Raw genomic sequence first — 43,348 nt, forward strand, 5'->3', positions numbered from 1 at the left:
ATTTCCCAGACACAAGAGCGCGCCATAAGCCGTAAAACCATTGCGCAGGGAAGGCCGGGATGTCCAGGCTGCCCTGTATGCCGCTGTGCATCTGTTTCCAGCGCATTTGCGCACAGCGGACCGCGGGCGCCAGCCGGCGCCCGGTCTTCCCTGCGCCCTCGGCCTTTTTGAGGGTGATGATCCAAACAGGGGCTCGGGCAGATGTGCCGCGAGAAGGTGAACCTGTGCTTGCAACCAAAAGGCCAATGTGGATGCAGGCTGCTCCCATACCGCGCACTTCGTCATTGCGAGCGAAGCGAAGCAATCCAAACTGTCACCCTGGAAAGACTCTGGATTGCTTCGCTTCGCTCGCAATGACGACCGGGAGAGTGAGTGTGACGATTGCCCTCAATCATTCCGCCAGCGTGGCCTCCACGAAGCCGCGCGGGTCGGCGCAAAATTCACGCATCACCCGGTAATGATCGGTCTGCTCCACCGTAACCGGCTCCAGGCCGTATTTACCCAGCCGCAGCAGCTGCGCATTCGGATAGGCCATCAGCAAGGGTGCGTGGGTCGCCATGATCACCTGACAATTGCCAGAGAGGTCCATGCGATGCAGGAGCTTGAGGAAGTCCATCTGCCGCGCCGGCGACAGCGCCGATTCCGGCTCGTCGAAGATGTAGATGCCCTGCTTCTGGCAGCGCTCCTCGAAGAAGACCAAAAAGCCCTCGCCATGGGAAAAGGAGAGATAGTCCGGCGCCTCCTGAACGCTTGCACCAAACACGCCCTCCATGGCTTGCGCGGCGCTCACGGCCGAGCGGTCCATGTAGCGCGCGATCGAAAAGAACGTCTCGGCACGGAAGAACCAGCCGTCGGTCACCTTCGGGACCCACGCGGCCCGCAAAGCAGACGACAGCACTTCGCCAGTGATTTCGATGCCGCCGCCGTCTATCTCCTGAAAACCCTTGCGGCCGCCAGTGCTGGCAAAGCCGGCCAACCCCGCGATGCCCTCAAGAATGGTCGATTTTCCGGCGCCGTTCTCGCCGACGATGATCGTGACCGCGGACTCGAAGCTGTGATCGAACTCATCCCTGAAGGCGGGAAGGCAGAACGGATAAGCCTCCCAGTCCTCGACCCGCGAGCGATCGAGCCAGACACGCCTGAGATAGGGCGCACGCAGTGTGGTCTGTCGACGTCGTGTCCGGCTCATGCTCCCGCTCCCGTCCCCGCCGAAATCTTCAAGGAACATATCAGGAACACAAGCCGCATGGAAGTGGCATCTGCGGAAAGTCGCAAGCTACGGTCGTGCCTTTTAGCCCATGGGCTCCAGCACCAGCTCCATGGTCATCAGCACGGGATTGTCGCCGCGGACCAAGCGGCCCTCGGCGAGGCCGCCCGTGTAATCGATCAGGGCGACATCGAGGGCGGCTTCGAGCGCGCCGGACGAACCGGCCTCGATCGCGCCGCACGTTACCGCCAGCTCAGTGGCAAACGGCTCGGTAACGCCGCCATAGGTGAAGCGCGCGCCGATGGTCGAGCCGACGCCACCGTGAATTTTCGCACGCACAATGCCGTGCGCGCGACAGAATGCTTCGAGGCAGCCGGCAAAATCCTGGTTAGGCCGCAGCCGCAGGGCGAAGGCGCGGCTCTTGGCCTGCGCACCGGTGCTCTCAGCCGCAACCGGCCCGAACAGCTTGAAATTCGTTTCTGGATCGGACTCGGCCGTGAACATCGCACCATCGAGACCGAAGGCTTCGACGGCGAACGGTTCGGCGACAACAGTCTCGTCGGGCAACATGTGGCCGCCGCTGGCGCGGCCATCGGCCTCCGTCCACAGCCCGTGGCAATGAAAGAACGGCGCACCCTCCCGCACACCCAGCGTCATGCTGCCGAGCTTCGTGCGCGTCACGCCCTTGGGCCGAAACGCATCGCTGTAGAACGCTGCATTGTCGCCAGTCTTCGACAGTGCCGGCATCACATAGCCGAACGGCCCAAGCGCGCCAGCACCAAAATTGAGCACGCCGCCGGCAAAACCCTCCGCGGCAAAACCACGGCGCGCGGCTTCCAGCAGCGGCAGACCGGCTTGAAGCGTGAAGGCAAAGGCGCGTCCCCTCGCCTCCACCCATTGGATGCGTTCTGCGTGAGGTGCGCCCGGCTGCTTGATGCTGCGCATGACGCCCGCTCAGCTGGCCTTCGTCTTGTCGAGATCGAGCAGGCCTCGCGCCTCGAGCTCGTCGCGTACCATGCGTTTTGGAATCTTGCCGTAGCCGGATTTCGGCAGCGCCTCCCAGAAGAAGAACCGCTTCGGCATCTTGTAGCGCGGCACCATCGGCGAGAGAAATGCCGCCATCTCCGCTTCGCTCACCGGCTTCTCGCCTTCGCGCGCGACGCAGACGGCAATGCCGACCTCTCCCCAGGTCGGATCGGGCACGCCGAGCACGGCGACCTCGCCGACGGCCGGATGCGTCAAAATCTTCTCCTCGATCTCGCGTGGATAGATGTTGGAGCCGCCGGAGATGTACATGTCGGAGGCCCGTCCCGTGATGTAGACAAAACCCTCCTCGTCCATGTGACCGAGATCGCCGGTGCGGAACCAGCCGTTGCGGAACGCTTTCGCATTGGCTTCGGGGTTGTCGTGGTAGCCGGCGAACACCGCGGGGCCGATCACACAGATCTCGCCGCTCTGGTTGGCTCCCAGCTCGCGGCCCTCATCGTCCTGGATCGAGACCTGCATGCCGGTGCGCTCGAAGCCACAGGTACCGATCTTCGCATGCGGGCCGTCCTCGGAATCGTGCAACGCGGCCGGCAGCACGGTAATGTTGCCGGTGACCTCGCCAAGGCCAAAATACTGCACGATCACCTTGCCGAGCTTCTTCAGCGCCGCTTTCTGGTCCTCGCGATACATCGGCGCGCCGGCATAGATCACGTGACGAAGCGAGGAATGGTCGTATTTGTCGGCCGCGGGGTGCTCGACCATCATCTTCAAGATGGTCGGCACCGTGAACAGATTGCTGACGCGCTGCGCCTCGATGAGGCGAAACGCCTCGTTGATGTCGAATTTCTCAGTCGGCAGCAGCACGGTACGCGCGCCGCGTGCGGTCTGCATCAACTGATGCACGCCGGCGCCGTGCGACAATGGCGCCACCACCAGCGAGGCATCCTCCTCCGTCACACCGGGTGTCAGATCGGCCAGATGGTTGGTGACGACAAAGCCCATCTGGCCATGGGTCAGCACCGCCGCCTTGGAGCGCCCGGTGGTGCCGGAGGTGAAGAAGAACCAGCAGGGATCGTCATGCTCGACTGCGACATTGTCCACGGCAGCGCCCGTATGCGAGGCGATGGCGTCAGCCACCGAGCGCTCGCCGAATGCGGCCTTGCCGTCGATGCTCCAGGTGAATTCCAGTGCGCCGCCCTTCACCGCCGCTGCGTGCTCGGGAAAATCGGCATGGCACAAGAACGCCTTCGCCCCGGAGGCCTGGGCGAGATAGCTGACCTCATCCGGCATCAGGCGGAAATTGGTGGGGACCCAGACTGCACCGAGCCGGAACGCGGCGAACATCGAAAAGAACATCTCGTCGGCATTCTTGGAATGGACGAGGATGCGGTCGCCCTTCGTAATACCGCGCGCGGCGAGCGCCGCCGCCAGCGCCGAGACCTGCGCATCGATCTCGCGCCAGGTCCAGGACTTGTCACCCCAGACAAAGCCAGGTCGCGATCCATGCCGCCGCGCATTCTGGGTCAGCATGTAAGCGAGATTCATGACTCGGCGGGACATGCGCAGGGGCTGCATCGGGCTTCCTCTTCGAGTGCGGACAGCAGGTTATCTGCCCGCTCATTGCAGCCCATTTATCGCGATCGAACGCGCCCCCGCAAGGCCGCCTGCCGCGCGCCTGCCCTACGGCTCCCTGAACGCAAACGGCCTTGTCGTGATGGCTCTCTCCTTGACGCAGGTCTGCGCACCAAAGCCGCCGCAATAGCTGCCAAGCAGATCGAAACGGATGACACGCGAAGCGCCGGGCTTGATCGATTTCGGCTTGATCTCGTAGCTGTGGGCGCGGCCGTCGAAGACGAGACGCACGTCCCCACCCGGCAACGCCGCCAGGATGTTCATCGTGCAGTCGCCGGTTCCGCAATAGACGGTCTCGCGCTCACCGCATTTGGTGCCCGCTGAAATCGACGATGTAGTGGTCTCGCCCGTCACCGGTCAGGTCGATCCTGCGCACCGTATCAGGCGCGAAGGTTACGGCGCCGCCGTCCTGGCGGTCGCAGTCCGCATTGGCATAGCGCAGCGCCTTCTGCACGCCCGGCGGATAATCGGACGGATTGAAACGGCTTTGCATCGTCGGCGCGCGCGGCGGCGGCGAACTCAGCAAGCAGGAGGATCAAACGCATGCGCGTTGTCGCCGGCGCAGCCGCAGCCGTTCAGGGAATTTTAAACATGATCAGCGCAACCTCGCTCAGGTCTCGCGTAAAGAGTATCGCATTATGGTCAAAGCGCCCGCCTTCCTCCTGCTCACGCTGGCGCTTGCCGGATGTGCCGCGGCCCCGCAAGTGCGTCTGGCCTCAGATCCCGCCTTCAAGCCCGCGCGCTATGCCTGGGATGGCGCCGGCGAGGATCCCAACCGGCCGCACGCAGCGTCCGGACCGACGCGCACCGCAGTCCGATCCCAGCACGAGCGATCGCACGCCGGACTTCAGCCCTATTCGAAGGAATGGTGGCAGGCGCAGGAGGGCAGCGACGCCGAGCAGGACGCCAGGGTCAACCGCTCCCTGGTCATCTGCCGAGGTTGCCTCCGCTCGCAGCCGCAGCCCGAAGATTCCAGGCTCGCCAAAGCCACGGATTGAACCAAACCGCCCTCATGGGTCGAGAGGCGCTCGGACTAGTCAGATATCGTCACGAGCTGAGGGCAGAGGCCCGCCGTCCGTAACCGGCGGGCCTGACGATATCTACGGGCTATTGTCCGTGCTTGAGCATGTCCTGATCATTCAGATCCCAGTCCTGCCACAGCTGGAGTATGCCGAGCAGCACCACCACCGCACCCAGGCTCGTGTGATAGATGCGGAGAAAGCCTTCACCGGAATAGCCGATGACGTAAGGCGAGGCGATGAGCCACAGTCCGACCAGGATCGTCATCACCTCTTGCCAGCGCTGCAAGGCGACATATTCGAGCTGGCTGAGGCCAAACACGACCAGACCGATTGCGACCGTATTCAGGATCATCGTCTGGTGTCCGGCGATCGCTTGATCCTGGATCGGAAACCACGGCGAAGCCACGATCACCGCGCCGAGCAGCATCCCGCACCAGTCTTCCCATGTTCGATGAGTATTGAAGAAACCAAAGTCCGACATCGTACCCTCCTACAACGAGGCATACGTCTGCGGCTGGCAATCACGACACTCCGAATGTCTGGCGACCCTGCCGGCCGCATTCGGGCGTATGTCCTCCAAAGGACGTGGGAACCGCCGCGGACCTTGCAAGAGCAATATCGAGGATTATTTGCGGCCGCTGTATCATGCTCGCAGAGCGAGACGTCGATGCTGCAATGCGGCCGCAGGGACGCGCGTTTGCAGATATCTCCCCTGCCGCAATCTCCCTTGGTCTCACCTTGGCAAGGGCGGGGTCAGCCTCCTAAATCGGGACGCAATCTGCACTATGGAAAGGTCCCACATGGCGGCTTCGGTACGCGACAACAAGGACAAGAACCGCTTCGAGCTCGATGTCGGCGGCGACATCGCCTTCGCCAATTACCGGCTGACGCCGTCGGCCGTGATCATCACCCATACCGAAACGCCGCGCGCCCTCCGTGGCCGCGGTATTGGGTCCGAGCTGGTCAAGGGCGCGCTTGACTTGATCCGCCGCGACGGCAGGAAGGTGATCGCTGGCTGCGGCTTCGTGGTCGACTATCTCGACAGGCACCCGGAAGATGCGGATCTCCTCGCCTGAACCTAAAAGGGCCCGCGAGATCGCGAGCCCCGTGCGGTACGACCGAGCGATCGGTCAGTGCTTGATCTCCGGCGGCAGCTTGCCGCCATTGGCGGCGAGCTTGGACATCACCTGCTTGTGCAGCCAGACGTTCATGCTCGCGGAGTCGTTCATGTCGCCGGTGTAGCCCAGCTCCTTGGCGAGATCCTTGCGCGCAGCGAGGCTGGAATCGATATCGAGCGCCTTCATCAGGTCGACGATGGAGGTGCGCCATTCCAGCTTCTCGCCCTTGTGCGCAGCCACCGCCTTGTCGACGATCGCGGCGACGTCGACGGCCGCCATGGGCGTGGCAGCCGGCGCCGATGTGCCCGGCGCGGCCCCTGCGGGCGCGCTGCCGGCGGGCGCGGCAGCAGCCGGATGGCTGCCGAAGATCGCGCTCATGATTTTCCCGAAAATGCTCATGTCTGCTCCCCGTAAAGGATCCGTTGGACGGCTTTGAGTGGCACTTATAAACGATGTTCCTGCGTTGCGCCCGCGAAGTTGTGCGAACCAGCACGCAGCATCAGCTTATCTGCGGCGAAATGACGGCCGAATGACATCGGCGAGGTTTGCACTGCGTCATCGAATTTCACCCACGCGTGAGGGACAGGACTCGCAATTGGGAGTACGCTTACCGTTCAGCTCGCGATGCCATCCGGAATTCGCGTCTGGTCGGAATCGCGATCGTTCAAGCAAGCGGCCGCGCGCGCCGTTGCCGGCGCGAGATCGGCCGTATGGCAAGGGAGCTAGCGACCATGGCCACACTCTACCAGGGCAATGTCCCCGGCACGGCCCGGACCGCGGAAGCGGCTGGACCGATGATCCGAACCATCCAATTGTCCGACCTGCACGACGCGCTGAAGCGCGGCTGGGAGGATTTCAAGGCCATTCCGAGCCACGCCATCATCCTCTGCGTGATCTATCCGGTGCTCGGCCTCGTGCTCGCCCGTGTGGTGATGGGCTACTCGGTGCTGCCGCTGCTGTTTCCCCTGGCCGCGGGTTTCGCATTGATCGGCCCCTTCGCGGCGCTCGGTCTCTACGAGCTCTCCAGCCGGCGCGAACGCCATGAGGAGGCCACCGCCTGGGATGCCATGGAGGTGCTGCGCTCGCCGTCGTTCGGTGCGATGCTCGGCCTCGGCACGTTGCTGCTCGCTCTGTTCGTGACCTGGGTCGCGACCGCGCAGGCGATCTACGTTGCGGCATTCGGCTATGAGGGCGTGACCGGTATCTCGGATTTCCTGACGCGCGTTCTGACGACGCGGCAGGGCTGGTGGCTGATCGTGGTCGGCTACGGCACTGGCTTCCTGTTCGCGCTCGCCGCGCTCTGCATCAGTGCCGTGTCGTTCCCCTTGATGCTCGACCGCCATGCCGGAGCATTCGAGGCAATGAGCACCTCGCTGCGCGTCGTTGCGAAGAACCCGGTGCCGATGGCAGCCTGGGGCTTAATCGTATCGGTGTTGCTGGCGCTCGGAACGATCCCGGCGTTCCTCGGCCTCGCCGTGGTGATCCCGGTGCTCGGCCATGCCACCTGGCACCTCTACCGCAAGGTGATCGTGTCCGATCCAGGCGCTCGTCCCGTGCCGCCTCCACCGCATCGTCCGCGCAAGCCCGCCGCCGATTTCCCCGCCAACCTCTTCCCCTGGCGGAATAGGACGGACGCCTGACGATATCGTGACGTGCGATCCTGCCCGGCTCGGGCAGGATTGCGCGCCGTCACACGCCTTGCTTTGGCCGCGGTTGCAACCGAGATTATGCGCGCCGGTCGGATCACTTCACGGAATCCATTTCATCTGATGACCACGACGATTTCTCGTCTCGCTCTCGCAGCCCTCGCCCTCTCCGCGTCTATCCTGTCAGCCCAGCCAGTGCTCGCCGCTGTTGCCTGCGGCTCCGGCAATTTCGACGCCTGGCTTGCGGACTTCAAAACCGATGCTGCGGCGAAGGGCATCTCGCAACAGGCCATTGCATCGGGACTCGCGGGCGTGACGCTCGATCAGGGCGTCCTCAATCGCGACCGTTCGCAAAAAATCTTCAGCCAGACCTTTGAGGAGTTTTCAGGCCGCATGGTGCCGCCCCGCATGCAGCGCGGCTCCAATATGATGAAGCAATACGGCTCGGTGCTGTCGCGCATCGAGCAGGCCTACGGCGTCCCAGGCGAGGTGCTAGTCGCGATCTGGGGCCTCGAGACCGATTTCGGCGTCAACACCGGCAAGTTCGCCACCATCCGCTCGCTGGCGACGCTGGCCTATGATTGCCGGCGCTCCGAGCAGTTTCGCGCCGAGCTGATGGATGCTCTGCGCATCGTCGAGCGCGGCGACCTCCCTCCCGCCGACATGAAGGGCGCCTGGGCCGGTGAGCTCGGCCAGACCCAGTTCATGCCGTCGTCCTGGATGAAGTACGCCGTTGATTTCGACGGGAACGGCAAGCGCGACCTCTTGCACAACGTGCCTGACGTGCTCGCCTCCACCGCCAATTATCTCGCCGGCTATGGCTGGCAGCGCGGCAAGGATTGGCAGCCGGGCAGTCCGAACTTCGCGGTGCTCCAGCAGTGGAACAAGAGCGAGGTCTATTCCAAGACCGTGGCTTATTTCGCCACCCAGCTCGCGCGCGCTCCGTAAGCCCCGCGATGGAGCGCGGAGGGCCAATCGCTCGGCGACCGGCCTTCTCTGGGATGCGCCCCTGGCGGCGTGCATCACCTTTTTCGGATGCACCCCAGCCGGTCCAGTCCTCTCCGCACGCGACGAATCGTAGCGCAACTGGCTAATGTGAATATTTATTCATTCTTATATCCCCCAAAAGCATGCGAATAGCGCATACTGAACTTGGGTGTAGACGCTGGAAACCTCCTAACAGATCGCTGGGTGAAACATATTTCCGCAATGCATTAAACTGCGCATTTCACACTAACCCCTGCGATGACGGACATTACCGGACCGGAATCCGCCTCATGATCATGATTTGAGCGGGAGCGCCCTCAGGTTAATCGTCGGTTACCATTGCTATGCATTCATCGCTTAGCTGCATCGCAACATAGGAACTTTCGCACTGCACTACTCTCACCTATATTCATTTCAACGACGAGGCCCGGCAAGGGCTGAATCGAACTACAGGAGACTACCAATGCTGCTCTCGCTCATCCGCATGATCCAGGCATTCCGGGACTACCAGCGCAATGTTGCCGAGCTGTCCCAGCTCAGCGATCGCGAACTGGCCGACATCGGCCTCGACCGCTCGGACATCCCGCGCGTTGCCGCCGGCCAGTATCAGGGCTGATATCGTTCAGCCGTTCGCCGGACGAACCGATAGCGCCCGCTTCGTGCGGGCGTTATCGTTTCTGATGGCAGAAAACTCGATCTCGGCGATTCCACTGGCCGCCGAAAAGCGCTACCTGTCCGCCCCATGACAGGATCCCGATCGAACATCGTGCACGTGATCGGCGCCGGCCTTGCCGGTTCCGAAGCCGCCTGGCAAGTGGCCAAATCCGGCGTGCCCGTGGTGCTGCACGAAATGCGGCCGACCCGCATGACCGAGGCGCACCGCACCGACGGGCTCGCCGAGCTTGTCTGCTCCAATTCGTTCCGCTCGGACGATGCGGCCAATAACGCAGTTGGCCTGCTGCATGCGGAGATGCGCCGGCTCGACTCGCTGATCATGCGCGCGGCCGATGCCAACCAGGTGCCCGCGGGCGGCGCCTTGGCCGTGGACCGCGACGGCTTCTCGGCGGCGGTCACGGCGGCGCTGAACGACCATCCCCTCATTGAGATCGCCCGCGGCGAGGTCGCAGGCCTGCCGCCAGCCGACTGGAGCAACGTCATCGTTGCGACCGGTCCCCTCACCTCCGCGCCGCTGGCCGATGCCATCCGCGAGCTGACCGACGAGAATGCGCTCGCCTTCTTCGACGCTATCGCGCCGATCGTGCACCGCGAATCCATCGACATGTCAGTGGCCTGGTTCCAGTCGCGCTACGACAAGGTCGGTCCTGGCGGCAACGGCGCCGATTACATCAACTGCCCGATGACCAAAGAGCAGTATGACGGCTTCGTCGCGGCGCTGATCGCCGGCGAGAAGACCGAGTTCAAGGAGTGGGAGACCAACACGCCCTATTTCGACGGCTGCTTGCCGATCGAGGTCATGGCGGAGCGCGGTCCCGAGACGCTGCGCCACGGCCCGATGAAGCCGGTCGGCCTTACCAATCCGAACGATCCGACCACGAAGCCTTACGCGATCGTGCAGCTGCGCCAGGACAACAAGCTCGGCACGCTCTACAACATCGTCGGCTTCCAGACGAAGCTGAAATATGGCGAGCAGCAGCGCATCTTCCGCACCATACCGGGACTGGAGAAGGCTGAATTCGCCCGTCTCGGCGGCCTGCATCGCAACACCTTCCTCAATTCGCCAAAGCTGCTCGACGGCCAGTTGCGCCTGCGCGCGCAGCCGCGGCTGCGCTTTGCCGGTCAGATGACGGGCTGCGAGGGCTATGTGGAATCCGCCAGCGTCGGCCTGATCGCCGGCCTCTATGCGGCCGCCGACGCGCGCGGCGAGACGCTGGCGAGCCCGCCCAGCACGACGGCGCTGGGATCGCTGCTTGGCCACATCACCGGCGGCCATATCGAAACCATCGAGCCCGGCACGCGCTCGTTCCAGCCGATGAACATCAATTTCGGCCTGTTCCCGCCGCTCGCGACCGTGCCGACCAAAAAGCCAGACGGCACGCGGCTGCGCGGCAACGAGAAGACGGTGGCCAAGAAGCAGACGCTGAGCGCCCGCGCGCTCGCCGATCTCGATCGCTGGATCACCGATCACCTGCGCATTGCCGCCGCCGCGTGAGTTTTCGATGAGCCTCCCCCAAGACGACGCCGCGGAGCTGTCGGCTCGCTGGACCGAGGGCGTGCTGCTCAAGCGCGACGTGTTCTCGACCGTCGAGCGCGGCCGCTTCCGCAGCGAGAACGGCGATGTCGACGCGGTGCTGCGCCGTCTCGACGAGGTGCCGTGGTGGTCGTTCCTCTTGGCACGCCACCTGTTCGCGCGCGAGAAGCATGCGCTCGCGCTCGCCAAAGGCCTCAACGTCGGTCCGGAGCTGCTATGGGCCGGACGCCGCGCGCTGGTGCGCGGCTTCGTTGATGGCGTCGCGCTGCATCTGGCCAAGCCGCATGGCGACCTCGCCTATTTCCGCTCGGCCAAGGCCGCGCTGCGGCGGCTTCGCCGCGCCGGCATCTGCCACAACGATCTCGCCAAGGAGCAGAACTGGCTGGTCGGTCGCGACGGCCGCGCCTATGTCACCGACTTCCAGCTCGCCGCCTGCTTTGCGCGGCGCGGCCGGCTCTACCGCATCCTGGCCTATGAAGATCTCCGGCACCTGCTCAAACACAAGCGCTCCTACGCGCCCGAGGCCCTGACGCCGCGCGAGCGAAAGATCCTTGCGAAGAAGTCATTCGCCGCGAGCCTGTGGCTCGCCACCGGCAAGAAGGTCTATCGCGCCATCACACGCGGCCTATTCAACTTCACCGACCGCGAGGGTGGTGGCCGCCGCCTCGTCAACGACGCGCCGGTGCTGTCGGAGCTGATCTGCAAGAACCCGGCCGTGCGCGACACAGCTATCGTCGCCTTCGCCGACCGCCGCTCCGGCGTCGGGCTCTATGCCTTCGTCGAAGCCGACCAGGCCGCGCTCGAAGGCGAGCTCCGCAACGAGATTGCGGCCGCCAAGGGGCCCAAGCCGCCGGAACACATCCAGGTCGTACACGCCCTGCCCCGCGACAGCAGCGGCAGGCCGCGCACCGAGATCCTGCAACTGGTCGCCATGAACCAGCTCGACCTGATCGAGCCGATGATGAAGAACGACCAGGACCGTGCCTTCTTCAAGGACATCCTGGAGCAGCGTAAGAACCTGCGCGACCGCTTCAATTTCGAGGCGGACCTGCCAACGAGCTAAGGTCCCGCGCGCCTTGAAGCGTCCACATTGGCAAGAGAGAAGCGGTCGGGCAAAGGCAGACTTGGTGGGGTCATGGGTGCTTGGCGGACGATGATGCATCGTGTGGTTGGCGGGGTGATCGCCGGCCTTCTGCTGCTCACAGGAGCGCCCGCAATGGCGGAATCCCCGGCCGAGCTGATCTCGAGCTTCCGCCTCAAGCATGGAGAGGTCCGCGTCCTGCGCGACGCCACGCTCGATCGTATCGCCATGGACCAGGCCCGCGCGATGGCGGCCAAGGACGACCTCAACCATGACGCACTCGGCCCGTTCAACCGCCGCGTCGCTCCGGCCGGTGCGGGCCGCGCCGCCGAGAACATCGCCTACGGCTACGACAATTTCGAGAAAACCCTGGGACAGTGGATCGACTCCTCCGGGCACCGCAAGAACCTGCTGCTGCATAACGCCTCGCGCGTCGGCGTCGCGAGCGCCAAGAACGCCAGCGGCAAGCGCACCTATTGGGCGATGGTGATCGCCGGCGATTACGAGCCGAAGGGCAAAAGAAAGAAGGACAAGGAGCCGCTGGTTGCCGTGAAGCGCGAGGCCGCGCCCGCAGGCAAGCCCAAATCCAGCGGTTGCCACATCAAGCTGCTCAGCCTCTGTATCTGAGGCCAGGGCAACTTTCAGCCGCGGCGCGCTGCCTCGACGGCGGCGACGTCGATCTTCGTCATCCCCATCATCGCGTCGAAGGTGCGCTTGGCCTCAGGGCCGCCGGCCGCCAGCGCTTCGATCAATACACGCGGCGTGATCTGCCAGGAAACGCCCCATCTGTCCTTGCACCAGCCACACGCACTCTCCTGCCCGCCATTGCCGACGATGGCGTTCCAGTAGCGATCTGTCTCCTCCTGATCGTCAGTGGCGATCTGGAACGAGAAGGCTTCGTTGTGCTTGAACACGGGACCGCCATTGAGGCCGAGACAAGCAACGCCAGCCACGGTGAATTCGACGGTCAAAACATCGCCCGCCTTGCCGGACGGGTAATCGCTGGGCGCGCGGTGAACGGCAGTCACGGCGCTGTCCGGAAAGGTCTTGGCATAAAAGCTTGCAGCAGCCTCGGCGTCCTTGTCGTACCAGAGGCAGATCGTGTTGTTCGCCATCGCGCTTCCTTTCAGTTTCCCCAACGCCATCACGCTCTCTCAGCATAGGCATCTGGATCGGCCTGCTCCAGCCGCACCTTCGCTTTGCCCGTCTTGCGCGCGTGCGTCATTGTGTCTTAGCTTCAGGACCCCAAATTAGCAGGCTCTCGCTCTCACTTGATCGATATCGACCAGATACGTTCCGACACGCCGGCCGCCTCCCGGCTCGCGTATCTCCACAACGCCGGCGCGGCACTTATGCCGGCGGCCGTCGTCGCGGCGATGAAGCAGCACATCGATCTGGAGAGCGATATCGGCGGCTATGCCGCCGCCGATCAGGAAGCGCGCCGCCTTGAAGCGGTCTACGGCTCGGCGGCGCGGCTGCTCAATGCCGCACCAGATGAGATCGCCCTCGTGGAGAACGCAACCGTTGCCTGGCAGATGGCGTTCTATGCTCTTCAGTTTCGCAAGGGCGATCGCATCCTGACCGCAGAGGCGGAATATGCCGCCAATTATGTTGCGTTCCTTCAAGTCGCCAAACGTACAGGCGCGGTCATCGAAGTCGTGCCAAGCGATGCCAGCGGCGAGCTTGATGTTCAGGCGCTCGAACGCATGCTCGACGAGCGCGTGAAGCTGATCGCCATCACCTGGGCTCCAACAAATGGCGGGCTGGTCAATCCTGCGGCGGCCGTCGGCAGGACCGCGCGGGCACACGGCATTCCCTATCTGCTCGACGCCTGCCAGGCGATCGGTCAGATGGAGGTCGATGTCGAAGCCATCGGCTGTGATATGCTGTCGGCCACGGGGCGCAAATTCCTGCGCGGCCCGCGCGGCACCGGCTTTCTCTATGTCCGCAGAGCGATGCTGCAAGGGCTCGAGCCGCCGATGATCGACCATTTCGCCGCGCCCTGGGTCTCGCGCGATGAATATCGACTCCGCGATGATGCGCGCCGTTTCGAAACCTGGGAAAACAACTACGCGGCCCGGCTCGGCCTGGGAGCTGCCGTCGATTATGCCCTCGCGATCGGCCTTGGTCCGATCGAACAGCGCTGCCGCCTGCTTGCAGACCGTCTTCGCAGCGGCCTCGCCTGCATTCGCGGCATCAAGATACGCGACCTCGGCCGCACGCCGGGCGCCATCGTCAGCTTCACGATGGATGGACATGAAGCGGATGCCATCGTCAGCAGCGCCGCTGCGGCCGGGATCACGATCGGCGCCTCGGATCCGTCGAGCACCCGCATCGACGCAGAAATCCGCGCGCTGCCGCCGGTCGTGCGCGCTTCTCCGCACTATTACAACACGGAAGCCGAGATCGACGGACTGATCGGGCACCTCGCGGGTTTAGCACCGCGATAGCCGGGCGCGCCGCTCAGGTGCAGCGCGCGCTCAACCCGGACGCGCTGAGCCTTGCCATCACCTCGTCGAGATGGGCGCTGTCGCGGGTCTCGATGACCAGTTGTAGCAGCGTCGCCTTGGCCGGCAGGTCTGAGAACGTCCGCTGATGCGAGACCTCGATGATGTTGGCACCGGCTTCAGCGAGTAGCGCGGCCACCGCGGCCAATTGCCCGGGCCGGTCAGGAATATCGAGTGAAAGCTGGGTCAGTCGCCCCTCGCGCGCCAGTTCACGGGTCAGGACCGAGGCGATCAGCCTCGTATCGATGTTGCCGCCGCTCAGCACCAGGCCCACTTTCTGGCCGGCGAAGCGGGATGGATCGGACATCAGCGCGGCAAGGCCGGCGGCACCGGCACCCTCGACCACCGTCTTCTCGATTGAGATCAGGGTCGCCACAGCGCGCTCGAGCTCCGCTTCGTTCACGAGGGCAATGTCGTCGACGAGGCGGCGGACGATCTCGGTGGTGATCGTGCCGGGCGATTTGACCGCGATGCCTTCGGCGAGCGTGTCGCCGCGCGCCGGCAGATTCCCATCATGGATGGCGTTGTACATCGAAGGATAGAGCCAGGCTTCGACGCCCAGGATTCGTAGCGACGGTTTGATGGACTTGGAGGCAATGGCGATGCCGCTGATCAGCCCGCCGCCGCCGATCGGGACGACCATCGTATCGAGTTCCGGCACTGCCTTCATCATCTCCAGCCCGACGGTGCCTTGCCCGGCGATCACCAGCGGATCGTCATAGGGATGGACGAAGATCATGCCGCGCGCCTCACCGTGGCTCCGCGCGAACGCGGCCGCCTCCTCCAGGGTCGCGCCGGTGACCACCACCTCCGCGCCGTGATGCTTCGTGTTTTCGATCTTCACCATGGGCGTGCCGATCGGCATGACGATGGTGGCGGGAATGTTGAGCCTTCTCGCGTGATAGGCGACGCCCTGTGCGTGATTACCCGCCGACATCGCGATGACGCCGCGCGCACGCTCCTCCGGCCTCAGCGCGGCGAGCCGGTTGAGGGCGCCGCGCTCCTTGAACGAGGAGGTGAATTGAAGGTTCTCGAATTTGAGCCAGATGTCGCAGCCGCAGATGTTGCTCAGCGTCCGGCTGTAGCTACAGGGCGTTTCGACGAGGGCACCCCGAATGGTCTCGGCGGCCGCATGGATGTCGCTTGGTGCAACCGGAAAGTCGCCGAGATCGGAGGTCAAGCTTTGGGACAAGTCAGCCATAGGACAGCATAGAGCATTTGGCCGCCTCAGGCGATAAGCCCGCTCCTATTTGGTAAACTCCCTGGAGCGCGAAGCCCGCCACAGCGTCCACAGCGTGCGCAGCCGCGAGGCCGGCTGCGGCGCGAACGGATTGCGCCCAGGTAGGGACAGGCGCTTGAGATCGGCGCGGACCTGGCTCAGCAGCAGAAACGCAGGCCGCACGGACGGCGGTACCTGCGGCAGCAGCGACGAGGCCGTGGTCAGATGCTGCCGCGCCTCGCCTGCGAGTTGGTCCAGCACGGCGCGCAGACCCGGCGTCGCCTTGCCGGCGAACACATCCTCCACGTTGCAGTTGTGGCTCGCCAGCACCTGCTGTGGCAGGAACAATCGCCGGTGCGCGGCATCACGCGGCAGGTTGGCAATGACCTGGACGATACCCTGGGTCAGCCCGGCATGACGGGCGAGATGCTCGACCGACTCCGACGGCGGCGCCATGATCCGGGCTGCGAGAGCAAACAGCGCCGATGAGGTCGCCGCCAGATAGCCCTCCAGTGCCGCCATGGTCGGCATCGGATCGTTGTAGAGATCGAACTGGTGCTCGTCGGCGAGCAGCGACAGCGGCTCGACCGGCAGGTCGTAATCGCGGATCGCGCGGAGCAACTCCGCCGCCACCGGATTGCCCTCGGCGCTGCCATGGACATGACCTGACAGCATGTCGGTCCACCATTGCAGGCGAATCTCGCCGGGCAAGGGCTGGCTCACCTGGTCGCGAACCCGCACGATCTCGGCATTGAACGCATAGAGCGCCAGCAGCGCGCGGCGCTCTGCGGCGGGTACGAACAGCGTCGCAACATAACGCGGAAAGTCGTGGCTACGCACGAGATCGGCGCAGAAGGCAACCGAGTCGGGTGGCGGCGCGGTGCTGCTCATGGCACTGCGATCAGCGCGGCCGCGACGCGGCGCCGCTCGCCGATCATGATGTTGTAGGTGCGCACGGCGGGACCGGTCTGCATCGTATCCAGCACCACCCTCACCGCCTTCAAGGCCTGGCGCAGTTCCGGCGGCGGCAGCCAAACCCCCGTTCCGGTGCCAACCAGAAGCGTGTCGATGCTGTTGGCGGCCGCGAACACGCGATCCAAGGAGTAGCGGTCGATCCTGGTGGGATCCGTCACGTCCCAGGCCCAGATCGCGTCCGGCAGGCACAGCAGCGATCCCCGATGTGACATGCCGGCGAAGGCGAAGCCGCCCTTGCCATAGGCCTCAATCGGCGCCGAGCGCGGGAAGTGGGGTGCGTTGGGGTCGCCGGCCATGAGCTCCGCCCGAATTGGCTTACTACCCCCGCAAACGCGTGCGAGCGTGTGCGGTTCGGATCATGCCTTATTTTTCTTCGCCGGCGTTGCCGTATCGGGTGCATCCTCGCGATGCTCGCCGACGCCGAGATAGATCAGAATCGGGGCCGCGATGAAGATCGAGGTGTAGGTGCCGACCAGCACCACACCGAACATCATCACGGCGGTAAAGCTGTGGATGGCATGACCGCCGAACAGCAATAGCGCGAGCAGTGCCAGCGTCACCGTCACGTGGGTGATGATCGAGCGCGACAGCGTCGAGTTGATGGACTCGTTGAGCAGCTGGGGCATCGGCATCTTCTTGTAGCGCCGCAGCATTTCGCGGATGCGGTCGTAGATGACGACGGTGTCGTTGAGCGAATAGCCGAGAATGGTCAGCAGCGCGGCGATACTGGTCAGATCGAAATCGACCTGGCTGATCGACATGAAGCCGATCGTGAGCACGATGTCGTGCACGTTGGCGATCATCGCGCCCAGCGCGAACTGCCATTCGAATCGGAACCAGAGATAGATCAGGATCGCGATGATCGCGAGCATCAGGCCGAGCATGCCGTAGGCCAAGAGCTCACCGGACACGCGCGGGCCGACCACCTCGACCCGGCGGTATTCGACGGAGTCGCCAAGCGCAGTGCGGACCTTCTGCACGGCCTCTTGCTGGGCAGCGTCGCCGCCGGGCTGCTCCGCAACGCGGATCAGAACATCCGCGGGACCACCGAATTGCTGCAGCTGGACTTCGCCGAGACGCAGGCCGTCGAGCGTCGTGCGCATCGCCGCGATGTCGGCGGTACCGGACTTGGCCTGCACCTCGAGCAAGGTGCCGCCGCGGAAGTCGATGCCGAAATTCAGGCCGTGGGTGAAGAACAGCGTGATCGCAACGATCGACAGCGCCGCCGAGATCGGGAAGCTGATGCGGCGGAAGCGCGTGAAGTCGAAATGCGTATCGTCCGGGACGATGCGCAGCGACGGCAAGAGGCCGAGGGCCGCGACCACGGTGAGAATGGCAATGAGGACGCCGAGCCCGATGAGAACGGTGTGAGTCACGATCAGGCTCCTAGATCGGCACGCTCTGCGGCCGCTTCCACCGCACCCACCAGGCGACGATCAGCCGGGTCAGGGTGAAGGCGGTGAACACCGTGGTGATGATGCCGATGCCGAGCGTCACGGCAAAGCCGCGCACCGGGCCGGTGCCGATGTAGAACAGCACGGCGGCAGCAATGAAGGTAGTGATATTGGAATCGAGGATGGTCGCCAGCGCCCGCTTGAAGCCGGCGTCGATCGCCGAGATTGCGTTGCGGCCGGCGCGCAGCTCCTCGCGGATGCGCTCGTAGATCAGCACGTTGGAGTCGACGGCGATGCCGACGGTAAGCACGATGCCGGCGATGCCGGGCAGCGTGAGCGTGGCGTTGAGCAGCGACAGCAGGCCGAAGATCATCGCGACGTTGATCGCCACCGCGACGTTCGCGAACACGCCGAACAGCCGGTAGGTCACAAGCATGAACACGATGACGAGGATCGAGCCGACATAGGCCGCAAGCTCACCTTTCTCGATCGAGTCCTGGCCGAGACCCGGACCGACGGTGCGTTCCTCGACCACCGTAAGCGGCGCCGGCAGCGCACCGGCGCGCAAGAGGATCGCGAGATCGTTGGCCGATTGCACGGTGAAATTGCCGGAGATCTGGCCCTGGCCGCCGGTGATCGGCTCGCGGATGACGGGCGCCGAGATCACCTTGTTGTCGAGCACGATCGCGAACGGCAGTCCCACATTCTCTTGGGTCGCCTGAGAGAATTTGCGCGCGCCCGACGTATTGAACTTGAAGCTGACGACCGGCTCACCCGTGCGCTGGTCGAAGCTTGCCTGGGCGTCGGTCAGGTCGCCGCCGGCGACCAGCACCTGCTTCTTGACCACATAAGGTGTCGGCGGCGGGGACGCGCTCATCAACAGTTCGGATTCCGGCGGCAACCTGCCCTGCTGCGCCTGATCCGGCGGCACGGAGGTGTCAACCATGCGGAATTCCATTTTCGCCGTCTTGCCCAGCAATTCCTTCAGGCGCGTTGGGTCCTGGAGGCCGGGGACCTGCACCAGGATGCGGTCGTTGCCCTGGCGCTGGATCACGGGCTCGACGGTGCCGAGCTCGTTGACGCGGCGTTCGACGATCTGGATCGACTGCTCGATGGTCTTGCGCATGCGATCGAGCATCGCGGCCTGCGGGATGCTCAGGCGGATCACGCCGCCACCGGCATCGGTGACCTCAAGGTCGCGCTGGCCGCTCGATCCCATGAGGCCGCCCAGCGGCTGTGACAACTCCCGCAGCTTGGCGAGTGCGGCCTGCGCATCGGATTCCTTGGTGATACGAACCTCGACGGCGTCGTTGCGCACGGTAACGCCGCCGGTGAAGCCGATCTTGGCATCGCGCAGCGTCCGGCGAACGTCATCGCGGACCTGATCGAGCCTCTCTTTCTTGACATAGGCGGAGTCGACCTCGAGCAGCAGATAGGAGCCGCCCTGGAGGTCGAGGCCGAGCACGAGCCGGCGCTGGGCCCAGGCGGGCCAGGTCTTGACCTGCGCCTCAGGAAAAAAGTTGGGGACCGCGCAGAGGCACACGATCAGCGCCGTCAGGACAATCCCCAGCGCCCTCCACCGCGTGAAATACAACATCGACTAGACCTGTCAGATCAGGAGACTTGCAGGAGACCTATTAAAGACTCGCGGGAAGCACTCACTTCGCCGAACTGTCGTCCTTGACGCTTTCCTTGGCGGATTCTTTGGCCGGCTCGCCCTTGGCGCGCACGCCTGAGATCATCTGGCGCATCTGCCGCACGCGCACGCCGTCGGAGATTTCGAACTCGATCTGGTCGTCGTCGACGACCTTGGTGACCTTGCCGACGAGGCCGCCCGAGGTCACCACCGTGTCGCCGCGGCGGATATTCTTCACGAGATCTGCGTGGTCGCGGACCTTCTTCTGCTGCGGACGCAGAATCAGGAAGTACATGATCACGAAGATCAGGGCGAACGGCAGCAGCGACATCAACATGCTGTTGGTGTCGCCGGCGCCCGCAGCCTGGGCATACGCAGGGGTAATCAGCATTCGGACGATCCTCGTGAGAACGGGAGAAAGCCGGTCATGCCCACAAAGGCGACCGGTTCGGTCAAATTCGCGCGGACTATAGCGGCCATTGCCCCAATTGCAACGCTGCCAGACCGCCCTTTTGGCCACCTTGCGGCGCGTCCTCAGGCCCGATAAGGCTGCGTTCTCAGGAACTTCGGACATGCCCAAAAACCTCAGCAAAAGCCCGGCCGGCAAAGGCCCCCGCACCCCTGCCCGAGTGCCCGCCCGCGTCGCGGCAAAACGCCTCAAGGGGACGACCAAGAGCGCCGTCAAGGCCCCCGTCAAGGCCGTTGCGGACCTCCCCCAGGACCGCATCGTTCGCGCGCTCGAGACCATCGCGGCGCACCTTGCCGCCCAGGGCAAGCCAATGGTCGTGCCTGAGTCGTTCGAACGAGCCGACGCCTATGTCTGGCATCCCGACGGCCGCCTTGCGGCCGTGCCGCGGGTCAGCCGCGTTGAGCTGTTCCTGCTGAAGGGCGTCGACCGGATGCGCGACATCTTGATGGAGAACACCGAGCGCTTCGCCAATGGCCTGCCCGCCAACAACGCCCTGCTCTGGGGTGCGCGCGGCATGGGCAAGTCATCGCTGGTGAAGGCGGCGCATGCCAGCATCAACGCGGAGCGCAAACCGGCCGACAAGCTGAAGCTGATCGAGATCCATCGCGAGGACATCGAAAGCCTGCCCGCGCTGATGGAGTGCTTGCGCGCCTCCTCCTTTCGCTTCATCGTGTTCTGTGACGATCTCTCCTTCGATGGCAATGATGCGTCCTACAAGTCGCTCAAGGCCGTGCTCGAAGGCGGCATCGAAGGCCGGCCGGAGAACGTCATCCTTTACGCGACCTCCAACCGCCGCCATCTGCTGGCGCGCGAGATGATCGAGAACGAGCGTTCGACCGCGATCAATCCCGGCGAAGCGGTCGAGGAGAAGGTCTCGCTGTCGGATCGCTTCGGCCTCTGGCTGGGTTTCCACCGTTGCAGCCAGGACGAGTATCTCGCCATGGTGCGCGGCTATTGCAGCCATTTCGGCATCAAGGTCGACGACGAGGCGCTGGAGCGCGAAGCGCTCGAATGGTCGACCACGCGCGGCTCGCGCTCAGGCCGCGTCGCCTGGCAGTTCGTGCAGGAGCTGGCGGGCCGGCTCGGCGTGAAGCTGACCGTGAATTAGCGGACAGCATCGCACCGCCCACAACCGTCATCGCCCGCGAAGGCGGGCGATCCAGTATTCCAGAGACGTTTGTGATCGACCGAGAGGCCGCGGCGTATTGAGTCGTCAGGCGACGCCCCCCTTGTTGCGGCGGCTATTTAGGCCTCACGCCCCGTTCAGGAATTGAAGCGGATCAACCGGGCTCGATCCCTTGCGGATCTCGAAGTGGAGCTGCGGCGAGGCCACCTCCCCGGATTGACCCGACTTGGCAATGACCTGACCGCGCTTGATGGTATCGCCGCGCTTCACCAGCAGCTCACTCGCATGGGCATATGCGGTGACGTAGCCGTTGGAGTGCCGAACCAGGACGAGATTGCCGTAACCTTTCAGCTCATTGCCGGAATAGGCGACGACGCCGTCTTCAGCCGCCTTCACCGGCGTCCCCTCGGGCACCGCAAGGTTGATGCCGTCATTGGACTTGCCATTGGTCTTGGCACCATAGCTCGTGACCACCTTGCCGCGCACCGGCCAGCGGAAGGTCGGCAGCGCGCCGGTGGCGTCCGCAGCCTTCGCCGGCGTCTCGGCGGCCTTCTCTTCGACATTGGCCGTGGCTTGGGCGAGGCGCGCGCTCTGCGCCGGCGCGGCGGCAGCTATCTTGGTGGCAGGCACCGGAGCGGCCGCGACGGGCTGGAGCGTTCCTGCAACCGGCGCGGCCGCGACTGGAGCCGCAGCAGCCGGCACGGCGACGGCGGCGGTCTTGGCACCGGGCACGGTCAGCTTGGTGCCGAGCTTGAGCTTGGCCGAAGGGTCGAGACCATTGGCGCGCGCCAGCTCGGCCGCGGAGATGTGGTTCTTGCGGGCGATGCTGGCGAGCGTGTCGCCGCGGTTGACGAAGTGCGTGCTCGGGGGCGCAGCGACAACGGCAACCGCCTTCGCCGCAGGCGCCGCCGCGACGGGAGCCGGCGCGGGCGCAGCGGCCGTGGCTGCATGCGGAATGATCAGCTGCTGGCCGGGCGAGAGCGTGCGCGGTCCCTTGTAGCCGTTGGCGGCGAGGATCGCCTGCGGGGTGACATGATAGCGCTTGGCGAGGACGTCGAGCGTGTCGCTGGTGCCGACGATGATCTTGGTGCCGCCAGCCGGTTGGGCCGCTGCAACCGAGCGCGGCGGCACGGTCGCCGTTGTCTCGAGATGCGGCTGCGCCGGCGGCGCATAGGAGCTGACGCCCCGTCCGCCACCGGACACTCCGCCGCCAGAGGCGACGGGATAGGATTGCGGCGCGGACACCGCCGGCGGCGGCAGGGGCTGGGACTGATAGGAACCAGGCTGCGTCTGTGGCCGCGCATATTGCGGCAACTCACGTTGCGGCGGTGGCGCCTGCTGCACCGAACCGGTGGATTCCGAGGCGAAAGGATTGGAGAAATTCGACTGGGACAGCCGCGACGACATATCGGCGCTGCACCCCGCAAAACTGATGGAGATCAGCGCCAGCACCGCGACCTGCGGCACGCGGCGCGAGTAAAGCAACTCGGCGACAGCGGACATGGTTACTCACTCGTACGCAACAGAACTGGTGTTTTAAGTAAACACGCGCCGAGTAAATAACGGCTTAACCCTCCCAATAAGATGTTGGCGGCGCAGCCAATCCGGAGTTCTACAGCTCCCGTGCCACGCCAGGCAGCGCCGGCACGAAGCGGACCTCGACGAGTTCCTTGCGCTCGATCCCCGCCTCGGTCCGGCTGAGGCGAGTCAGCGTCTGCACGCCCTGATGCGGTCCGACCGGTGCGATCAGGATGCCCCCGACATCCAGCCGCTCGATCAGGTTCTCTGGAATTTGCTCCATCGCGGCGGTGACGATGATGCGGTCGAACGGGCCGATATTGGCCGGCAAATTGAGGCCGTCGCCCAGCAACACCTCGACATTGTGGCAGCCGAGCTCTTCGAGCCTCGCGCGTGCAGTCTCCGCGAGCTTGCGGTAGCGCTCGACCGTGAGTACCTGTCCTGCGAGCCGCGACAGCACGGCGGCCTGATAACCGGAGCCGGTGCCGATCTCGAGCACGCGGTGCCGCTTCTGGAGCTGGAGTTGCTCGGTCATGTAGGCGACGACGAAGGGCTGGCTGATGGTCTGCCCACAGGCGATCGGCAGCGCACTGTCGCGATAGGCACCCTCGCGGTCGGCATCGTCGACGAACAGTTCGCGCGGCACCTCCTCCATGGTCCGCAGCACGGCCTGATTGCTGATGCCCCGGCGCCTCAGCGTGAGCTGAAACATCATCTTTTCCGGCGGAGGTTGATGGGTGGTCATCGTTGCAAGTGCTGTCTTGTCAGGCCAGTTAGGGCCAACCCGGGCGCGAGAATCTTGTTCCTTGATGGGGAACTCATGATACCATTCGGCTGGATATTTGATCACGGATCGGCGTGCAACAACCAGTCGTGATCGCCATTTTCAGGCGTCCGTTCGTCAAAACGCGCATTGCGTCGATTCATGTTATCTGCGAACGTTTTTGGGAATGGGCAAGGACTCAATCATGACCGCGACGGGGCTTTCCGGCCGCTCTGTATTCCTCGTCGAGGACGAGGTGATGATCAGGATGATGGTTGCGGACATGCTCGAAGAGCTCGGTTACAAGGTCGCAGCCGAGGCCGGCGATATCACCGAGGCCATGCGGCTCGCCCAGGCGACCGAGTTCGACATCGCCATTCTCGACGTCAACGTCAACGGCAAAGTCATTTCGCCGGTCGCCGATGTCATCAAGGCAAAGGGCTGCCCCTTCATCTTCGCCACCGGCTACGGCTCCTCCGGCCTGCCCGAACAGTACCGCGATCGGCCGGCGCTCCAGAAGCCGTTCCAGCTCGACGCGCTTGGCAAGACCATCGAAGCCGCGCTTCGCGGCGGATAGGCGCTACTTCAGCGTCGCGCTCAATTCTTCTGAAAACGCTTCGTTGGTGCGATCGAGCCTGAGCGGCGTGACCGAGACGTAGCGCTCGCGAAGTGCTGCGAGATCGGTGCCGTCTGCGGGCGTGTCCATCATCGCCGTGCGCTCGAAGCCGATCCAGAAATAGGGATTGCCGCGGCCGTCCCTGCGCTCGTCGATCCTGAGGAAGCCGAGATTGCGCTTGCCCTGGCGCGTGACGCGGATGCCGAGCACATCCTCCGGCGCACACGACGGGAAGTTGACGTTGATCACCGTGTCCTTCGGGATGCCTGCGGCGATCACCTTGCGCAGGATGTCGGGCCCGAACTTGCGGGCGGTGTCCCACGGCGGCCGCTCGCGGGTTTCGACGCTGAATTCCTGCGACAGCGCGAATGAAGGCAGCCCCAGGATGGTGCCTTCCAGCGCGCCGGCGATGGTGCCGGAATAGACCACGTCCTCGGCGACGTTGCGTCCCTTGTTGACGCCGGACAGCACGACGTCCGGCAATTTTGGCCCGAGGATGTGGCGCGCGCCCATGATGACGCAGTCGGTCGGCGTACCGCGCACGGCGAAGTGCCGCGGCCCGACCTCGCGCAGGCGCAACGGGTCGTTCAGCGACAGCGAATGCGACACGCCGGACTGGTCGAGCTCCGGTGCCACCACCCAGACGTCGTCCGACAAGGCGCGCGCGATCTCCTCCACGACCTTGAGCCCGGGGGCGTGGATGCCATCGTCATTGGTGCAGAGAATACGCATGCGAAAGGTCGATTCCAGAAAGCGGGTCTGAGCCGTCTTATCCGGCTATGCCCAATCAGGCAAACCGGCCGATTGGGCCCCGACGGCCAGGTTCCGGCCTCATTCTGCTACCGGCGGATGCGCCATTGCGGCAGAAAACGCGCCAGCCGGCCCTCGGTACGCAGCTGCATCGCCGGCACAACGGGGCTCACGACGGGAGTTTCGACGACGCCGAGTGCCACCAGTTGCGCGACGAACGGGTCGGACGCCGGCGCCTGCGGAAAGCGTTCGCGCGCCACGGCCAGCGCCTTGTCGAAATCCGCAGTATTGACCCCAGGCTTGGCCCGCCGGCTCCCCACGAGATCGTCGTCCCAGAGCCGCGCGATCTCGATGTCGAGCACGCCGCGCAGGCGCTGATCGACGGCCTGGATGCCGGCACCCGTCACCGCCCATTGTCGGCCGACCCAGAAGATGTCGCGGCGCAAGGCCATGAAGGGTAGTTTCGCGTTGCGGGGCCGGCAGGATAGCCGGCCGGGCGATCTTCGCAACCCTACTCGCGCGCGATCACCTTCAGCCCGCCCATATAGGGCTGGAGCACACTAGGAATCGCGATCGAGCCGTCCTCCTGCTGATAGGTCTCCATCACCGCGATCAGCGCGCGGCCGACCGCGGTGCCGGAGCCGTTCAGCGTGTGCACGAAGCGCGGCTTGCCGTCCGGCCCGCGCGAGCGCGCATCCATGCGCCGCGCCTGAAAGTCGCCGCAGACCGAGCAGCTCGAGATCTCGCGGAACATGCCGCCGTCGCCCTGCCCGGGCATCCAGACCTCGATGTCATAGGTTTTCTGCGACGAAAATCCCATATCTCCTGCGCAGAGCGTCATCACGCGATAATGCAGGTCGAGCTTCTGCAACACCTGCTCGGCGCAGGACAGCATCCGCTCCAGCTCGTCCTTGCTGGTCTCGGGCGTCGTGATCGAGACCAGCTCGACCTTGGTGAACTGATGCTGGCGGATCATGCCGCGGGTGTCGCGCCCGGCGGCGCCCGCCTCGGCGCGGAAGCACGGCGTGAGCGCGGTGAGGCGCATCGGTAATTGCTTTTCGTCGAGAATGGATTCGCGCGCGAGGTTGGTGAGCGACACTTCTGCGGTCGGGATCAGACCGAGGCGCTCGGTCTTCAGCCGCTCATGGTCGGGCGCAGCCAGCAGTTCGCCCTTGATCGCCCAGAACTGATCGTCCTCGAATTTCGGCAGCTGCCCGGTGCCGAACATCACCTCGTTGCGCACCAGAAGCGGCGGATTGATTTCGGTGTAGCCGTGCTCGGTGGTGTGCAGGTCGAGCATGAACTGGCCGATGGCGCGTTCGAGCCGCGCCAGCCCCTTCTTCAGCACGACGAAACGCGCCCCGGAGAGTTTTGCCGCCGCCTCGAAATCCATGTAGCCGAGCGCGGTGCCGAGATCGTCATGCAGCTTCGGGGCAAATGCGTAGTTGCGCTTGTTGCCGAATATGTGGTGCTGCACGTTGCCGCGCTCGTCGACACCGTCGGGCACGTCATCGAACGGAATGTTCGGAATCGCCGACAGCTCTTTCGTCAGCTCCTCATCGGCAGCTTTGGCCGCGGCTTCGAGCTGCGGCATCGTCGTCTTGAGCTCGGCCACTTCGGCCATCAGCTTGGCGGCGCGCGCCTCGTCCTTGGCTTTCTTGGCATCGCCAATTTCTTTCGAGGCCGCGTTGCGCCGTGCCTGTGCCTGCTCCGACGCCAGGATCGCCGCGCGCCGCTTCTCGTCAATCGCGAGCAGCGAGGCCGACATCGGCTTCAGGCCGCGCCGTGCGAGGCCGGCGTCGAAGGCTTGCGGATTGTCGCGGATCGATTTGATGTCGTGCATGGCGGTGGTCCTGGGGAAGCGCGTAAACATGCAACGTTGAACGTTGCAAGTTAGCGGGTCTCCTAGCACGGCTGTCATCATCCGCGAAGGCGGATGATCCAGTATTCCAGAGACAGTCGTGATTTCTCGACGGGCTGCTGCGTACTGGAATCCCCGCCTTCGCGGGGAATGACGCCGATGGGCTGGCCGTCCTCTACTCCGCCGGATTGGCCGGCGTCGACACGTCGGTGCCAGTGGCCGCCCGCGAGGCCGCGGCCTTCTTCTCCACCATCGCCACCGCGATGATCGAACCCTCGTAGAGCGCTAGCAAGGGAAACGCCAGAGAGCACTGGCTGAGCACGTCGGGCGGCGTCAGCACGGCCGCGATGACGAAGGCGATGACGATGAAATAGCGGCGCTTCTCGCGCAGCATCTTCGAGGTGACGATGCCGATCCGCCCGAGCAGCGTCAGGATCACCGGCAGCTGGAAGGCGATGCCGAAGGCGAAGATCAACGACATCATCAGCGACAGATATTCGCCGACCTTGGGCAAGAGCTGGATCTGCGCGGTCTCGTCGCTGCCGGCCTGCTGCATGCCGAGCGAGAAGCGGACCAGCATCGGCAGGACGACGAAATAGACCAGCGCTGCGCCCAGCACAAAGAAGAACGGGGTTGCGACCAGATACGGCAGGAAGGCCTGCTTCTCGTGCTTGTAGAGGCCGGGCGCCACGAACTTGTAGATCTGCGTCGCGACGATCGGGAACGAGATGAAGCCGGCGCCGAACAGCGCGAGCTTGAGCTGAGTGATGAAATATTCCAGCAGCGCCGTGTAGATGAACTTGGAATTCTCGGGACCCGCGACCCACACGAACGGCCAGACCAGCACGTTGTAGATCTGCTTGGCGAAGAAGAAGCAGAAGATGAAGGCAACGCCGAATCCGAGCAGCGCCTTGATCAGCCGCGACCGCAGCTCGATCAGATGGTCCATCAAAGGGGCTTTGCTGGCCTCGATATCGGCGTCGGTCATGACGCTTTGGCGTCCTTGATCGCTTCGGATGCCGCGGTGTCTTGCGCGACCTGGGCCTGCTTGACCTCACGGGTGATCGCAAGCGGCTCGTTCGCTGCTGCGTGCGCCTCGGCTTCCATGAAGGTCGCGGGCGTCGGCGCTTCCGGTGTCGTTGGCGTTACCGGCGCTTCACTCGAAATCACCGGCGTTTCACTTGAACTCGCCGCCGGTTCGACGGCGCCGCTGGCTGGCGTCTTGGCCGGCTTGTCGAGCGCATCGACGCGTAGCGCGTCGCTGACATCCTTCTGAAGCGAAGTCAGCGGATTGAAGCCGGTCGCGACTTCCTTGACCTCGTCGAAGCTCTTCGTGAGGTCGGCCATCTCGGCCTCGCGCATCGCTTCCTGGAACTGGCCCTGGAATTCGGCGGCCATCTTGCGGGCCTTGCCCATCCACTGCCCAACCATGCGCAGCACGCCCGGCAGCTCCTTCGGGCCGATGGCGATCAGGGCCACGACCCCGATGAGGACCAGTTCACTCCAGCCGATGTCGAACATGAGGTCTTCCGTTCACGCCAGCCGCAACCGGCCCAATCCATTGCGCGCAGGATCGGGGCCGCTACCCGCGTTCTGGCGTGCTCTCTGGCTCAGACGGCCTTGCTGCCGACGTCGGACCGTGCCGCGGTCGGTGCGGCATTGTTGTGCTCGATGGACTTGGCCGGCTCGGGCTTGTCGGCGGGCTTATCGTCGTCCTGCATGCCCTTCTTGAACGCCTTGATGCCCTGCGCCACGTCGCCCATCAGATCCGAAATCTTGCCGCGGCCGAACAGCAGCAGGACCACTGCGATCACCAAGATCCAGTGCCAAATGCTGAGTGAACCCATCCTGCAACCCTCCAAACGCGCATGGCCGGGGACCCGGCCGATCTTTACCGAAACCTAGGCTTGGCGGGTGTCAAAAACAAGGACCAAGGCAGCGCCAATTCGCTGTCGGCGCTACGCAATCTTGCTAGTGTTAACCGGTCGCAGGGCCCGTAGACGGACGGACATCACTCCTCGCCGCCACCTTGGCTGCCACCCTCATCGCCGCTTTCCGGCGTCTCCGGCTCGACCGCAGGCGCCAGCGCCAAATCGAGGCCCTCGCCCGGTTCCAGCGGATCCTCGTCCTCACGCAGCGTCGGGTCGTCCGACGGCGTCGGCACGCTGAATCCGGTCGGCAGGCGCGAATCCAGCAGGCCAGTGCCCTTGAGCTCTTCGAGGCCCGGCAGGTCGCCGAGCTGTTCCAAAGTGAACTGCGACAGGAACTCCTCGGTGGTGCCGAAGGTCAGCGGACGGCCGGGCGTCTTGCGCCGGCCGCGCGGCTTGATCCAGCCGGTCTCCAGCAGCACATCCAACGTGCCCTTCGAGGTGACGACGCCGCGGATCTCCTCGATCTCGGCGCGCGTCACCGGCTGGTGATAAGCGATGATCGCCAGCACCTCGATCGCCGCGCGCGACAGACGGCGGGTCTCGGTGCTCTCCCGCGTCATCAGCCAGGCGAGATCGCCGGCGGTGCGGAAGGTCCATTTGTTGGCGACGCGCACGAGATTCACGCCGCGCGACGCATAATCGGCCTGGAGCTGCTCAAGCGCCGCCTTGACGTCCACGCCGTCTGGCATCCGCTTGGCCAGCGTCGCCGTATCCAGCGGTTCACTCGAGGCAAACAGCAGCGCTTCCAGCAGCCGCAATTCCTCCGGCCGTGCCTGGGATTCGTTCTCCATCGGCTCGGCCTCTTCTACCCGCGCTTCAGCCAGGCTTGCCATGGCAGATCCTCCTTCTTGCACTTAACCGACCGGCGCATCGGGCGCAGGAGCTGCGTCCGGAACCGGTTTAGGACGCCCCTTCCGGAAATAGATGGGCGCAAACGCCTCTTTCTGGTTCAGCTCAAGCTGGCCTTCGCGCACCAGTTCGAGCGCGGCGGCGAAGCTCGAGGCGAACACCGTCGCGCGCTGCGTCGGATCGGCGACATGCCGGATCAGGAAGTCGTCGAGAACGCCCCAATCATCCTGTTCGCTGATACTGCCGACCAGCCGTTCCAGCGTGGCGCGCGCTTCGGCGAGCGACCACACCGTACGCTTGGCCAGATGCACGCTCGCCAGCACGCGCGATTGGCGCTGCGCGGCATAGGCGGTGAGCAGGTCGTACAGCGTCGCCGTGTATTTCGGATGCTTGATCTCCGCGATGTGCTCGGGCTCGCCGCGCGGAAAGATGTCGCGCTGCAATTGCGGCCTGTTCATCAGCCGATTGGCGGCTTCGCGAATGGCTTCGAGCCGGCGCAGGCGGTTGGCGAGCGCAGTCGCCATCTGCTCCGCGCTCGGGCCTTCGGCACTCGGCGGCTCCGGCAGCAGCAGGCGCGACTTTAGGAAGGCAAGCCAGGCCGCCATCACGAGATAGTCAGCAGCGAGCTCCAGCCGGATTTTCCGCGCAGCCTCGATGAAGTGGAGGTACTGGTCGGCCAGCGCCAGGATCGAAATCTTGGCGAGGTCGACCTTCTGCTGCCGCGCCAGTGCGAGCAACAGGTCGAGCGGGCCCTCATAGCCTTCGACATCCACGACCAACGCCGGCTCACCCTCGGCAAGCTCTGCGGGCCGCCCGGTTTCGAAGGATAGGATTTCTGCGGTCATGCGGATGCCGTGTTTGCCCGTGCGATCAATGCGTCCAGTTCTGCGCGTGCGGCCGCCCGGTCCAGCGGCTGCGGCGGCTTGCGTGCGGCGAGCGCGGCTTTCGCCCGCTCCAGTGCTCTGCCGGACAGTTCGGGTGTCTGGCTGGCGACGTCGCGCATCTCCTCGATGTTACCGTTGCAATGCAGGGCCACGTCGCAGCCAGCCGCGAAGATGGCGCGGGTCCGCTCGGCGATATTCCCCGACAGCGCGTTCATCGACACGTCATCACTCATTAACAAACCCTGGAACCCGATTGTGCCGCGAATCACGTCAGCAATCATTGTCGCAGATGTCGTCGCCGGTTGGGCGGCGTCGATCGCGCTAAACACAACATGTGCAGTCATGGCCATTGGCAGATCCGAGAGCGGCTTGAACGCGGCGAAATCGGTCCGTTCCAGCTCGTCCCGGGGCGTGTCGACTGTCGGCAGCTTGAAATGGGTGTCGGCAGTGGCGCGGCCATGACCGGGAATGTGCTTGAGAACCGGCAGCACGCCGCCCTGCTCCAGCCCCTCGGTGACCGCGCGCGCAATCGCGGCAACCTTGCCCGGCTCCGTGCCATAAGCTCGGTTGCCGATGACGGCATCGGCACCCGGCACCGGCACGTCAGCGAGCGGCAAGCAATCCACCGTAATGCCGAGATCGGCGAGATCGGCCGCGATTAGGCGGGCGCTCAGGCGCGCCGCAGTAAGCCCGAGCGCCGAATCAGTGTCGTACAAATTCGCAAATAGGGCTCCCGGCGGATAGAGCGGCCAGTGCGGCGGCCCCAGCCGCTGCACCCGTCCGCCCTCCTGATCGATCAGGACGGGCGCGTCGGCAGCACCCGCCACTGCCCGCAATTCCGCAACCAATGCAGCAACTTGAGCCGGCGCCGCGACGTTACGCTTGAAGAGGATGAAGCCCCATGGACGTTCGGCGCGGATAAACTCCCGCTCGGCGGCGGTCAGTTCCGTTCCGGATACGCCGGTAATGAAGGCCCGCGTGCTCATACGGCCGATTAACCCTGCCCCGCGAGGGGGTCAAGGAAACGGCCGTTAATTCCTCTGGACGAAGCAGGCGGACAGGCCTGCGGACTTGAGGCTGTTGCATGCCTGCGTCGCCTCTTCGGCCGAGCCATAGGGACCGGCGAACGCGCGGTAGACGATGCCCTTGCCCTTGTCGGTGAGGTCGACGCGCTTGATCACCGGCGAACGGGACCCGAGCACACTGCCGTACTTGCTCTGAAGCACCCGATAGGACGCGGCGGCACTTTCCTCGCTCTGCTGCGAGGAAACCTGCACGATGTAGCCCCCACCGCTGCTGGCGGGCGCAATTTGCGTCGGGTTGGTCGCAGCCATCCGCTGCGGAGGCTCGGCCGTCGGTCCCGATTGCGGCGCGAGCGACAAAGGCTGGTTGGCGCTGGCATTGGCCGACGTCGGTGGATTGCGCGGCGCGATTGGCGCAGGCGGCGCGGCAACAGGTTTTGGCGCAGTTGCGGGCTTGGCGGCTGCAGCCGATTGCGGCGTAGCGCTATCGGTCTGATCACCCTTCACAGCCACCGTCCTGATTGAGCGCGGCGAATTGTTCGGCAGTGTGCCGTTGCTCGGGGCCGCCCCCGCGCTCGGCGGCGGCACCATCGACGGCGACACGCTTGCCACCGACGGTGGATTCGCATTCTGGTTCAGCGGCGGGAACACCACGCGGGGACCAGCCGCTCTGGCATTGACGTCGACAGGCGCTTCCTCCCGCGGCACGATCTTCTCGGTGCCGTCACCGCTCACCATGCGATCCGGCATCTTGGCGGAGGAGTCCGTCGGCGCCGGCACGATCTTGGTCGGTGTGTTGTCGGCCTTGATGATCGGCGGCTCGCCGCTGCGGGGCGAGCCCGCATAGGTCTTGTAGGCGAAGGCAGCACCAGTCCCGACCACGGCAAGCGCTAGGATCGCCGCGACTGTCATCATGCCGCCGCGCTGCTTCTTCGGCTCGTCAAGTTCGGCCTCAGGATAGTCGCTCTGGTAGGCGTAAGGATCGTCGGGGTAGGCCGGATCGCGCTGGTAGTCCTGCTCGCCTGTCTCGAGCCGGCCATAGAGCGCATCATCATAGCGCGACGGATCGGGCTGCGCGTACGGCTCCCGATAGGCCTGATCCTGATAAGCCTGACCGTGCTGCTGGTGGGCCTGATCCTGATAGGCTTGGGCTTGATAAGCGTGATCCTGATGGGCCTGCGATTGATGAAAGTCCGGCTCAGGCGCAACTGCGGTCGGCTGGGCCGAATAGCGATGCAACGGATGAACCGGGTTTACGGAGACGGAATAGTCGGGCTCCGGCGCGGCTGTCGGCTGCGGCTGTACGTTGGCGCGCCGCATCCATGACGGCGGCCCGGGCGGCGGTGAGGCCTGCTCGGCATAAACCTGCCGATCATCGTCCTGGCGATAATCGTCTTCTCGATAACTCTGCGCGGGCGCTGCCGTCGGGCGTGCGGTCGGCGGCGACTGCGCTGCGAACGGATCGGTCTGTCCGATCAGACGGGCGAGCTCGGCCAAGGGATCATTTTCCGCCTTCCCATGCTGCTCGCTACCGCGACCATAGTCATCGGAGGGAAACGGTCTGTCCTGATATCGTTCGGCCATCGTGATGATGCGTCCCTTCGGGAAAGCCGCGCGCCCCTCGACCAAGGCACGGCTTTCGACCCACAAGGCTTTCAACCAAGTCTAAGCGATCCGGCTTCTGCCGGTTACCCCCGAATTCCTCTTAAGTAGTTCGCCCCAAACTACCGCATCTCGTCCGGGGCATGGACGCCGAGGATGGCGAGGCCCGATGCCAGGACTGAGACAACGCCCTGGACCATGGCCAGCCGCGCCTTCGTAAGATCTGCATCATTATTGATAATGAAGCGTAAATAGGGCAAATCGCGCCCCTTCGTCCAAAGTGCATGAAATTCGCTGGCTAAATCATAGAGATAAAAGGCAATTCGGTGCGGTTCGTGGGCCGCGGCGGCAGCTTCCAGCATGCGCGGAAAAATTGCGAGGCGCTTGAGAAGATCGAGTTCGACCGGGTCCGACAACCGTTCCACCGCCGACTCACTGAGCCAAGCGGTCCGCGCGCCGGTATCCTCCGGCAGTTCCGGGAACACCTCAGCCCGCGCGTTGCGGAAGATCGAGTGGCCGCGGGCGTGACCGTACTGAACGTAGAACACCGGGTTGTCGCGCGACTGTTCCACGACCTTGGCGAGGTCGAAGTCGAGCACCGCATCGTTCTTGCGGTAGAGCATCATGAAACGGACAGCATCCTGGCCCACCTCATCTACCACCTCACGCAGGGTGACGAAGTCCCCGCTCCGCTTCGACATTTTCACGGGCTCGCCGCTGCGCAGCAACTTCACGAGCTGCACGATCTTGACGTCGAGCGCGCCCTTGCCGGACGTCGTCGCCTTTACCGCCGCCTGCATCCGCTTGATGTAGCCGCCATGGTCGGCGCCCCAGACGTCGATCATCTCCGCAAAACCACGGTCGAACTTGTTCTTGTGGTAGGCGATGTCGGAGGCGAAGTAGGTGTAGGAATTGTCCGACTTGATCAGCGGACGATCGACGTCGTCGCCGTAGGCAGTCGCCTTGAACAGCAACTGCTCGCGGTCTTCCCAATCCTCGACCGGCGCGCCCTTCGGCGGCGGCAGGCGTCCCTCGTAGATGTCGCCCTTGGCGCACAGGAAGTCGATGGTTTCGGCAACCTGGTTGTTGCCGTTCTCGATCAGCGAGCGCTCTGAGAAGAACACGTCGTGGCGGATGTTGAGCGCGGCGAGATCGTCCTTGATCTCTTCCATCATCATCGCGATCGCCTTGGCGCGCACCGTCGGCAGCCACTCGGCCTCGCTCATTCCGCGGAGCTTGTCGCCATGCTCCTTCACCAGCACAGCGCCGACCGGCTTCAGATAGTCACCGGGATAGAGTCCTTCCGGAATCGCGCCGATGTCCTCGCCGAGCGCCTCGCGATATCGCAGGAACGCGGAGCGTGCGAGCACGTCGACCTGGGCGCCGGCGTCGTTGATGTAATATTCGCGCGTGACGTCGTGGCCTGCGAACTGAAGCAGGCTCGCCAGGGCGTCGCCGAACACGGCGCCGCGGCAATGGCCGACATGCATCGGTCCGGTCGGATTGGCCGAGACGTATTCGACGTTGACCTTGGAGCCGCCGCGGACGCGGCCGTAATCGGCGCCCTCGCGCAGCACCGTGCGCAGTGCCTCGGCCCAGGCGGCCGGCTTCAGCGTCAAATTGATGAAGCCGGGACCGGCGACGTCGACCTTGGCGATCAGCGCATCCGTGCGCAGCCGCTCGGCAATCTGCTCGGCGAGATCGCGCGGCTTTGCCTTTGCCTCTTTCGCCAGCACCATCGCGGCGTTGGTCGCCATGTCGCCATGGGAAGCATCGCGCGGCGGCTCAACCACGACGCGCGAGAAATCGATGCCCTCAGGCCAGCTGGCGTCCACGGCCAGCGTCCGGCAGGCGGCGTGCACGCGCGCGAGCACGTCGGCGAACAGGTGCAGGGATGAGGACGGGTCGGGCATGGCCGCCGCCTAACGCAAATCCGGGGTCGAGTCAAAGAGCCGCTGGTGCTCGGTCAGGGCGAAACGGTCGGTCATTCCGGCAATGAAATTGCCGATCCGGCGGGCGCGGTCGCCCTCATTGTCTGCCTCCGCCCCCAGCAGCCATTCCGGCGGCAGCTCGGCCGGCACCTTCAGGTACTTTGCGAACAGGTCGAACAGGATCTGCTCTGCCTCGCCCATCACCCGCACCACCCGCTTGTGACGGTACATGTGCTGGTAGAGGAAGGTCTTGACGGCGGCCTCCTCCTCGGCGACCTCGGCGGGGAACGCGATCAGCGCCCGGCTCTGCTGGCGCACGTCCTGCGCCGATTGCGGCTTGACCGCCGCAAGGTTCTTCTGCGCCTCGGCGAACACCGCACCGATTAGGTGCGAGATCAGCTCGCGCACCAGCTCGGCGCCGCGCCTGACATCTTCGAGATCGGGATAATGCGCCGAGGTCTCGGCGATGATCTCCGCCGTCAGCGGCATCACCTTGAGATCGTCGAGCTGGAACAGGCCGGCGCGCAGACCGTCATCGATGTCGTGAGCGTCATAGGCAATGTCGTCGGCGATCGCGGCGACCTGCGCCTCGAGCGAGGCGAAGCTCCATAATTCGAGATCATGCGTCTTGATATAGTCGGCGATGCCGATGGGAACGCCGTGCTCGCGATAGCGTCCGATCGGCGCGCCGCTGCGATCGGTCAGCGGGCCGTTGTGCTTGACGATGCCCTCCAGTGCTTCCCAGGTCAGGTTCAGCCCATCGAACTCGGGATAGCGGTGCTCCAGCGCGGCGACGACGCGGAGCGTCTGGGCGTTGTGGTCGAAGCCGCCAAACTCCTTCAGGCAGGCGTCCAGTGCCCGCTCGCCGGCATGGCCGAACGGCGGATGGCCAAGATCATGGGCAAGCGCCAAGGTTTCGGTGAGATCCTCGTCCAGCCCGAGCTGCCGGGCCAGCGCTCGGGCGATCTGGGCCACCTCGAGCGAATGGGTCAGCCGGGTGCGGTAGTGGTCGCCCTCGTGGAACACGAACACCTGGGTCTTGTACTTCAGGCGGCGGAACGCGGTCGAATGGATCACGCGGTCGCAATCGCGTCGGAACGGGCTGCGGGTCCGGCTCGGGGGCTCCGCGACCAGCCGGCCGCGGCTGCGCTCGGGGTCGCAGGCAAAGGGCGCGCGGGGGGCAGCCATTCCGACGGACACGGCGAATTTAGTCCCTATCCATTTGATTCTGCGTATGGTGGCACTTAACTATGTCGGGCGCGGGATACCAAACGAATTGGGCAATGAACTTGGTATGACCGGGACTATCGGAGACGAACGATGACGACTGCCGTGACCATCAGCGACCGGGCCGCACGCCGGATTGGGGAGATCCTCAAGGGCGAAGGGTCAGGCGCGATGCTACGCATCTCCGTCGAGGGCGGCGGCTGCTCGGGTTTCCAGTACAAGTTCGACATCGACCGTGCCCGCACCGATGACGATCTCGTGATCGAGCAGGACAATGCTGTGGTGCTGGTCGATTCGGCCTCGCAGCCGTTCCTGGCGGGATCGCAGGTCGATTTCGTCGACGATCTGATCGGCGCCTCGTTCCGAGTCAACAATCCGAACGCGACTGCCTCGTGCGGCTGCGGGACCAGCTTCTCGATCTGAGCACCTACGCGCCGGTGATCTGCCTTTCCTCGTCCGTCCACTCCACCTCGACCGGCATCAGCTCCGGCCGAAGCGGCGCATCCTCCGACATGACGTGGCCGTCCAGCGCACGTAGCAGGGCCGCGACCAGCGCAGGCTTGCGCAGCGGCTTGGGCAGAAAGTCCGACATGCCGGCCTCGCGGCAGATCCTGACGTCTTCGGGGAAGGCGTTGGCGGTGAGCGCGATGATTGGCAGGACTTCGAAGCGCCCGCCTTGCGCACGGATCGCGCGGGTTGCGGCAAGTCCGTCCATGTCGGGCATGCGCACGTCCATCAGCACGACATCGTAGTCGCCTTCAGAGGCTGCCGCGACGGCGTCGACGCCGTCGGTGACGACGCGCAGCTCAACATCGAATCCGCCGAGCATCTTGCTCACGACCATGCGGTTGACGGCGTCGTCCTCGGCGACCAGCACCTTCAGCGGCCGGTCGAGCCCGGCGATGCGAGCCTTGAGCTCGTCGCCGTCGTCGCGGCCCGCATCGTGGTCTGACGCCTCCGCCCGGCTCCAGGGCAACACCAGGGTGAAGCGGAAAGTCGAGCCCTCGCCCGGCATCGAGGTGACGCCGATGGTGCCGCCCATCTGTTCGATGATGCGCCGGGAAATCGCAAGGCCAAGGCCGGTGCCGCCGAAACGGCGGCTGATCGAGGCGTCCGCCTGGACGAAGTCGCTGAAGAGCTGGCCGAGCTTATCGGGGGCGATGCCGATGCCGCTATCGGTCACCGCCCATTCGACCGTCGCCAGCAGATCGCGCCGCGCCTGGCAGGTGACCGAAACCCTCACCTCGCCTTCGTCGGTGAACTTCACCGCGTTGGACACGAGATTGAGCAGCACCTGGCGAATGCGCGCGGCGTCGCCGCGCAGCGTCGGCGGCAGGTTCGGATCGAGCTCGATCTTGACTGCAACCCCCTTGCTCTTGGCGCTCGCGCGCGCCACGGACGCGGCGGTCTCGACCAGCGCCCGCGGCGCAAAGTCGATCGCTTCCAACGCGAAGCGGCCGGCCTCGAGCTTGGACAGATCGAGGATGTCGTTGAGGATGCGCTGGAGATTGTCGCCGGACTCGCGGATCGTGGTGACGGCCTCGTGCTGCTCCGGATCGAGCTTTGTCTCCAGCAGCATGCTGGCAAGCCCGAGCACGCCGTTCATGGGCGTGCGGATCTCGTGGCTCATCACCGCCAGGAAGTCGGACTTGGCGCGGCTCTCGGCTTCGGCCTTCTCCGCGCGCCAGCGTTCAGTCACGTCGCGGCCGAAGCCGCGATAGCCGAGGAACTGGCCGTCGCGATCGTGGGCGGGCTTCGCCGTCAGCGACCACAGCCGCGCCTCGCCCCCGGCGACGATCTTGATATTCATCTCATGCAGCGGCTCGGCCTGCTCCATCAGGCCGATGATGTTGTAGGCCGCGCTCTTGTCCTCGGGGCAGAGCATGTCGAGCACGTCGGCGAAGTGCGATCCCTTCAGGAGCGGAAGCGGCAGCTGCGCCACGTCCGCGAAGCGCTGGGGTACGTCGACGAGATGCCCTTCGGCATCGGTCTGCCACAGCCAGTCGCTGGCGTTCTCCTGAAAGTCCTTCAGCAGCAGCGAAATGATCTCGGTCTGCCGCTCAAGCTCGAGCTGGGCCTTGAGATTGCCGAGGAAGAGGTTGCCGTGGGAGACCATGTTGCGCGCCATGAAGAATGCGAACAGCAACAGGAACACCGCGGTCACCAGATAGGGCCCGTCACCGCACAGTAGCATCGCACCGGCGCAGGCGATCGTCATGGTGGCGAGATAGACAAGGCCGGCACGCGGGAAGGTCGACAGCGTGAACGCGCCGCCCGACATCATGCCGACCATCAGGCAGGCCAGGATGAGCTGGCTGGTTGGCACGATGCGGCTGAACAGCGCCAGCGGCAGCATGCCCCAGATCGCGGCGAGGAAGAACGCCTGCCGCAGCATCTGCCGCGCGGCACGCGGCGAGGCCTCCTGCGGCGGATTTCGATGCGACCGCCGCCACGAACGGACCGCGAGCGAGGCGGTGGCGGCGAGCGTCATACCCCAGATCGCGAGGAAGTCGTTCCAGCCCCTGCCCCAGAACAGGATCAGCACGACGGCGACGTTGAGCATGGTGACGGCCATCGTCACCGGAATCAGCCGCGTCACCGCCTCGATCTGCTTGGCGCGGATGCGCCGCAGCTCGCGCTCGCTGAGATCGGCCGTCAGACCATCCTCGATCTCGAAGCCGCCTAGCCAATACAGCAACGCGCCGATCACGCCGTCGCGCGGCTCAGTTCGCGTCATGGATTTGTCCGGCCATCCCATCCGAGGCACCTTTTCGGCATCAATGACCCGCCGCGCGCTTAAGCCGGGTTAATTTTGTGGGAGATTCTGCGGCCGCCTTGACGGGCGCGTTTGCATTTTGTTCTAACGGTGGCCCCGCCTGGAGCCCCTCCCAATGCCTATCAGAGTAGCCACCTGGAACGTGAACTCGGTCCGGCAGCGGATCGACCTGCTGCTGACCTGGCTGAAGGAGTGCCAGCCGGACATCGTCTGCCTCCAGGAGATCAAGTGCGTCGATGAGGCCTTCCCCCGGCTGGAGATCGAGGCGCTCGGCTACAACGTGGTTACGCATGGGCAGAAGACCTTCAATGGCGTCGCCCTGCTCTCCAAGCTCCGGTTCGACGAGACCAAATCGGGACTCGCCGGCGATGACGAGGATGCGCATGCCCGCTTTCTCGAAGGCGTGGTAACGCTCAAGCAGGGCGTCTTGCGCATCGCCTGCCTCTATCTGCCCAACGGCAATCCGGTCGGCACCGACAAATATCCCTATAAGCTCAAATGGATGTCGCGGCTTCTTGAGTATTCGAAGGAACGCCTTAAGGAGGAGGTCCCGCTGATCCTCGCGGGCGACTTCAACGTCATCCCGCATGCCCGCGACGTCCACAACCCCGCCGCCTGGACCGAGGATGCCCTGTTCAAGGCCGAGACGCGGGAGAGCTTTCAATCCCTGCTCGGGCTCGGCCTGACCGATGCCTTGCGGGCGGTCACGGATGAGCCCGGGCTCTACACCTTCTGGGACTACCAGGCCGGGGCCTGGCAGAAGAACCAGGGCCTGCGCATCGACCATCTCCTGCTGTCGCCGCAGGCCAGCGACCGGCTCGCCAATGTCGGCATCGACAGCTATGTGCGCGGTTGGGAGAAGCCGTCGGACCACGTGCCGGTATGGGCGGATCTCGATCTTGAGGCGGCATAAGAGCCGCCTCTGCAGATCACTCCCGGCGGCCCTGCACCCACTGCTCCAGCATTTGCAGGCACATGGCGCGGTCGTCGTCGGAGGCCTTGGCGAAGGCGCGGTTATAGCTTTCCTTGATCCAGGTCTCCTCGGCCCCGGCGCTGTCACGCGCCAGCGTCAGCCACATCAGGCCGCGCGCGACCTGCCGCGGCAGGCGGTCGCCGTTGAACAGCATCTGGCCAAGCAGGGCCTGCGCCTGATGCTGGCCCTTTTGTGCGGCGAGGCCGAGCCAGCGCGCGCCGTAGCGAAAATCCTCGCGCGAGGCGTCCGGCGTCTTCAGGTACAGGCGGGCCAGATCATACTGCGCGTCCGCGTTGCCGAAATAAGACGCGGCATAGGAGAACATCTCCCGCGCCCGCTCCGGATCCGACTTGATCTTCGAGTTCGGGATACCGCTGAGATAATAGCGGCCGAGCGCGACGAAGGCGTTGGCCACGATCTGCGCCTGCGGCGCCGACGGACTGTCCTCGGCATGCGCATTGGCGATGCGGCTGAAATATTCGAAGGCGCGCAGATCGTCCTGGGCGACGCCGTCGCCATTGGCGTACATGCGGCCGAGCTTCCACTGCGCGATGGGGTGGCCGCCCTCGGCGGCATATTGCAGGGCGCTAAGCGAGGTTTCCTGGGTTACGACCGCCGGCGGAATTCGGCTGCGAACCGTATTCGCGGCGCCCGGCAAGGTGGTCACGACCGGGATGGTCGCGTCCTTGTTCACCGGCGCACCGTCGAAGGCGAGCGCCGGTGCGGCCAGCGCTATAGCCCCCAACACAAACGCAACTATGGCACGCCTAGATGTCCGCATAGCACTGTTTCTCGTGCGCGCCGCCCGGATGGGTCACCGCCCCCCCGAGCGCTGGTCCAACCTGCTGAGCATACTTCCAGAGCGCACCCGACGTGTGGTTAGTCGCGCGAGGTGCCCATTTGGTCTTGCGCTGGGCGAGCTCCTGGTCGCTCAATTTTACGTTAAGGGTACCGGCGACGGCATCGATCTCGACGATGTCGCCGTCCTCGAGCAGCCCGATCGGGCCGCCAATCGCGGCCTCGGGCCCGACATGACCGATGCAGAAGCCGCGAGTCGCGCCGGAGAAGCGGCCGTCGGTGATGAGCGCGATCTTGCCGCCCATGCCCTGGCCAGTCAGCGCTGCGGTGGTCTGGAGCATTTCCCGCATGCCGGGACCGCCCTTCGGCCCCTCGTAGCGGATCACGATGACTTCGCCTTCGCGATAGGTGCGCTTCTGGACCGCCTCGAAAGCATCCTCCTCACGGTCGAAGCACCTGGCCGGACCGGTGAACCTGAGGTTGGACATTCCCGCGACTTTCACGATCGCACCTTCTGGCGCCAAATTGCCCTTCAGACCGACCACACCGCCCGTGACGGTGATGGGTTTGTCTGCCGGGTGCACCACGTCCTGGTGCGGATTCCATTTCACGCTCTTGAGGTTTTCGGCGATCGTTCGACCGGTGACGGTGAGGCAATCACCGTGAAGAAATCCGTTGTCGAGCAGCGTCTTCATCAGAAGCGGGATGCCGCCAACTTCAAACATGTCTTTGGCGACATAACGGCCGCCCGGCTTCAAATCCGCGACATATGGTGTCTTTTTGAAGATTTCGGCGACGTCGAACAAGTCGAACTTGATGCTCGCCTCGTGCGCGATCGCCGGTAGGTGCAGCGCAGCATTGGTCGAGCCGCCGGACGCGGCGACCACGGCGGCCGCATTCTCCAGCGCCTTGCGGGTGACGATGTCGCGCGGCCGGATGTTGGAGGCGATCAGGTCCATCACCTTCTCGCCCGCGGTCATGCAGAAGGCGTCGCGGATTTCATAAGGTGCCGGCGCACCGGCTGAGTATGGCAGCGCAAGGCCAATCGCCTCGGAGACAGTCGCCATGGTGTTGGCCGTGAACTGCGCGCCGCAGGCACCCGCCGAGGGACAGGCCACGCGCTCGATCTCGTCGAGGTCCTCGTCCGACATGGCGCCAACCGAATGCTTGCCGACCGCCTCGAACATGTCCTGCACCGTGACCTGCTGGCCGCGGAAATTGCCGGGCAGGATCGAGCCGCCGTAAATGAAAATCGACGGCACGTTGAGGCGGACCATAGCCATCATCATGCCCGGCAGCGACTTGTCGCAGCCGGCGAGGCCGACGAGCGCATCATAGGCGTGGCCGCGAACCGTCAACTCGACCGAGTCGGCGATGCATTCGCGCGACGGCAGCGAGGAGCGCATGCCATCATGGCCCATGGCGATGCCGTCGGTGACGGTGATGGTGCAGAATTCGCGCGGAGTGCCGCCGGCCGATGCGACCCCCTTCTTCACCGCCTGTGCTTGACGCATCAAAGCGATGTTGCAGGGCGCAGCCTCGTTCCAGCACGAGGCGACGCCGACGAAAGGCTGGTGGATCTGCTCGGTAGTCAGACCCATCGCGTAGAAGTAGGAGCGATGAGGCGCGCGCGCAGGACCTTCCGTCACGTGACGGCTCGGCAGCCTCTGCTTGTCGATCTTCGCGCGCATCGCAAACCAGTTTCCCCGGTCAACCCTTTCAGACCCGAAAAATCAGAGCCAAGATTTGAATCGACCTTGGGATTTCCCGTCGCCGTCGAAGACTGGCCGCTACCCTTAAAACATTAGAGTGATTTTATTCATGTTCGGGTGTGGCTAAAAAGCGGCGACGACGCGAACGGTCGGTGATCAAAGTTAAATCCGGGGGAGTGTTGCGCGGATAGCACAATCGTGGCTCGGAAGACACGGATAAGCCTACAGTGATACCTCGCGGCGAGGCCCAATCTCCGACTTGAAGGAGCGAAGAAGCTCCGCCCGGATCTGGTTGGTGACAGGAAGCGCGGCTGCACTGAGTCGGGGACCCGCTTTGCCTGATCATGTCCGTGCACACCTCGCTCGTGTCCGCGACAAGCTCCACATCGCCAGGCAAGCCCGGCGCTGGCGTCCGGAGCACGAGGGAGGTGTGACACACCGCCGTCGGCGCATCGCAATGATGGATCGAGAGGGGATATCGTAACTCTCCGACGTGCATTTCAACGCGCAGACACGCCTTCGCATCCTCGCGGCGCATTTCGCCCGAGCTTTGCTTCGTCGCTCCACCCTCAAAGCCGGGAGGGCGCAGGGGCGGCCGCATAGGCGTTAAGTTTATTCTTGAGTGTTGGAATCACACGTGATTCCTAGCCGGGATGGCAGACGAATCGCTTCTGAACGAGGACTGGACGAGAGTGCTTACGCAACTCGGCGGGGCTGCGCAGCTTGAGATAAGTGCGCGCCAGACGAAGGCTTTCGTGCGGCGGCGCCAAATTCCAGATGCGGTGTCGTTACTTCGGCTGATGCTGGCCTATTGTCTGGGTTGTCAATCGGCGTTCGACTGGGACCCCCTATCGGCATCCAAAAGGGACCCCTTTGATCGGCGTGCTCTGCTGGGAGCGCTCGGGTCGTCGGAGCTGGTC

The 43,348-nt window shown here is 64.5% G+C and carries 44 protein-coding genes and 1 pseudogene; 14 read left to right on the forward strand and 31 right to left on the reverse strand.

The features are described from left to right. Positions 1-391 precede the first annotated feature (391 nt). From IVA91_RS25820 to IVA91_RS25840, 5 genes are all read right to left on the reverse strand, one after another. On the reverse strand, positions 392-1,189 hold the full coding sequence (locus IVA91_RS25820; protein WP_247276042.1) for an AAA family ATPase: 798 nt from the start codon (positions 1,187-1,189) through the stop codon (positions 392-394). Positions 1,190-1,291: 102 nt separating this feature from the next. Continuing rightward, positions 1,292-2,152: a DUF296 domain-containing protein gene (locus IVA91_RS25825; RefSeq protein WP_247276041.1), complete on the reverse strand. Its 861-nt coding sequence runs from the start codon at positions 2,150-2,152 to the stop codon at positions 1,292-1,294. A 9-nt stretch (positions 2,153-2,161) separates the two neighbouring features. Continuing rightward, complete coding sequence (locus IVA91_RS25830; RefSeq protein WP_247276040.1) at positions 2,162-3,769, reverse strand: acyl-CoA synthetase; 1,608 nt, start codon at positions 3,767-3,769, stop codon at positions 2,162-2,164. 105 nt (positions 3,770-3,874) lie between these two features. Further along, positions 3,875-4,090: a hypothetical protein gene (locus IVA91_RS25835; protein WP_247276039.1), complete on the reverse strand. Its 216-nt coding sequence runs from the start codon at positions 4,088-4,090 to the stop codon at positions 3,875-3,877. Between the two features lie 37 nt (positions 4,091-4,127). After that, on the reverse strand, positions 4,128-4,352 hold the full coding sequence (locus IVA91_RS25840) for a hypothetical protein (RefSeq protein WP_247276038.1): 225 nt from the start codon (positions 4,350-4,352) through the stop codon (positions 4,128-4,130). Positions 4,353-4,464: 112 nt separating this feature from the next. Here IVA91_RS25840 and IVA91_RS25845 point away from each other — a divergent pair, with 112 nt between their 5' ends. Continuing rightward, complete coding sequence (locus IVA91_RS25845; RefSeq protein ID WP_247276037.1) at positions 4,465-4,824, forward strand: hypothetical protein; 360 nt, start codon at positions 4,465-4,467, stop codon at positions 4,822-4,824. A gap of 109 nt (positions 4,825-4,933) precedes the next feature. On the opposite strand, the gene IVA91_RS25850 is transcribed toward IVA91_RS25845, so the two are convergent. Further along, positions 4,934-5,329 (reverse strand): SPW repeat protein, encoded by a 396-nt coding sequence (locus IVA91_RS25850; protein WP_247276036.1) that lies wholly within the window; start codon positions 5,327-5,329, stop codon positions 4,934-4,936. A gap of 319 nt (positions 5,330-5,648) precedes the next feature. Between IVA91_RS25850 and IVA91_RS25855 the strand changes: the two genes are divergently transcribed. Then, positions 5,649-5,924 (forward strand): GNAT family N-acetyltransferase, encoded by a 276-nt coding sequence (locus IVA91_RS25855; RefSeq protein WP_247276035.1) that lies wholly within the window; start codon positions 5,649-5,651, stop codon positions 5,922-5,924. Between the two features lie 54 nt (positions 5,925-5,978). Here IVA91_RS25855 and IVA91_RS25860 read toward each other — a convergent pair whose 3' ends face one another. Then, entirely contained in the window at positions 5,979-6,365 is a 387-nt protein-coding gene (locus tag IVA91_RS25860) for a DUF3597 domain-containing protein (RefSeq protein WP_247276034.1), read from the reverse strand. 332 nt (positions 6,366-6,697) lie between these two features. Between IVA91_RS25860 and IVA91_RS25865 the strand changes: the two genes are divergently transcribed. The 6 genes from IVA91_RS25865 to IVA91_RS25890 all read left to right on the forward strand — a co-directional run bounded on the left by IVA91_RS25865 (position 6,698) and on the right by IVA91_RS25890 (position 12,516). After that, positions 6,698-7,606 (forward strand): DUF2189 domain-containing protein, encoded by a 909-nt coding sequence (locus IVA91_RS25865; protein WP_247276033.1) that lies wholly within the window; start codon positions 6,698-6,700, stop codon positions 7,604-7,606. Between the two features lie 129 nt (positions 7,607-7,735). After that, entirely contained in the window at positions 7,736-8,560 is an 825-nt protein-coding gene (locus IVA91_RS25870; protein ID WP_247448807.1) for a lytic murein transglycosylase, read from the forward strand. A gap of 502 nt (positions 8,561-9,062) precedes the next feature. Continuing rightward, a complete protein-coding gene (locus IVA91_RS25875; protein ID WP_007590701.1) occupies positions 9,063-9,215 on the forward strand; it encodes a DUF1127 domain-containing protein in 153 nt (50 codons plus the stop codon). A gap of 126 nt (positions 9,216-9,341) precedes the next feature. Beyond that, on the forward strand, positions 9,342-10,769 hold the full coding sequence (trmFO, locus tag IVA91_RS25880; protein WP_247276031.1) for a methylenetetrahydrofolate--tRNA-(uracil(54)-C(5))-methyltransferase (FADH(2)-oxidizing) TrmFO: 1,428 nt from the start codon (positions 9,342-9,344) through the stop codon (positions 10,767-10,769). A gap of 7 nt (positions 10,770-10,776) precedes the next feature. After that, complete coding sequence (locus IVA91_RS25885; RefSeq protein ID WP_247459436.1) at positions 10,777-11,871, forward strand: serine/threonine protein kinase; 1,095 nt, start codon at positions 10,777-10,779, stop codon at positions 11,869-11,871. Positions 11,872-11,964: 93 nt separating this feature from the next. After that, positions 11,965-12,516 carry a CAP domain-containing protein gene (locus tag IVA91_RS25890; protein WP_247276045.1) on the forward strand — a complete coding sequence of 184 codons (552 nt, stop codon included), beginning with the start codon at positions 11,965-11,967 and terminating at the stop codon, positions 12,514-12,516. A gap of 14 nt (positions 12,517-12,530) precedes the next feature. Here the strand turns inward: IVA91_RS25890 and IVA91_RS25895 are convergent, their stop codons facing one another. After that, positions 12,531-13,004, reverse strand: coding sequence for a VOC family protein (locus IVA91_RS25895; protein ID WP_247459438.1), 474 nt, complete (start codon positions 13,002-13,004; stop codon positions 12,531-12,533). 156 nt (positions 13,005-13,160) lie between these two features. Here IVA91_RS25895 and IVA91_RS25900 point away from each other — a divergent pair, with 156 nt between their 5' ends. Continuing rightward, a complete protein-coding gene (locus tag IVA91_RS25900) occupies positions 13,161-14,339 on the forward strand; it encodes an aminotransferase class V-fold PLP-dependent enzyme (RefSeq protein ID WP_247276028.1) in 1,179 nt (392 codons plus the stop codon). Positions 14,340-14,352: 13 nt separating this feature from the next. Here IVA91_RS25900 and IVA91_RS25905 read toward each other — a convergent pair whose 3' ends face one another. From IVA91_RS25905 to yajC, 6 genes are all read right to left on the reverse strand, one after another. Continuing rightward, complete coding sequence (locus IVA91_RS25905; RefSeq protein WP_247276027.1) at positions 14,353-15,597, reverse strand: threonine ammonia-lyase; 1,245 nt, start codon at positions 15,595-15,597, stop codon at positions 14,353-14,355. Between the two features lie 45 nt (positions 15,598-15,642). After that, positions 15,643-16,506 (reverse strand): phytoene/squalene synthase family protein, encoded by an 864-nt coding sequence (locus tag IVA91_RS25910; RefSeq protein WP_247276026.1) that lies wholly within the window; start codon positions 16,504-16,506, stop codon positions 15,643-15,645. Further along, positions 16,503-16,886 carry an MTH938/NDUFAF3 family protein gene (locus IVA91_RS25915; protein WP_148777937.1) on the reverse strand — a complete coding sequence of 128 codons (384 nt, stop codon included), beginning with the start codon at positions 16,884-16,886 and terminating at the stop codon, positions 16,503-16,505. The genes IVA91_RS25910 and IVA91_RS25915 overlap by 4 nt, the downstream gene beginning before the upstream one ends. 60 nt (positions 16,887-16,946) lie before the next feature. Beyond that, positions 16,947-17,966 (reverse strand): protein translocase subunit SecF, encoded by a 1,020-nt coding sequence (secF, locus tag IVA91_RS25920; protein WP_247276025.1) that lies wholly within the window; start codon positions 17,964-17,966, stop codon positions 16,947-16,949. Between the two features lie 10 nt (positions 17,967-17,976). Further along, the gene (gene secD, locus IVA91_RS25925; protein WP_247276024.1) at positions 17,977-19,581 is read right to left on the reverse strand and encodes a protein translocase subunit SecD; all 1,605 of its coding nucleotides are present in this window, start codon (positions 19,579-19,581) and stop codon (positions 17,977-17,979) included. Positions 19,582-19,642: 61 nt separating this feature from the next. Beyond that, the gene (yajC, locus tag IVA91_RS25930) at positions 19,643-20,011 is read right to left on the reverse strand and encodes a preprotein translocase subunit YajC (protein WP_247276023.1); all 369 of its coding nucleotides are present in this window, start codon (positions 20,009-20,011) and stop codon (positions 19,643-19,645) included. Between the two features lie 181 nt (positions 20,012-20,192). Here yajC and IVA91_RS25935 point away from each other — a divergent pair, with 181 nt between their 5' ends. Continuing rightward, positions 20,193-21,197: an ATP-binding protein gene (locus IVA91_RS25935; protein ID WP_247276022.1), complete on the forward strand. Its 1,005-nt coding sequence runs from the start codon at positions 20,193-20,195 to the stop codon at positions 21,195-21,197. Between the two features lie 144 nt (positions 21,198-21,341). Here the strand turns inward: IVA91_RS25935 and IVA91_RS25940 are convergent, their stop codons facing one another. Continuing rightward, on the reverse strand, positions 21,342-22,718 hold the full coding sequence (locus IVA91_RS25940; protein WP_247276021.1) for a peptidoglycan DD-metalloendopeptidase family protein: 1,377 nt from the start codon (positions 22,716-22,718) through the stop codon (positions 21,342-21,344). A gap of 109 nt (positions 22,719-22,827) precedes the next feature. After that, positions 22,828-23,478, reverse strand: coding sequence for a protein-L-isoaspartate(D-aspartate) O-methyltransferase (locus tag IVA91_RS25945; protein ID WP_247276020.1), 651 nt, complete (start codon positions 23,476-23,478; stop codon positions 22,828-22,830). 223 nt (positions 23,479-23,701) lie between these two features. Here IVA91_RS25945 and IVA91_RS25950 point away from each other — a divergent pair, with 223 nt between their 5' ends. Continuing rightward, the gene (locus tag IVA91_RS25950; protein ID WP_008547195.1) at positions 23,702-24,073 is read left to right on the forward strand and encodes a response regulator; all 372 of its coding nucleotides are present in this window, start codon (positions 23,702-23,704) and stop codon (positions 24,071-24,073) included. A gap of 3 nt (positions 24,074-24,076) precedes the next feature. On the opposite strand, the gene surE is transcribed toward IVA91_RS25950, so the two are convergent. From surE to IVA91_RS26010, 12 genes are all read right to left on the reverse strand, one after another. Then, the gene (gene surE, locus IVA91_RS25955) at positions 24,077-24,844 is read right to left on the reverse strand and encodes a 5'/3'-nucleotidase SurE (RefSeq protein ID WP_247276019.1); all 768 of its coding nucleotides are present in this window, start codon (positions 24,842-24,844) and stop codon (positions 24,077-24,079) included. A 107-nt stretch (positions 24,845-24,951) separates the two neighbouring features. Beyond that, entirely contained in the window at positions 24,952-25,314 is a 363-nt protein-coding gene (locus IVA91_RS25960) for a hypothetical protein (protein ID WP_247459440.1), read from the reverse strand. 59 nt (positions 25,315-25,373) lie between these two features. After that, a complete protein-coding gene (serS, locus tag IVA91_RS25965; protein WP_247276017.1) occupies positions 25,374-26,705 on the reverse strand; it encodes a serine--tRNA ligase in 1,332 nt (443 codons plus the stop codon). A gap of 193 nt (positions 26,706-26,898) precedes the next feature. Beyond that, positions 26,899-27,711, reverse strand: a complete 813-nt coding sequence (tatC, locus tag IVA91_RS25970; RefSeq protein WP_247276016.1) for a twin-arginine translocase subunit TatC — start codon at positions 27,709-27,711, stop codon at positions 26,899-26,901. After that, positions 27,708-28,244 (reverse strand): Sec-independent protein translocase protein TatB, encoded by a 537-nt coding sequence (gene tatB / locus IVA91_RS25975; protein WP_247459442.1) that lies wholly within the window; start codon positions 28,242-28,244, stop codon positions 27,708-27,710. Before tatB ends, tatC begins: the two co-directional genes overlap by 4 nt. 89 nt (positions 28,245-28,333) lie before the next feature. After that, positions 28,334-28,570 carry a twin-arginine translocase TatA/TatE family subunit gene (locus IVA91_RS25980; protein WP_247276014.1) on the reverse strand — a complete coding sequence of 79 codons (237 nt, stop codon included), beginning with the start codon at positions 28,568-28,570 and terminating at the stop codon, positions 28,334-28,336. A gap of 164 nt (positions 28,571-28,734) precedes the next feature. Further along, the gene (gene scpB / locus IVA91_RS25985) at positions 28,735-29,487 is read right to left on the reverse strand and encodes an SMC-Scp complex subunit ScpB (protein ID WP_247276013.1); all 753 of its coding nucleotides are present in this window, start codon (positions 29,485-29,487) and stop codon (positions 28,735-28,737) included. A 21-nt stretch (positions 29,488-29,508) separates the two neighbouring features. Continuing rightward, positions 29,509-30,348: a ScpA family protein gene (locus tag IVA91_RS25990; RefSeq protein WP_247276012.1), complete on the reverse strand. Its 840-nt coding sequence runs from the start codon at positions 30,346-30,348 to the stop codon at positions 29,509-29,511. After that, on the reverse strand, positions 30,345-31,373 hold the full coding sequence (gene nagZ / locus IVA91_RS25995; protein ID WP_247276011.1) for a beta-N-acetylhexosaminidase: 1,029 nt from the start codon (positions 31,371-31,373) through the stop codon (positions 30,345-30,347). Before nagZ ends, IVA91_RS25990 begins: the two co-directional genes overlap by 4 nt. A 45-nt stretch (positions 31,374-31,418) precedes the next feature. Further along, entirely contained in the window at positions 31,419-32,993 is a 1,575-nt protein-coding gene (locus IVA91_RS26000; protein ID WP_247276010.1) for an SPOR domain-containing protein, read from the reverse strand. Between the two features lie 140 nt (positions 32,994-33,133). Next, on the reverse strand, positions 33,134-34,924 hold the full coding sequence (argS, locus tag IVA91_RS26005; protein WP_247276009.1) for an arginine--tRNA ligase: 1,791 nt from the start codon (positions 34,922-34,924) through the stop codon (positions 33,134-33,136). Positions 34,925-34,933: 9 nt separating this feature from the next. Next, the gene (locus tag IVA91_RS26010; RefSeq protein ID WP_247276008.1) at positions 34,934-36,130 is read right to left on the reverse strand and encodes a deoxyguanosinetriphosphate triphosphohydrolase; all 1,197 of its coding nucleotides are present in this window, start codon (positions 36,128-36,130) and stop codon (positions 34,934-34,936) included. Between the two features lie 132 nt (positions 36,131-36,262). Between IVA91_RS26010 and erpA the strand changes: the two genes are divergently transcribed. Next, entirely contained in the window at positions 36,263-36,592 is a 330-nt protein-coding gene (gene erpA, locus IVA91_RS26015; RefSeq protein ID WP_025036472.1) for an iron-sulfur cluster insertion protein ErpA, read from the forward strand. A 4-nt stretch (positions 36,593-36,596) separates the two neighbouring features. Here erpA and IVA91_RS26020 read toward each other — a convergent pair whose 3' ends face one another. Continuing rightward, on the reverse strand, positions 36,597-38,927 hold the full coding sequence (locus IVA91_RS26020; protein ID WP_247276007.1) for an ATP-binding protein: 2,331 nt from the start codon (positions 38,925-38,927) through the stop codon (positions 36,597-36,599). Positions 38,928-39,060: 133 nt separating this feature from the next. On the opposite strand from IVA91_RS26020, the gene xth reads away from it, so the two are divergent. Beyond that, on the forward strand, positions 39,061-39,858 hold the full coding sequence (gene xth / locus IVA91_RS26025; RefSeq protein ID WP_247276006.1) for an exodeoxyribonuclease III: 798 nt from the start codon (positions 39,061-39,063) through the stop codon (positions 39,856-39,858). 16 nt (positions 39,859-39,874) lie between these two features. On the opposite strand, the gene IVA91_RS26030 is transcribed toward xth, so the two are convergent. Both IVA91_RS26030 and ilvD read right to left on the reverse strand, forming a co-directional pair. Continuing rightward, positions 39,875-40,699 carry a tetratricopeptide repeat protein gene (locus tag IVA91_RS26030; RefSeq protein ID WP_247276005.1) on the reverse strand — a complete coding sequence of 275 codons (825 nt, stop codon included), beginning with the start codon at positions 40,697-40,699 and terminating at the stop codon, positions 39,875-39,877. Next, on the reverse strand, positions 40,686-42,407 hold the full coding sequence (ilvD, locus tag IVA91_RS26035; protein WP_247276004.1) for a dihydroxy-acid dehydratase: 1,722 nt from the start codon (positions 42,405-42,407) through the stop codon (positions 40,686-40,688). The genes IVA91_RS26030 and ilvD overlap by 14 nt, the downstream gene beginning before the upstream one ends. 674 nt (positions 42,408-43,081) lie before the next feature. Here ilvD and IVA91_RS26040 point away from each other — a divergent pair. Further along, positions 43,082-43,348, forward strand: a pseudogene (locus tag IVA91_RS26040) (hypothetical protein); the annotation flags it as partial.

It is taken from the genome of Bradyrhizobium sp. 153 (assembly GCF_023073835.1).
Classification (GTDB): Bacteria; Pseudomonadota; Alphaproteobacteria; order Rhizobiales; family Xanthobacteraceae; genus Bradyrhizobium.

Coding starts and splice junctions, on each gene's coding strand:
- IVA91_RS25990 (WP_247276012.1), bottom strand. CDS start 30,348: ATGACCGCAGAAATCCTATCCTTCGAAACCGGGCGGCCCGCAGAGCTT.
- IVA91_RS25820 (WP_247276042.1), bottom strand. CDS start 1,189: ATGAGCCGGACACGACGTCGACAGACCACACTGCGTGCGCCCTATCTC.
- IVA91_RS25960 (WP_247459440.1), bottom strand. CDS start 25,314: ATGGCCTTGCGCCGCGACATCTTCTGGGTCGGCCGACAATGGGCGGTG.
- IVA91_RS25935 (WP_247276022.1), top strand. CDS start 20,193: ATGCCCAAAAACCTCAGCAAAAGCCCGGCCGGCAAAGGCCCCCGCACC.
- IVA91_RS26000 (WP_247276010.1), bottom strand. CDS start 32,993: ATGGCCGAACGATATCAGGACAGACCGTTTCCCTCCGATGACTATGGT.
- IVA91_RS26010 (WP_247276008.1), bottom strand. CDS start 36,130: ATGGCTGCCCCCCGCGCGCCCTTTGCCTGCGACCCCGAGCGCAGCCGC.
- IVA91_RS25860 (WP_247276034.1), bottom strand. CDS start 6,365: ATGAGCATTTTCGGGAAAATCATGAGCGCGATCTTCGGCAGCCATCCG.
- IVA91_RS25855 (WP_247276035.1), top strand. CDS start 5,649: ATGGCGGCTTCGGTACGCGACAACAAGGACAAGAACCGCTTCGAGCTC.
- secD (WP_247276024.1), bottom strand. CDS start 19,581: ATGTTGTATTTCACGCGGTGGAGGGCGCTGGGGATTGTCCTGACGGCG.
- IVA91_RS25825 (WP_247276041.1), bottom strand. CDS start 2,152: ATGCGCAGCATCAAGCAGCCGGGCGCACCTCACGCAGAACGCATCCAA.
- IVA91_RS25870 (WP_247448807.1), top strand. CDS start 7,736: ATGACCACGACGATTTCTCGTCTCGCTCTCGCAGCCCTCGCCCTCTCC.
- ilvD (WP_247276004.1), bottom strand. CDS start 42,407: ATGCGCGCGAAGATCGACAAGCAGAGGCTGCCGAGCCGTCACGTGACG.
- tatB (WP_247459442.1), bottom strand. CDS start 28,244: ATGTTCGACATCGGCTGGAGTGAACTGGTCCTCATCGGGGTCGTGGCC.
- IVA91_RS25915 (WP_148777937.1), bottom strand. CDS start 16,886: ATGGCCGGCGACCCCAACGCACCCCACTTCCCGCGCTCGGCGCCGATT.
- IVA91_RS25905 (WP_247276027.1), bottom strand. CDS start 15,597: ATGGCTGACTTGTCCCAAAGCTTGACCTCCGATCTCGGCGACTTTCCG.
- IVA91_RS25875 (WP_007590701.1), top strand. CDS start 9,063: ATGCTGCTCTCGCTCATCCGCATGATCCAGGCATTCCGGGACTACCAG.
- tatC (WP_247276016.1), bottom strand. CDS start 27,711: ATGACCGACGCCGATATCGAGGCCAGCAAAGCCCCTTTGATGGACCAT.
- IVA91_RS25845 (WP_247276037.1), top strand. CDS start 4,465: ATGGTCAAAGCGCCCGCCTTCCTCCTGCTCACGCTGGCGCTTGCCGGA.
- xth (WP_247276006.1), top strand. CDS start 39,061: ATGCCTATCAGAGTAGCCACCTGGAACGTGAACTCGGTCCGGCAGCGG.
- IVA91_RS25950 (WP_008547195.1), top strand. CDS start 23,702: ATGACCGCGACGGGGCTTTCCGGCCGCTCTGTATTCCTCGTCGAGGAC.
- IVA91_RS25835 (WP_247276039.1), bottom strand. CDS start 4,090: ATGAACATCCTGGCGGCGTTGCCGGGTGGGGACGTGCGTCTCGTCTTC.
- IVA91_RS26030 (WP_247276005.1), bottom strand. CDS start 40,699: ATGCGGACATCTAGGCGTGCCATAGTTGCGTTTGTGTTGGGGGCTATA.
- IVA91_RS25895 (WP_247459438.1), bottom strand. CDS start 13,004: ATGGCGAACAACACGATCTGCCTCTGGTACGACAAGGACGCCGAGGCT.
- IVA91_RS25890 (WP_247276045.1), top strand. CDS start 11,965: ATGCATCGTGTGGTTGGCGGGGTGATCGCCGGCCTTCTGCTGCTCACA.
- scpB (WP_247276013.1), bottom strand. CDS start 29,487: ATGGCAAGCCTGGCTGAAGCGCGGGTAGAAGAGGCCGAGCCGATGGAG.
- nagZ (WP_247276011.1), bottom strand. CDS start 31,373: ATGAGCACGCGGGCCTTCATTACCGGCGTATCCGGAACGGAACTGACC.
- surE (WP_247276019.1), bottom strand. CDS start 24,844: ATGCGTATTCTCTGCACCAATGACGATGGCATCCACGCCCCCGGGCTC.
- IVA91_RS25850 (WP_247276036.1), bottom strand. CDS start 5,329: ATGTCGGACTTTGGTTTCTTCAATACTCATCGAACATGGGAAGACTGG.
- IVA91_RS25865 (WP_247276033.1), top strand. CDS start 6,698: ATGGCCACACTCTACCAGGGCAATGTCCCCGGCACGGCCCGGACCGCG.
- IVA91_RS25885 (WP_247459436.1), top strand. CDS start 10,777: ATGAGCCTCCCCCAAGACGACGCCGCGGAGCTGTCGGCTCGCTGGACC.
- argS (WP_247276009.1), bottom strand. CDS start 34,924: ATGCCCGACCCGTCCTCATCCCTGCACCTGTTCGCCGACGTGCTCGCG.
- IVA91_RS25980 (WP_247276014.1), bottom strand. CDS start 28,570: ATGGGTTCACTCAGCATTTGGCACTGGATCTTGGTGATCGCAGTGGTC.
- IVA91_RS25945 (WP_247276020.1), bottom strand. CDS start 23,478: ATGACCACCCATCAACCTCCGCCGGAAAAGATGATGTTTCAGCTCACG.
- IVA91_RS25940 (WP_247276021.1), bottom strand. CDS start 22,718: ATGTCCGCTGTCGCCGAGTTGCTTTACTCGCGCCGCGTGCCGCAGGTC.
- IVA91_RS25830 (WP_247276040.1), bottom strand. CDS start 3,769: ATGCAGCCCCTGCGCATGTCCCGCCGAGTCATGAATCTCGCTTACATG.
- IVA91_RS25910 (WP_247276026.1), bottom strand. CDS start 16,506: ATGAGCAGCACCGCGCCGCCACCCGACTCGGTTGCCTTCTGCGCCGAT.
- trmFO (WP_247276031.1), top strand. CDS start 9,342: ATGACAGGATCCCGATCGAACATCGTGCACGTGATCGGCGCCGGCCTT.
- erpA (WP_025036472.1), top strand. CDS start 36,263: ATGACGACTGCCGTGACCATCAGCGACCGGGCCGCACGCCGGATTGGG.
- IVA91_RS26020 (WP_247276007.1), bottom strand. CDS start 38,927: ATGGGATGGCCGGACAAATCCATGACGCGAACTGAGCCGCGCGACGGC.
- yajC (WP_247276023.1), bottom strand. CDS start 20,011: ATGCTGATTACCCCTGCGTATGCCCAGGCTGCGGGCGCCGGCGACACC.
- serS (WP_247276017.1), bottom strand. CDS start 26,705: ATGCACGACATCAAATCGATCCGCGACAATCCGCAAGCCTTCGACGCC.